Raw genomic sequence first — 57,671 nt, forward strand, 5'->3', positions numbered from 1 at the left:
CGGGTTTACTCTCCAGGCATCGGGGCGTAAGCTTCGCGCGTTTTCATCAATAGCGGAGACCCACAGTGGGTACTTGTTCGAGTGACAGTTGTCGGCCGGTCCTTGTAACCGGCAGATTCTCGGCAAGATAACGCGCATTCCTTTGTGCCGTTGTCTCGCCGAACAGCGAGCAGCGGCATCCCGATCATGGTCAGTTGAGACCATGTCCCGACGTCCTTCTCATCGACGCTGAAAAGAGCGTGGTTTCGACTTCATTGTCGCAATCGCAGCCCTATCGACACGCCTGTCTTTTTGACCGGCGCGCCAACCCTTGCCGTGCCGGTTTTGCGGTGCAAGAGGGCTGGACGTACCTGCTTGACGGTTTCCCGGCTGACCATAGGGGCAACAGCCATGAAACTTACGCTCAAGGAATTTTTCGCAGGCTTCCTGCGCACACGCCACATCGCCCGGCACTTCCGTCGCCTGGCGTTGCTGGAAACCCTCAAAGACACCACGGTCAGCCGTGAGGTGCCGCCCACCCTGGCCAATACGCTGGTGGACGCCGCCCATTGCGACAGCGGTGTGCTGCTGTCGAACCTCGGCACCCACACTGATGGCCTCACCGATTTCGAAGTCGATGTGCTGCGTGCACAGCATGGCCTCAACGAAGTCGAGCATGAGCAACCGCTGCCGTGGTGGACCCACCTGTGGCACTGCTACAAAAACCCGTTCAACCTGCTGCTGACCCTGTTGGCGGTGATCTCGTGGCTGACCGATGACCTGAAAGCCGCCATCGTGATCTTCTCCATGGTGGTGCTCTCGACCCTGCTGCGCTTCTGGCAGGAAAGCAAATCCAACCAGGCGGCCGACGCGCTCAAGGCGATGGTCAGCAACACCGCCACCGTGCTGCGCCGGGATGCGCCGCGCACTGAACTGCCGATCAAGCAACTGGTGCCGGGCGATCTGATCGTGCTCTCGGCCGGCGACATGATTCCTGCCGATTGCCGGGTGCTCAGCGCCAAGGATCTGTTCGTCAGCCAGGCCGCGATGACCGGCGAATCGATGCCGGTGGAGAAATTCCCCCGTCAGGCGGATCGCGATACGCGCAACCCGCTGGAGCTGGACAACATCCTGTTCATGGGCACCAACGTGGTGTCCGGGACAGCGGTGGCGGTGATTCTCACCACCGGCAACAGCACCTATTTCGGTGCGCTGGCGCTGCGGGTCGGGGCAACGGATCGCGCGGTGACTTCGTTCCAGAGAGGTGTGAACAAGGTCAGCTGGCTGTTGATCCGCTTCATGTTCGTCATGGCGCCGCTGGTGTTGTTCATCAACGGTTTCACCAAGGGTGACTGGACCGAAGCGTTGCTGTTCGCGCTGTCGATCGCCGTGGGCCTGACCCCGGAAATGCTGCCGATGATCGTCACCTCGACCCTGGCCAAGGGTGCGGTATTCCTGTCGCGCAAGAAGGTCATCGTCAAACGCCTGGACGCGATCCAGAACTTCGGCGCCATGGACGTGCTGTGCACCGACAAGACCGGCACGTTGACCCAGGACAAGATCTTCCTCGCGCGCAATGTCGATGTCTGGGGTGAAGACTCCGATGACGTGCTGGAAATGGCTTATCTGAACAGCTACTACCAGACCGGCCTGAAAAACCTGCTCGATGTGGCAGTGCTGGAGCACGTGGAAATCCACCGTGAACTGAAAGTCGGCACGGCGTATCGCAAGGTCGACGAGATCCCGTTCGACTTCAATCGCCGGCGCATGTCGGTGGTGGTGGAAGGACACGGCCAACCGCATCAGTTGATCTGCAAAGGCGCGGTGGAAGAAGTGTTGTCGGTGTGCACCCGGGTTCGTCACGGTGAAGTCGACGAAGCCTTGAGCGATGAATTGCTGGCGAGAATTCGTCAGGTCACAGCAGCATTCAACGCTGAAGGCTTGCGCGTGGTCGCGGTGGCGGCACGGTCGATGCCTGAAGGGCGCGACACTTACAGCCTGGGCGACGAGCAGGAGCTGACGCTGATCGGTTACGTGGCATTCCTCGATCCTCCGAAGGAAAGCACCGCGCCGGCACTCAAGGCTCTGGCCGAACACGGTGTGGCCGTAAAAGTGCTGACCGGCGACAACGAGCTAGTGACCGCTAAGATCTGCCGTGAAGTGGGCCTGGCCCAGCAAGGCCTGTTGATGGGCAACGACATCGAACGCATGAGCGATGCGCAACTGGCAGTGGCGGTAGAAACCACCAACGTGTTCGCCAAGCTGACGCCGACCCACAAGGAACGCATCGTGCGCATCCTCAAGGGCAACGGCCATGTGGTCGGATTCATGGGTGACGGCATCAACGACGCACCGGCCCTGCGCACCGCGGACATCGGTATTTCCGTGGACAGCGCAGTCGATATCGCCAAGGAAGCGGCCGACATCATCCTGCTGGAAAAGAGCCTGATGGTGCTGGAGGAGGGCGTGCTGGAAGGGCGCCGGACCTTCGCCAACATGCTCAAGTACATCAAGATGACTGCCAGCTCGAACTTCGGCAACGTGTTCTCGGTACTGGTGGCCAGTGCGTTCATTCCGTTCCTGCCGATGCTGCCGATGCACCTGCTGGTGCAGAACCTGCTGTATGACATTTCGCAGATCGCGATCCCGTTCGACAACGTCGACGACGAAATGCTGAAACAGCCACAGCGCTGGCAGCCTGGGGATGTCGGGCGCTTCATGCTGTTCTTCGGCCCGATCAGTTCGATCTTCGACATCACAACGTTCGCCTTGATGTGGTACGTGTTCGATGCCAACACCCCGGATCACCAGACCCTGTTCCAGTCCGGCTGGTTCGTGGTGGGGCTGCTGACCCAGACGCTGATCGTGCACATGATCCGCACGCCGAAGATTCCGTTCCTGCAAAGCCGCGCGGCCATGCCGCTGCTGGTGATGACCGGAATCATCATGGCCGTGGGCATCTTCCTGCCGATGGGGCCGCTGGCGCACTACTTCAAACTGCAGGCACTGCCGTCGATGTACTTCGTGTTCCTGCCGGTGATCCTGCTGGCGTACATGGCACTGACTCAGGCTGTTAAAGGCTTTTACATCCGTCGGTTCGGCTGGCAGTAACAGGAATGACTCCCCCCTTGTGGGAGCAAGGGGGGCGGTTTCAAGGAGTTCAACATGCAAGCCATCAACAACATCAACCTCGATTCGCTGCTCGATACTCTGGTCAGCCTCAGCGCGGCGTTCATTCTCGGTGGGCTGATCGGTTTCGAGCGCCAGTACCGGCAACGTACGGCGGGCTTGCGCACAAACGTGCTGGTGGCGGTCGGTGCGGCGATTTTCGTCGATATGGCCAACCGGCTCGGTGGGGCCGAAGGCGCAGTCCGGGTGGTTGCCTATGTGGTGTCCGGGATCGGTTTCCTCGGCGCCGGTGTGATCATGCGCGAAGAGGGCAACGTGCGCGGTCTCAACACCGCCGCCACGCTTTGGACTTCGGCAGCGGTCGGCGCCTGTGCCGGCGCCGACCTGCTGGCCGAAGCCGTGCTCGGCACCTTGTTCGTGCTCGCTGCCAACACCTTACTGCGGCCGATCGTCAACAACATCAACCGCCAGCCGCTGGATGTGGTCTCGGCGGAAGTTACCAACATCGTCTACGTGATCGCCCGGCGCTCGCAGCAGACCGCTGTATTCGCCTTGCTTGAGGCCGAGCTCGAACGCAGCAACTACCCGGCCAGTGACGTCGATGTACACGCTTTCGGTGCCGATGAAATCGAGATCGAAGCCACGCTCGCAACGACATCGGTGGACGGCGATGAACTGGACGCACTGGTGAAGCGGATTTCAACTTCGAACCTGGTGGTTCAGGCGTTCTGGAGTCCGAGTACCACGGAGTAAGCAAGCGAATGCCCATTGTCGGGCAATGGCAAAGGTGGCCATCAATCCGGATGAGTGACGGTTATTTTCGGAATAGTCCTACAGAGCATGCCTCGATGCTTGGGTAGTCTTGCCGCCACTTGAAGCGACTGGCGGGACTTTCACGATGGCCGACAAAACCTTGCGTATTTTGATCGCTGACACCCGGCACTTTCACCGGATGAAGATCGAGCGGATGTTCAATGCCCTCAATTACTACCGCATTGCACCGGTGCAGAACTTCACCGAACTGCTGTCACTGATCGATTTCGGCTGCGAGCCGTTCGATGTACTGGTGACCGACTCTCAACTGGCAGATGGAATGCCGGATCTGCAAGGATTCCTGTTCGATCTGGCGCAAGTCCGGCATGCATTGGTCTATGGCGAAGCGCTGAACTCATCGGATGTTCCCGGATACTTTCGGCCAAAGATCACCACCTGCAACGCTGCGCTGCCCTCAATGAGCGCCATCACACAGTTGATGGCGTCGGTCGAGGCTTCCCGGGTGCGCTCTTCAGAGGGCTGCCCGGTTAAACCTCGGGTGCAATTGCATGCCGGATCATAGTTGAGGCGATGGCACAACTGTCAGGTTTGACAGGTGCCACAGTGGGCGTCTCGTGTAACAGTCGTCGCGCGGGCGCCATTTGTTCCGTTCAGTCAAGATCGTTGGCGTAATCATGTATTCGCACCGGGAGTGGACATGGGTTCAGTAGTGTTCGCCGAAGACCATCCGGTGGTGGCCTTGGCCATCCGAATTCTGTTGCAGGAGTTGGGTTACAAAGAGATTCACGTTGTGTCGCGCGGAGTCGACGTCGTGCCGATGATCCGTAAACATTCGCCGGAGCTGGTCATACTCGACTTGAATCTCCCCGGTACGGGCGGACTGGCGGTGCTGGAGCGTATCCAGATCATCGGAATCGTCTGCAAGGTGGTGATTTTCACTTCGGCCGATCCGGCGCATTTCATGGTGCGTTGCCGTCAGGCGGGGGCCATGGCTTTTGTCAACAAATCTGCCGAATTGCGGCAGTTGCAGAATGCAATAAAAGCTGTCCGCTCAGGCTATAGCTACTTTCCCGAACTGCCGGCGGTCAATGCAGGACAACCCGGTGTACACAGTAATGAGAAAGCGCTGATCGAACGGCTGTCCAACCGCGAAATGTACATCCTGCTGCAACTGGCTCACGGCAAATCCAACAAACTCATCGCCGAAGAAATGAGCCTGAGCCACAAGACCATCAGTACCTACAAGACCCGCTTGATGCTCAAGCTTGGAATGAGTTCGCTGGTGTTGCTGCGAGAGTTCGTCAAACGCAACGGTCTGTTCTGAGGGGCTGCCGATGAAAAGAGCGCAGCGTTTCGTTTGCCTGTTGCTGTTGATGTTTGCCACAGCAGTGCAGGCGATCAACGTTGCGCAGCCGCTGGAAATCATCTCTCGCACCCGGCTGGAGGGCGTGCGGGTTCGCCTCGACGACCAGGATCGGCAGTGGCTCCGGGCACACCCGGTATTGCGCATCGGCGCTTCCGGGCCGGACTATCCTCCCTTTGAGTTGACCCGCAACCGGCATGAACTGGAAGGCCTCACGGCCGAGTACGCCGACGCGATCGCACAGGTGCTGAATGTCCGGATCGAGGTCTTGTGCTACCCCGACCGCGAAACCGCCATGGCCGCGCTCAAGGCCGGGGAACTGGACTTGCTGGGCACCTCGAACAACTTTGAGATGGCCGATCCCGACCTGATGCTTTCTCGTGCCTACGCCGAAGATCAGCCGATGTGGGTGACCCGGCTCGACGAACCGGTGCCCGATGATCTGTCAGGGAAGCGTATCGCCATAGTGGATGACTACCTGCCGGCCTCGACCATCGAAAGGGCTTACCCGCAAGCCACCTTGCAGCGTTATCGCTCGATTCTCGATGCCCTCGGCGCCGTGGCATTCGGGCGGGATGACCTGTATCTCGGCGATATCATCAGCGCCAGCTATCTGATCAACATCAACTTCCACAACGATCTGCAACTGGCCGGCCCCTCGGGTCTCGACGCCAACCCGTTCGCCTTTGCCCTGACTCGCAGCAACACACGCTTGAAACGACTGGTCGACAAGGCCTTGCTGGCCATTCCCATGGAGCAACGCCTGGCCATGGAGCTGCGCTGGAGTGCCGGGCGTGCGGACATTACGGGACAAGCGCGGGTAAGTCTCAGCAGCAGTGAAAAGGCGTGGCTCGGCCGGCATCCGAGCGTGCGGGTCGGTGCGATCGAGGATTTCGCCCCGTTGACGTTCTTTGATGCCGAGGGAAAAGTGCAGGGGCTCACGGCGCAGTTGTTGAGCCTGATCAGTCAGCGCAGCGGCCTGAAGTTCGAGATCGTACGGGGGCAGTCACTGGACCGACAGATCGAACAGTTGAAGGCCGGGGAGCTTGATCTGCTGCCCGTGGTGACACCCAGCAGCGAGCGTGAACTCGAAATGCGCTTCTCCCGGGCCTATCTGAACAATCCGTTCGTGCTGGTCAGCGGGGTATCGGCGTCGGGCGTGAGAACCCTGGACGACATGGCCGGCAAACGGCTGGCGATCTATCGCGGTCACCCGTTGCGCGATTATCTGCTGGAGCGAGTACCGCAGCTCAAATTGGTTGAAGTACCAAGCCCGGCTGCCGGAATGGAAGCGATTGTCAGCGGGCAGGCCGATGCCACGTTGAGTTCGTTGATGGTGGCGCGCTATCTGATTTCCCGTCAGTACCGGGGGCGTACCCGGATTGTCGGCACGGTGGGGGATCAGCCTGCCCGGATTGCATTGGCCACCGCCCCGGATGCCGTGGTGTTGTACTCGATTCTGAACAAGGCGTTGTTGAGCATTGCCCCCAAGGAACTCGACGATCTGGTCGAGCGCTGGGGCCGTGACGCGGTTGCCGATGACAGTTACTGGCAGCGCCATCGACGGGAAATTCTGTTTGGATTCGCCGGTGCGTCGGGATTGCTATTGCTGGCATTGGGCTGGATCGCTTTTCAGCGCCGACAGATTCGCCAGCGCCAGCAATGGCTACGCCAATTGCAGGAGGCCAAGGATGCGGCCGATGACGCCAACCGTGCCAAAAGCACGTTTCTCGCGGTCATGAGCCACGAAATCCGCACACCCATGAACGCGTTGCTGGGCATGCTCGAGCTGGCGCTCAAGCGTGCCGACGAAGGCGTGACTGATCGCCCGGCCATTGAGGTGGCATCCAGTGCGGGGCGGCAGTTATTGGCATTGATCGGCGATATTCTCGACATCGCGCGTATTGAATCCGGGCGTTTGTCACTGAGTCCCGAGCGTACCAATCTGCGCGAGGTGGTGGCCTCGGTGTGCCAGATTTTCGAAGGCCTGGCGCGGCAAAAGCATTTGTCGTGGCACGTAGAACTGGATGAGCGCAGCAACGTTGAGGTGATGCTAGATCCCCTGCGTTTCAAGCAAGTGCTGGCGAACCTGATGAGCAACGCGATCAAGTTCACCGATGACGGAGAGGTGAGCCTGCTGCTGCAAGTGTTCACCGCGCAGGATGGACAGGTGGAAGTGGGGGTGATCATCAAAGACAGCGGTCGCGGTATCACTGCCGAGGATCAGGAGCGATTGTTCAGACCGTTCGAACAAGTCGGCATTCATCAATCTTCGGGGCGCAGCGGTTCAGGTCTGGGGCTGGTGATCAGTCGTAACCTGTGCCAGATGATGGGCGGCGATCTGTGGATGAGCAGCGAGCCGGGTCGCGGCACACAGGTCATGCTGCGACTGGCGCTACCCGTTCTGGAACCACGTGTACAGGAGGCGCTGACGGAGCCAGCGGCGACAGAACAAAAGTCGCTCAAGGTGCTGGTGGTGGATGATCATCCGGTCAATCGCTTGTTACTGTGCCGGCAATTGAGTGAGCTCGGGCACCGCGCCGTTGACACCGGAGACGGTGAGCAGGGGCTGGCGGTGTGGCGTGGTGAATCTTTCGATGCATTGATCACCGATATCAACATGCCCGGAACCAATGGTTATGAATTGGCGCGAACGATTCGTGAAAACGAGGCGGCGACGGGCAGTGCGCCTTGCCTGATACTTGGCTTTACCGCCAATGCGCAGATCGAAGAAAAACAGCGATGCCTGGCAGCCGGCATGGACGATTGCCTGTTCAAGCCGATTCTGCTGCGCGAGCTGAGCCATGCCTTGATGGCCGCAGGGGCCGGTGAAGCGCAGGTCGAGCACTTGGACGATCAGGGATCGGCTGAATTCGACCTGAGTACGCTTTTGCAACTGGCGGGGGCGGACAACCCGCTGATCGGGCAATTGCGTGAGGAGGTACTGAACAGCCTGCACGCCGACCTCAAACGGCTGGACGTGTCAGGCCGCAAAAGAGACCGTGCAGGCTTGCGTGATCTGGCACACCACGTCACGGGCGGGGCGCGCATGATCGGTGCCGAGCGCGTGGTCTCGGCCTGCCGGATACTCGAACAGGCCTGCCGCGACGACGAGCCCGAGGCTGCACTTATGGCCGCCATTGATTCACTGCGCAAGGCCATGCACGACCTCGCACAGCAACTTCAGGCCTGATCGATCAGTCCCACTGCGGCGCTATGCCTTGGGGACTGGTCAGGCGATGGCCGCGATCGAGAGTGGAAATCAGCGCCATGTCGGCATCGCTCAGGGTCAGCGCGGTGGCGCCGAGGTTGCCTTGCAGGTTGGCGCGCTTGGTCGACGACGGAATCACCGCGTAACCCGATTGCATCGCCCACGCCAGCGTGACTTGCGCCGGGGTAGCTTGCAGGCGTTTGGCGATCTGCACGATCAGGGGATCCTTCAGCACTTCGCCATAGGCCAGGGTCATGTATGACGTGATCTGGATGCCCTGACTCTGCGCGAACTCGACGACCTGGCGGTTTTGCAGGTACGGGTGCAACTCGATCTGGTTGGTAGCGATGTTTTCCGCGCCGACTGCTGCGATGGCTTGTTTCATCAAGTCGATTGTGAAGTTGGACACACCGATCTGCCGGGTCAGGCCCAGGCGCCTGGCCTCCAGCAGGGCACCCATGAATTCTTCGACCGGCACCTGATCTTCCGGCGACGGCCAGTGGATCAGCGTCAGGTCGAGGTAGTCGGTCTGCAGCTTTTGCAGGCTCTCCTTGAGGCTCTCGACCAGGCGCTCACCGGCAAAGTTGGCGATCCAGATCTTGCTGGTGATGAACAGTTCTTCGCGAGGGATGCCGCTGGCAACGATGGCCTGGCCGACCTCCGCTTCGTTCTCATAGATTTGCGCGGTGTCGATGACCCGGTAACCGAGTTCAAGGGCGGTGCTCACCGAATCGATGACCACCTGACCTTGCAGGCGAAACGTACCAAGACCGAAAGCGGGAACAGACATGCAGGACTCCAGGGGTGCAGTGGGAATGGGCGGGAGTATCCGCTGCTGTTTCCTTGAGAAAAACCGCTGTCGGGACAAAGTACTGTTGATCAAAAATCACGAATCGTTGGATGGAGTATCGTTCCATCCGTAGAACGATGAGGCCGGTTTTGGCTGACTAGTGCTAAATACGTGGCGAATTTATGATCAGTCCATGATCAACCTCAATTCGGAGCCCACCATGAAAAACCTCATCGGTATCTACACCAGCCCTCGCGGCCACTGGGTCGGCGATGGGTTTCCGGTGCGTACCCTGTTTTCCTACGACAACCTGGGCAAGCACATCAGCCCGTTCCTGCTGCTCGATCACGCAGGTCCCGCGCATTTCACCCCGACCACTGAACGGCGTGGGGTGGGTCAGCATCCACACCGTGGTTTCGAAACCGTGACCATCGTTTATGACGGCGAAGTGGAGCACCGCGATTCCACGGGCAGCGGTGGCAAGATCGGCCCCGGCGACGTGCAGTGGATGACCGCTGCTTCCGGAATCCTGCACGAGGAGTTTCATTCCGCAGATTTCGCCAGAACGGGTGGCAACCTGGAAATGGTGCAGCTGTGGGTCAACCTCCCGGCCAAAGACAAAATGGCCGCCCCGGGTTACCAGACTATTCTCGATAGCGATATCCCGAACGTCGCCCTCCGGGACGGTGCCGGCAACCTGCGTCTGATCGCGGGTGAATTCGACGGTCACAAGGGGCCTTCCCGGACCTTTACGCCAATCGACGTCTGGGACCTGCGCCTCAATGCCGGCAAGTTGCTGACGCTGAAGCTGCACGAAGGCCGCAACACTGCGCTGGTGGTGCTGCGTGGCTCGGTCCGGATCAACGGCGAGGAGTCGGCGGGCGTAGGGCAACTGGCGTTGTTCGAGCGTGAGGGGGACCGCCTGACGCTTGAGGCCAGCGAAGATGCGATGGTGTTGCTGCTCAGTGGCGAGCCCATCGATGAGCCGATCGTCGGTCACGGCCCGTTCGTGATGAATACCGAGCAGGAAATTCACCAGGCGTTCGTTGATTTCCAGTCTGGCCGGTTCGGACGGATGCCTGCGTAGATCGACATTGTGGGAGTCAGCGTGCTGGCTCCCACAGTTTTTTTCAGAGGGGCATTCAATCGCCCTTATCCCGCCAAATCAATTGCTCCTACACTAAGCCCAATCTGTGCGATCTTCTCGCGATTGACCTCTGTCGGAGTTGTTTGATGCTGTCTCTGCTGACTGAACATCCGTTGTTCTGCGCGTTGATCCTGATCCTGCTCGACCTGGGCCTGTGGCGCCTGATCAGCTCCCGGGGCAGCGAATGGAAGCTGCTGGTGCGGGTGCTGATTTTCAGCCTGTTCAGCGTGCTGCTGTTCAACGAAGGCCTCAATCCGATGGAACCAGCGCCGTGGGCCGACAACGTGCCGCTGCATCTGGCAGCGACCGGGTTGCAGATCGGCTGGTGGCTGTTCGGTGCGCGCACCCTGACGGTGTTGATCGGGGCGGTGATGATGCAGCGAGTCGGACACACCGGGCGGTTGTTGCAGGATCTGCTCGGCGCGGTGATTTTCCTGATCGCCATTATTGCAGCACTGGCCTATGTGCTGGACCTGCCGGTCAAAGGCGTGCTGGCCACGTCCGGGGCCTTGGCGATCATCGTCGGTCTGGCGTTGCAGAGCACCTTGAGCGACGTGTTCTCCGGGATTGTCTTGAACACCACCAAGCCGTACCAGCTCGATGACTGGATTTCCATCGATGGCACCGAAGGGCGGGTCACCGACATCGATTGGCGCGCCACACGCCTGCAGACTTCTCAGGGCAGCATGGCGGTGATTCCCAACTCGCTGGCGGCCAAGGCCAAGATCATCAACTTCAGCCGGCCGAGCAACATGTTCGGCGTTTCCGTCAGCGTGCAGGTCAGCCCCCATGCTCGGCCGAATTCGGTGATCGATGCACTGGAACGGGCGATGCAGGGCTGTCGCCCGTTGCTGGACAGCCCGGCGCCAAGCTTCGCGTTGAAGAGCTCGAGCAGTGCCGGCGCGGAGTACGAGATCAGCGGCTTCGTGGCTTCGATGAGCGAGAAGCGTGCAGTGCGCAATCAGTTGTTCGATCTGGCTTACCGACACTTGCAGGCGTCCGGGGTCAATCTGTTGTCGAGCGATGAACCCGCCGCCCCGGCCCATCTCTCACGGCCACGGGCGCTGCTCGACAGTTCGCCGATCTTCTCGACCCTGCGCCAGGAAGAGAAAGAGACCTTCAGCCAGAACATGGCCCTGCAAACCTTCCGCGCCGGCGAGATCATTCTGGCGGGCGGCGAGGTCAGCGACCACCTGTTCATCGTCGAGTCCGGTGTGGTCTCGGTGACTTTGAACCGGCACGGCGTTCCGTTCGAATCAGGGCGCATGGGACCGGGAGAAGTGATCGGCGAGGCCGGGATTCTTTCCGATACCTCGTTGCCGGCCGACTTTTCCGCCAAGACGTTCTGCGCTCTGTACCGCATCGAGAAGTCGTATCTCAAGCCTTGCCTGGATGCTCGTCATGACATCAACGATGCAATGAAGGCGCTGCTCGATTTCCGCCTGCTCAAGGCGCAGGCGCTGACTCAGGAAACGCCGGTAGCCGCACCGAAAAGAGGCTTCCTGCAGTGGCTGCGCAATCGCGCCTGAATCGGATCAGTGGTGTTTGTATCCGGCAAGTTTCTGTTCGAGGTTCTGACGCACCTGCGGCCATTCGTCATCGATGATGCTGAAGCGCACCGAGTTGCGCTTGCGGCCGTCGGGCATGATCCGCTCGTGTCGCACGATGCCTTCCTGTTGTGCGCCCAGGCGCAGGATCGCATGGCGTGATTTCTGGTTGTTTTCGTCGGTGGTGAATTGCACGCGCACGCAATCAAGCACCTCGAAGGCGTGGCGCAGCATCAGGTACTTGGCCTCGGTGTTGACGAAGGTTTTCTGAAAGCGTGCCGCGATCCAACTGCTGCCGATCTCCAGTTTGCGATTGAGCGGGTCTATCTTCCAGAAACGAGTCGAGCCGATCACTTCACCGGTCTTTTTCAACACAATTGCAAACGGCATGACCGTGCCGGCCTCACGCCCGTCGAGGGCCTTTTTCAGATAGCTGTCGACAGTGCTCGCCGACGGCACCACGGTGACGGTGAGATTCCATAACTCGCCGTCGGCTGCAGCGTGGAGCAGGGCGTCGGCATCGGTGTATTGGAGAGGGCGCAGGACGATGCCCTGGCCTTGCAGTGTGGTGTGCATGTGGCGATTCTCGACGGATCAGGCGAGGCCCTATTACGCCGTATGGAAAGGATCCCACGCAACCGTCGCGGGGGGGCTGATGTCACAGTTTTTATCGGTCAACAGCAGGAACACGGACGATGAAAAAAATGCGGATTGCCACGTTCAACGTCAACGGCCTGCGTGCCCGTCTGCCGAATCTGCTGGAGTGGCTCAGGCGCGAGCAGCCGGACATCGTCTGTTTACAGGAACTCAAAATGGTGGACGGCGCGTTTCCTGCCGCCGATCTGGAGGCCGCCGGTTACGGTGCCATCTGGCACGGTCAGGCGTCATGGAACGGCGTGGCGATTCTTGCCCGCGATGCGCAACCGCTGGAGAGCCGGCGCGGTCTGCCCGGCGATCCTGACGATAAACACAGTCGCTATCTCGAAGCGGCGGTGCACGGGGTGTTGGTGGGGTGCCTGTATCTGCCCAATGGCAATCCGCAACCGGGGCCGAAGTTCGATTACAAACTGGCCTGGTTCGAGCGCCTGATCACCTACGCCCAGGCTTTGCAAAGCAGCGATCACCCGGTGGTGCTGGCCGGCGATTACAATGTAGTGCCCACTGATCTGGATATCTACAACACCCGCTCGTGGCTCAAGGATGCGCTGTTGCAACCGCAAAGCCGAGAGTGCTACCAGCGTCTGCTGGATCAGGGCTGGACGGATTCGTTGCGGCACCTGTATCCCGAAGATCGGCTGTACACGTTCTGGGATTACTTCCGCCAGCACTGGCAGAAGAACTCCGGATTGCGCATCGACCATTTGCTGCTCAATCCGGCATTGACGCCCTATTTGCTGGAGGCAGGCGTCGATGCCTGGGTGCGGAACGAGCCCCATGCCAGTGATCATGCGCCGACCTGGATTCGAATTGGCTCACGCAAGAAACGCTGACAGGCGATTGGTTATTTCAATTGTCGATCCGGGGCTCTGATCCCGTATACATGGCGACCATCGGCGGAGTGATCCGCGTCTCCATGCATAAGGACCGAGCAATGAGCGAGCCACGCCTGACGAATCTGGAACAGTATCTGCAACGGTTGGGATTCGACACGCCCCCGGCACCGACCCTCGAAACGCTGCGCCTGTTGCAGTTGCGCCATACCGGGGCATTTCCCTTCGAGAATCTTTCGACGCTCAGCGGCGAACCTGTACTGATCGATCTGCCGTCAATACAGCGCAAGGTTCTGGAGGATACCCGTGGCGGTTACTGCTACGAACTCAACAATCTGTTTCTGGCCTTGTTGCTGGAGCTGGGGTTCGATGCACGAGGCATCAGCGGCCGTGTGGTCATGAATGAGCCCGAAGGCAGCTGGACGGCACGGACTCACCGTTTGAGTCTGGTGACCCTGGACGGCGTGCGGTACATCACCGACGTGGGTTTTGGCGGCATGGTCCCGACTGCTCCGCTGATTCTGGATACCGAGGCCGAGCAGTCCACACCCCACGAGCCTTATCGCATCGAAGTGCAGGCCGATGGCTACATGTTGCGGGCCAGGGTCGCTGGCGAATGGCGGCCGATGTACCTGTTCGACCTGCAACGCCAGGAAGACATCGATTACACCCTCGGCAACTGGTACGTCTCGACTCATCCGGATTCACCGTTCGCTCAGCGCCTGATGGTCGCGCGTACCGGCGACGGCTGGCGGCGCACGTTGAACAACGGCAGTTTCGCGATCCACCGCATGGGCGCCGAGAGCGAGCGGCGTGAGGTAACGGATATCGATGAACTGATCGAACTGCTGGAAAGGGAGTTCGGCCTGCGCTTGCCGCACCAGCCCGGTGCGCGTCTGGCGCTGGCGCGCTTGATTCAACCGGTTTGAAGTCTAAGGTTTTGCCTCCGGCTCCAGCACCCGGCGGATCTCGTTCACTGCTGCCGACAGTTTTTTCTCAAGACTTTTGAGGTCGGTGGCGGTGATTCCTTGCTTGAATTGCCCGCTGGAGTGCTCGAGTTCATCGGTGGCGCCACGGCTGTTAAGTAATGCGTGGCGCAGGGTGTTGTTGATTACCGTCTGATAACCAAACCCTTCCTCTTCGGCGACCGTACGTGCGGCCTCGATGACTGCATCATCAAGCATGATGGTGATGCGCGTCTTACCCTTGTTGGACGCCAATGCGCCGCGTTTTCCCTGAGAGAAGTCGTATTCGTCTTTCATAGGTCAAGCCTCCAGAAGATATTTGCGACGTTCGCTCGGTGTAGCGACACGTGCGGAAATGATTCGAACGAAATTCGGTTCGCGGTAACTGTACGCAACAACCAGCAAACGTCCTTTGCCGTCGTTGCCGAGTGTGATCCAGCGTTGCTCGTCATGGTCGTTGTCTTCAATCGTCAGTGCTCGGTCGTCGTAGAAGACCGGTTCAGCCTCGGCGAGGCTGATCCCTCTGTGCTTGAGTTTGTTGGCAGCATTCTTGCTTTTGTCGAACTGAATCTTGAATGACTTCATTATGCATACTTTATATGTATAAAAAAGAGTGCGACCGCGCCGTCGGTCGCCATGAACACTTCAGCCTAGGTGGATAAAAAGGGGGGGCAGTCAACGATGTGTTGCCGGATTTGTGGGGGACTAAAGCAGCGAGATAGAAGGTTGGGTGGCTAGCTAACCATTATGTGACTGATAAGTTGTATACAAGTATATGGACATTTGTCCTGACTCTTGCATACAGTGTGCGCATAACAAAAACCAGGGAACTCCCCCACCATGAAAACGCCCCATGTTTCACACCAACGGCCCGAGGACGAGAATCTCGGGGTCGGCGCGAATATGGCTTACGGCCTGCAACACGTTCTGACCATGTATGGCGGTATCGTCGCGGTGCCATTGATCATCGGTCAGGCCGCCGGGCTTTCGCCCGCGGACATTGGTCTGTTGATTGCTGCTTCATTGTTTGCGGGGGGGCTGGCCACGTTGCTGCAAACCCTGGGTCTACCGTTTTTCGGATGTCAGTTACCGCTGGTGCAGGGCGTGTCGTTCTCCGGTGTTGCCACGATGGTGGCGATTGTCAGCAGCGGTGGGGAGGGCGGCTTTCAGTCGGTACTTGGCGCGGTGATCGCGGCGTCGCTGATTGGCTTGCTGATCACGCCGGTGTTTTCACGAATCACCAAGTTTTTCCCGCCGCTGGTCACGGGCATCGTGATCACCACCATCGGTCTGACGCTGATGCCGGTGGCTGCACGCTGGGCCATGGGCGGCAACAGTCACGCGCCTGACTTCGGCAGCATGCAGAACATTGGTCTGGCGGCGGTCACGCTGGTGTTGGTGTTGCTGCTGAGCAAAGTCGGCAGCTCAACCATCTCGCGTCTGTCGATCCTGTTGGCCATGGTGATCGGCACGGTGCTGGCGGTGTTCCTCGGCATGGCGGACTTCTCCAACGTCACCCAGGGCCCGATGTTCGGCTTCCCGACACCGTTCCATTTCGGCATGCCGACCTTCCACTTCGCTGCAATCCTGTCGATGTGCATCGTGGTCATGGTGACCCTGGTGGAAACCTCGGCGGACATCCTGGCGGTCGGTGAAATCATCGGCACCAAGGTCGACTCCAAGCGTCTGGGCAATGGTCTGCGGGCGGACATGCTGTCGAGCATGTTTGCGCCGATCTTCGGCTCGTTCACCCAGAGCGCCTTCGCCCAGAACGTCGGGCTGGTGGCGGTGACCGGGATCAAGAGCCGTTATGTGGTGGCCACCGGCGGTATCTTCCTGGTGATCCTCGGCCTGCTGCCGTTCATGGGCCGGGTCATCGCGGCAGTACCGACTTCGGTGCTCGGCGGCGCCGGTATCGTACTGTTCGGCACCGTGGCGGCGAGCGGCATTCGCACGCTGTCCAAGGTTGATTACCGCAACAACGTCAACCTGATCATCGTCGCCACCTCGATCGGCTTCGGCATGATTCCGATTGCCGCGCCGAACTTCTACGATCACTTCCCGAGCTGGTTCGCGACCATTTTCCATTCGGGCATCAGCTCGTCGGCGATCATGGCGATCCTGCTGAACCTGGCGTTCAACCACTTCACGGCGGGTAACTCGGATCAGCAATCGGTGTTCGCGGCGGCGGAAGAGCGGACCCTGCGTTATCGGGATCTGGCGGCGCTGCGTGAAGGCGACTACTTCAGCGATGGCAAGCTGCATGACTGCGATGGCAATGAAGTGCCGGTGATCGATCCGGATTCGGATCACGGTCATGGCGCACCAAAGGTACATGCCAAGAGCAGCGAGCACGTCTGATCGCTGTTTTTGAAACAGAAAAGGGCCGATCAGTCGGGAAACTGATCGGCCCTTTTTATGGCGCGTACTTTTTCAACGCCCACAAAAAAGCCCCTGAATCTTTCGATTCAGGGGCTCTGTATTTGGCTCCACAACCTGGACTCGAACCAGGGACCCAGTGATTAACAGTCACTTGCTCTACCAACTGAGCTATTGCGGAATTGGTGCGTATGTTACTGATTTAAAAAGACTAGTCAAGCTTTGCCGGATGTTTTTTTGCTGAGCGGCTTTCAGCCACCGAATGTGAAGGTGCCCATCAGCAGTTTGGCGTACAGCGCCGTGGCCGCCAGTTGCACCAGCCAAAGGGCCAGTCCACCGAGAAACACGCCGGCCGCCACTTGCAGTACCAGGCTCTTTTCGCGTTTGCCCGAGGTGCGGGGTGGATAGTAGTCCAGCTCATCGCGGTCGGCGCGCAGGTCATCGTTTTTCATGTCGATTCTCTGAATTATCGTCTGTGTGCAGTCTAGAGGGTGTTGCAGCTTTTCTTCAGACAAATAAAAACGGGAAGCCCGAAGGTTTCCCGTTTTCAGTGCAGCGTCAGATCAGATGACCTGAACGATGGCGTCCGTCACGAGTTCGATGTTGCTCTGGTTCAGCGCGGCGACGCAGATGCGGCCGGTGTCCAGGGCGTAGATACCGAACTCGTTGCGCAGGCGGTGAACCTGCTCGGTGGTCAGGCCGGAGTAGGAGAACATGCCACGCTGACGGCCAACGAAGCTGAAATCACGCTGCGGGGCTTTCTTCGCCAGCAGAGCAACCATCTGCTCGCGCATGCCGCGAATGCGCAGGCGCATTTCAGCCAGTTCGGCTTCCCACTGGGCGCGCAGTTCCGGGCTGTTCAACACAGCGGCGACAACGCTTGCACCGTGAGTTGGCGGGTTGGAGTAGTTGGTGCGGATCACGCGCTTGACCTGCGACAGAACGCGGGCGCTTTCTTCTTTCGACTCGCTGACGATCGACAGGGCGCCGACGCGCTCGCCGTACAGCGAGAACGACTTGGAGAACGAGCTCGACACGAAGAAGGTCAGGCCGGATTCGGCGAACAGACGCACGGCAGCGGCGTCTTCGGCGATGCCGTCACCGAAACCCTGGTAAGCCATGTCGAGGAACGGCACGTGACCTTTGGCCTTGACCGCTTCCAGCACGTTGTTCCAGTCCGCCGGGCTCAGGTCGACGCCGGTCGGGTTGTGGCAGCAAGCGTGCAGCACGATGATCGAGCCGTTCGGCAGGGCGTTGAGGTCTTCAAGCAGGCCGGCACGGTTCACGTCGTGGGTGGCGGCGTCGTAGTAACGGTAGTTCTGCACCGGGAAACCGGCGGTTTCGAACAGCGCGCGGTGGTTTTCCCAGCTCGGGTCGCTGATTGCCACAACGGCGTTCGGCAGCAGTTGCTTGAGGAAGTCGGCACCGATTTTCAGTGCGCCGGTCCCGCCGACCGCCTGAGTGGTGACAACACGGCCAGCCGCCAGCAGTGGCGAATCATTGCCGAACAGCAGCTTTTGCACGGCCTGGTCGTAGGCCGCGATTCCGTCGATCGGCAGGTAGCCGCGGGAAGCGTGCTGGGCGGCGCGAATGGTTTCGGCTTCGATGACGGCGCGCAGGAGTGGAATTCGCCCCTCTTCGTTGCAGTACACACCCACCCCGAGGTTGACCTTATTGGTCCGGGTATCGGCGTTGAATGCTTCGTTGAGGCCCAGGATTGGATCGCGGGGTGCCATTTCGACAGCGGAGAACAGGCTCATTTTTACGGCAGCTCTAATGGAGAGTGGAGGGACGTGTGGCGCTCCAGCCGAATGCACTAGAGCGGTGCACAAACGGGGAGCTAGTATAGAGGCCATCATCGATCAATGGCGACAGGCGAATCGGGTTTTCAGGTAAGTTTTTCCGATTATTTCTTGACCGTTAGTCGAATGGACTTGTCGGAGACTTTACCGGATGTAGGACGTTTGCCTTGAAAGGCGAGGCAATCGGCTCCACATTCAGCACAATCTTCGTTTTTCCTTGCGCGACATCGGTCGTTTGCGGTCTTTCTCGTGGTGCTGCGGTTTGCCCGCAGCGTCGCGATTCCAGAGGTGTTTATGTCTGAATTCCAGCTCGTCACCCGATTCGACCCTGCCGGCGATCAGCCTGAAGCCATTCGCCAGATGGTCGAGGGCATTGAAGCCGGGCTGGCGCACCAGACGTTGCTCGGCGTGACCGGTTCGGGCAAGACCTTCAGCATCGCCAATGTGATTGCGCAGGTGCAGCGTCCGACCCTGGTGCTGGCGCCGAACAAGACCCTGGCCGCGCAGTTGTATGGCGAGTTCAAGTCGTTCTTCCCGAACAATGCCGTCGAATACTTCGTTTCCTACTACGACTACTACCAGCCCGAAGCCTATGTGCCGTCTTCCGACACCTTCATCGAGAAGGATGCGTCGATCAACGACCACATCGAGCAGATGCGTCTGTCGGCGACCAAGGCCTTGCTGGAGCGCAAGGATGCAATCATCGTTACGACCGTGTCGTGCATTTACGGTCTGGGCAGCCCGGAAACCTATTTGAAAATGGTGTTGCACGTCGATCGTGGCGACAAGCTCGATCAGCGTGCGTTGGTGCGGCGTCTGGCCGACCTGCAATACACCCGCAACGACATGGATTTCGCCCGGGCGACGTTTCGGGTACGCGGCGACGTGATCGACATTTATCCGGCCGAGTCCGACCTCGAAGCGATCCGGATCGAGCTGTTCGATGACGAAGTGGAGAGCATTTCCGCGTTCGACCCGCTCACCGGCGAGGTCATCCGCAAGCTGCCGCGATTCACCTTCTACCCGAAGAGCCACTATGTGACGCCCCGGGAAACCCTGCTCGACGCCATCGAGGGGATCAAGGTCGAGTTGCAGGAGCGCCTGGAATACCTGCGCAACAACAACAAACTGGTGGAAGCTCAGCGGCTGGAGCAGCGTACCCGGTTCGACCTGGAGATGATCCTCGAACTCGGCTACTGCAACGGCATCGAGAACTACTCGCGCTACCTGTCGGGCCGTCCGGCTGGCGCGCCGCCGCCGACCCTCTACGATTACCTGCCGGCCGACGCGTTGCTGGTGATCGACGAATCCCATGTCAGCGTGCCGCAGGTCGGCGCGATGTATAAGGGCGACCGTTCACGTAAGGAAACACTGGTGGAATACGGTTTCCGCCTGCCATCGGCGCTGGATAACCGGCCGATGCGTTTCGACGAGTGGGAAGGGGTGAGCCCGCAGACGATTTTCGTTTCGGCCACGCCCGGCAACTACGAAGCCGAGCACGCCGGTCGGGTGATCGAGCAAGTGGTGCGCCCGACCGGTCTGGTCGATCCGCAGGTTGAAGTACGACCGGCGCTGACTCAGGTCGACGATCTTTTGTCGGAAATCACCAAGCGGGTAGCGCTGGAGGAGCGGGTGCTAGTCACCACGCTGACCAAGCGCATGGCAGAAGACCTGACCGATTACCTGGCCGACCACGGCATTCGTGTGCGTTATCTGCACTCGGACATCGACACCGTCGAGCGGGTCGAAATCATCCGCGACCTGCGCCTGGGCACCTTCGACGTGCTGGTGGGGATCAACCTGCTGCGTGAAGGCCTGGACATGCCGGAAGTCTCGCTGGTGGCGATCCTCGATGCGGACAAGGAAGGCTTCCTGCGTTCCGAGCGTTCGCTGATCCAGACCATCGGGCGTGCGGCACGTAACCTCAATGGCCGGGCGATTCTCTACGCGGATCGCATGACCGGTTCGATGGAGCGCGCTATCGGCGAAACCGAGCGGCGTCGCGACAAGCAGATCGCCTTCAACCTGGCCAACGGCATCACGCCGAAGGGCGTGTTCAAGGACGTCGCCGACATCATGGAAGGCGCCACTGTGCCTGGCTCGCGCAGCAAGAAGCGCAAAGGCATGGCCAAGGCCGCCGAAGAAAACGCCAAGTACGAAGCCGAATTGCGCTCGCCAAGCGAGATCACCAAGCGCATCCGCCAACTGGAAGAGAAGATGTACCAGTTGGCTCGCGACCTGGAGTTCGAAGCAGCGGCGCAGATGCGCGACGAGATCGCCAAGCTGCGCGAGCGGCTTTTGGCAGTCTGAGTCGAGTCAGTGTGCCTCGCCGGCCTTCAGGCCGGCGGGCAGTTTCTTGGTCAGCAAGATCGCCAGCATGCTGATCCCCAGCGCAATCCCGACGAAACGAAACGCATCGTTGTAGGCCATGATCAGCGCCTGCTGATGAACGATCTCGCTTAATTTCCCCAGCGCCGCCGTGTCGCTGCCGAAGCGATCGGTCATCGACGCCAGGCGCTCGGCTACCTGCGGGTTGGTGGGCACCACCGCTTCACGCAGGTAATCGAAATAGGTCTTGGTGCGAGCATCCAGCAATGTCGCGAGCAGGGCGATGCCGATGGCGCCGCCGAGGTTGCGCAGGATGTTGAACAGGCTCGACGCCGAGCCCGCGTCCTGCGGCAGGATGTAAGCCGTGGCGATCAGCGAAATGGTCACCATGATCAGCGGCTGGCCGAGGGCGCGGATGATCTGGATCTGATTGAACTGCGGCCCGGCAAAGTCCGGGTTGAGCACGCCGGATGAAAAACTCGCCAATCCGAACAGGCCAAACCCCAGTGTGCATAGCCATTTGGGCGACACGAACTTCATCAGCTTCGGCACCAGCGGAATCAGGAAAAGCTGGGGCACGCCCATCCACATGATCACTTCACCGATCTGCAACGCGTTGTAATTCTGGATCTGCGCCAGGTACAGCGGCAGCAAATAGATCGAACCGTACAGTCCGACGCCCATTCCGAGGCTGGAAATGCTCGATAGACCGAAATTGCGGTTGCGCAGGATGCCCAGGTTGATCAGCGGATTGGGCTTGGAGATCTGCACAATGACGAAGGTGATCAGGCTCAGCAGGGCGATGCTACCCAGCGTCACGATCAGGCTCGATTCCAGCCAGTCCTTGCGATGACCTTCTTCAAGAAACACCTGCAAGCAACCAAGCCCGATACCCAGTGTGAGAATGCCGGTGTAATCGGTGCTTTTCAGCAGTTCCCAATGGGCTTCTTTCTTCTCCAGGCCGTACATCAGACCGGCGATCATGATCAGGCCCGGCGGAATGTTGATATAGAAGATGTACTCCCAGCCCCAGTTTTCCGTGAGCCAGCCGCCGAGGGTCGGGCCGATGGAGGGGGCGAAAGTAGCGGTCATGGCGAACATCGCCATGCCTTTGGCGCGGTGGTGTTCGGGGAGTTTGATCAGGGTCAGGGTGAAGGCCAGCGGAATCAGCGCGCCGCCAGTGAAACCCTGCATGGCGCGGAACACGATCATGCTGTCGAGGCTCCAGGCCATCGAACACAGCAAGGATGAAATCAGAAACCCCAGCGACACCCACACCGCCAGGCGCCGTGCTGAAAGCAACTGCACCAGCCACGCAGTCAGCGGAATCATGATGATTTCCGCCACCAGGTACGAGGTGGAAATCCACGAGCCCTCTTCCAGGGTCGCCGACAGTGCGCCTTGAATGTCCTTGAGCGACGAGTTGGTGATCTGGATGTCGAGCACCGCCATGAAGGCGCCGAGCATCACGCTCATCACCGCGATCCAGTCCCGCCGGGTCGGCTCGCCGACCGGGCGGATCAGTTGATCACCGGCCATTGTCTGGGGCGTCTTTGATATTCACGGTGGCGGTGACCGACATGCCCGGACGGATCTTGCCGTGCAGCGGGTTATCGGCCTTGAAGGTCAGCTTGACCGGAATCCGCTGTACGACCTTGGTGAAGTTGCCGGTGGCATTGTCCGGAGGCAACAGACTGAATTGCGCGCCGGAGGCCGCGAACAGGCTGTCGACCCTGGCTTCGATCGGCGTATCGCCATAGGCATCGAAGACCAGTTCGGCCTTCTGCCCCGGTTGCATGTGGCCGATCTGGGTTTCCTTGAAGTTGGCCTGCACCCAGATGTCTTCGTCCGGGACGATCGACAGCAGATACGCGCCGGCCTGAACAATCTGGCCATTGCGTGCGGCGCGTTGGCCGACGAGGCCGCTGATCGGTGCGTGGATTTCGCTGCGGGTCAAGTTCAGTTCGGCCTGGGCGAGGTCGGCGCGGGCGTTGGCGATCTGTGCGTCGAGGCGCTTGATCTCGGCATTCAGTGCGCTGACCTGCTGGCGCTGACTTTGCGCATCGGCCTGGGCCTTGGCCACTTGCGAGCGGGCGATGTGGTTGTCGGCGGAGAGGGTGGTGACCCGCTCCTCGGAAACGAAACCGGGTTTGCGCAGGGCTTCTGCGCGGGACAGGTCAATTTGCGAACGACCCAGTGTGGCTTGCGTAGTTGCCACTTGTGCTTCGCTGGCGGCGATCAGGCTGGCTTGTTGGGTCAGTTTGCTCTGGGCCTGCAGGCGCTCGGCTTCACGGGTGGCGAGGGCGGCATTGGCGCGATCGACGGCGAGGCGGAAGTCGTCACCTTCGAGACGGACCAGCAACTGGCCTTTTTCCACGTGCTGGTTGTCCTGCACCAGGACTTCGTCGATGCGCGCGCTCAACTGACTCGACACGCGGGTGATTTCACCTTGGACATAGGCGTTGTCGGTGCTTTCATAAAAGCGTCCTTTGAAAAACCAATGAGCGAAAAAGCCCCCGGCAATCAGCAGGACGAGCAGCAGGAAAATGAGCAGGCGACGCTTGAGTTGGGCAGGCATGGGCAAACTGTAGTCGAGGAATTGTAAGGAAAGTTATCTGCAGGCGAATCTGGCATACAGCCGATGAACGGTAAATGCCGTCTGCTGATATTCAGCCATTCGCCACGGCCTACGGGCGTTACAGACGCAAAATTGGCTTAAATGCCCTGCCCGCTGGAGCGGGGCGGGTGTCGCCTGTTACCATTCGCCGCTTGATTGTTCTTTGCTTTTCATTCTTTTCGAGACATGCCATGACCACCGTCCGCACTCGCATCGCGCCATCGCCTACCGGGGATCCCCACGTAGGTACCGCCTACATCGCATTGTTCAACTACTGCTTTGCCAAGCAGCACGGCGGTGAGTTCATCCTGCGCATTGAAGACACCGATCAGTTGCGTTCGACCCGCGAGTCCGAACAGCAGATTTTCGACGCTCTGCGCTGGCTCGGCATCGACTGGAGCGAAGGCCCGGACGTCGGCGGCCCGCACGGTCCTTACCGTCAGAGCGAGCGCGGCGATATCTACCAGAAGTACTGCCAGCAACTGGTCGACATGGGCCACGCCTTTCCGTGCTTCTGCACCGCTGAAGAACTGGACCAGATGCGCGCCGAGCAAATGGCTCGTGGCGAAACCCCGCGTTACGACGGCCGTGCATTGTTGCTGTCCAAGGAAGAAGTCGCCCGTCGCCTGGCTGCCGGCGAGCCGCACGTGATCCGCATGAAAGTGCCGACCGAAGGCGTCTGCGTGGTGCCGGACATGCTGCGTGGCGATGTCGAGATCCCGTGGGATCGCATGGATATGCAGGTGCTGATGAAGACCGACGGCCTGCCGACGTACTTCCTGGCCAACGTGGTCGACGATCACCTGATGGGCATCACTCACGTGCTGCGCGGTGAAGAGTGGCTGCCATCGGCGCCGAAACTGATCCTGCTTTACGAATACTTCGGCTGGGAACAACCGGAGCTGTGCTACATGCCGCTGCTGCGTAACCCGGACAAGAGCAAGTTGTCCAAGCGCAAGAACCCGACCTCGGTGACGTTCTACGAGCGCATGGGCTTCATGCCTGAAGCGATGCTCAACTACTTGGGCCGCATGGGCTGGTCGATGCCGGACGAGCGCGAGAAGTTCTCGCTGCAGGAAATGGTCGACAACTTCGACCTCAAGCGCGTGTCGCTGGGCGGGCCGATTTTCGACATCGAGAAGCTGTCGTGGCTCAACGGTCAGTGGTTGCGTGATCTGCCGGTCGAAGAGTTCGCCGCTCGCATACAGAAGTGGGCGTTCAATTCTGAATACATGATGAAGATCGCGCCGCACGTTCAGGGCCGTGTCGAAACTTTCAGCCAGGTTGCACCGCTGGCCGGATTCTTCTTCGCCGGTGGCGTGAATCCGGATGCCAAGCTGTTCGAGTCGAAAAAGCTCTCGGGTGATCAGGTTCGTCAACTGATGCAGTTGATCCTGTGGAAACTGGAAAGCCTGCGCCAGTGGGAGAAGGACAGCATCACTGCGACGATTCAGGCAGTGGTGGAATCCCTCGAGCTGAAGCTGCGTGATGCGATGCCGCTGATGTTCGCGGCAATCACCGGTCAGGCGAGTTCGGTGTCGGTGCTCGATGCAATGGAGATCCTCGGGCCGGACCTGACCCGTTTCCGTCTGCGCCAGGCGCTTGACCTGCTGGGCGGCGTGTCGAAGAAAGAAAACAAAGAGTGGGAAAAGCTGTTGGGCGCTATTGCCTGATTGCGTTTGAGTCTGCAGGACGCGCCGCAGGTCAGGATTTTTTGATCCCGTCCTGCGGCGTTTTCCCCCGAATTTACGGGGGGAGGGCGGTAAGTGATTGTTATGCCGACAAAAAATTTTGAAATTTTTCAAAAATAAGTTTGACAGGCTTTCGATACGCCCTTAAGATTCGCCCCGTCCTCAGCGATGACATCAACGATGAGGGGCTATAGCTCAGCTGGGAGAGCGCTTGCATGGCATGCAAGAGGTCGACGGTTCGATCCCGTCTAGCTCCACCAATTTACACTTCGAAGCCTGGCCACACCGGTTTCGAAGCGATCAACACTCAGCGTTGATCAGCTGTATAGAAGGGTTTGCGTCCCCTTCGTCTAGTGGCCTAGGACACCGCCCTTTCACGGCGGTAACAGGGGTTCGAGTCCCCTAGGGGACGCCAGTTTTACAGAAGCGATGTTGCAAGATGTCGCTCCGCCGTGAGGCGAAAAATCCGGGGCTATAGCTCAGCTGGGAGAGCGCCTGCATGGCATGCAGGAGGTCAGCGGTTCGATCCCGCTTAGCTCCACCAATTTACAGTTCAAGGTCTGGCCACACCGGCCTTGAATCGATCAGGTCTCAGCACTGATCAGTTGTACAGAAGGTTTGTGTCCCCTTCGTCTAGTGGCCTAGGACACCGCCCTTTCACGGCGGTAACAGGGGTTCGAGTCCCCTAGGGGACGCCACGATTACCCGCTATGCGGGATTTATAAGGGTCATTCAATTATTGAATGGCCCTTTTGTTTGTCTGGCGTTTGGCCAAATCCTCTTTTTCCTTAACACTGTGCTTCAGACCAGCGGTCACGCGCGTGACTTGCGGAATATTATTATGAGAATAATATTGCTATCGTAATATTCGGAGGCGACGATGAACGACAAGAAAGCTCAAACCCGCGAACGCATTCTCAAGGCCGCCAGCGCTGCACTGATCCAGCGCGGCCCGGCTGAGCCGAGCGTGGGCGAAGTGATGGGTGCGGCCGGCCTGACCGTCGGTGGCTTCTACGCACACTTCGAAAGCAAGGACGCCATGATGCTTGAGGCGTTCAAGCAATTGCTCGGTCGCCGTCGCGACCTGATTGCCGACATGGACAGCGAGCTGACCGGTGAAGAGCGCCGCGCCCTGGTGGCCGCTTTCTACCTGTCGCGCAAGCATCGCGATTCCAGCGATTCGGCCTGCCCGATTCCGGCCTCCATTGGTGAGCTGGGGCGTCTGCCAGAAGCGTTCCGGATCGCATTGAACGAACACTTGGAATTGATGATTGCGCAGTTGGCCGCAACGCCGGAAGACACCGATAAAGCGTTGGCCGACGTGGCCTTGATGGTGGGTGGTCTGGCGCTCGCGAGGGCGTTGGGCCCTGGAGATTTATCTGATCGATTGCTGCGCGCTGCCAAGTCGGCGGTGCGTTGACCTGAAGGCTACAAGCCCGAGGAGAGAGCGATGAGCACGTTGAAGTGGGTTCGTGGCGTTAATGGCACCTTGGGCTGGTTTGCACCGAAACTGGTGGCAAGCAAAATGCGACTGGCATTCATGACCCCTCGCGCCAATGCGCCACGGGATTGGGAATTGCCGCTGCTGGCGAAATCCGAGCGGATCACTTTGCGTTTCGGCCTCTCTGCGCTGCGCTGGGGGCAAGGCCCAACGGTTCTGCTGATGCACGGTTGGGAGGGGCGACCAACCCAGTTTGCCGCGCTGATCACGGCGCTGGTCGAATCCGGTTACACCGTTGTTGCTCTCGACGGTCCGGCCCACGGTTGTTCGCCAGGGCGCGAAGCCAACGTCGTACTGTTTGCCCGCGCCATGCTCGAAGCCGCTGCTGAGTTGCCACCACTGCAAGCGGTCATCGGCCACTCCATGGGTGGTGCCAGTGCCATGCTCGCGGTGCAGTTGGGGCTGCGCACCGAAACCCTGGTCAGTATTGCCGCACCGGCTCGCATTCTGGGCGTGTTGCGCGGATTTGCCCGCTACGTCGGGATGCCGCCAAGAGCTCGTTCTGCCTTCATTCGGCAAGTCGAACAGGACGTCGGCATGCGCGCCGCGACCCTCGATGTCGCTCACTATCAACTGGATATGCCAGGTCTGATCGTGCACGCCGAGGACGACACGTTCGTCTCGGTCAAGGAATCCCAACTGATCCACGAATCCTGGTTCGACAGCCGATTGCTGCGCCTGGAAGCCGGCGGCCACCAGCGCGTGCTGGCCGACCCTCGGGTGATTGATGGCGTGTTATCACTGCTGGCCGGTCGCAGCCTTCAGGCGCGGCAATCGGCGTAGTCATCCGTTACACTGCCCCGGTTGAATCATTTGACCGGGAGTAGGGCATGGGCTGGGATCGGGCAACGCCGTTTACCATTGATCTGCAAGTGGGCGCCGAGGACATCGACGGGCTGGGGCACGCGAACAACGCGGTGTACGTGTCCTGGCTCGAACGTTGCGCCTGGCGTCACTCGCAGCGGCTGGGCCTGGATCTGGTCGAGTACCGTCGTCTGGACCGGGCGATGGCGGTAGTACGGCACGAAATCGACTATCTGGCCGCCGCCTACGAAGGCGACGAACTGCAACTGGCGACCTGGATCGTCGATTGGGATCAGCGACTGAAAATGACTCGTCACTTCCAGCTGATTCGCCCCAGCGATAACACCACGCTATTGCGCGCCCAGACCACCTTCGTCTGCATCGAGTTGTCCACCGGCAGGCCCAAGCGCATGCCCGCCGAGTTCATCGAAGGCTACGGCCCGGCCATCCAGACAGCGGACATGGGTTTAACCCGCGAAACCCAGTAAACTGCCGCACGTTTTTCCTTGAGTGTGTGTTTCCCATGCAAATTGCTCTGGCGCCGATGGAAGGGTTGGTCGACGACATCCTGCGCGATGTCCTGACCCGTGTCGGCGGTATTGACTGGTGCGTGACCGAGTTCATCCGGGTCAACGATCAGTTGCTGACCCCGGCTTATTTCCACAAGTTCGGCCCTGAACTGCTCAACGGTGCTCGCACCGCTTCCGGCGTGCCATTGCGTGTGCAGTTGCTCGGTTCCGACCCGGTGTGCCTGGCGGAAAACGCTGCGCTGGCTTGCGAACTGGGTTCTGAAGTGATCGATCTGAACTTCGGCTGCCCGGCGAAAACGGTCAACAAGTCCCGTGGCGGCGCGGTACTGCTCAAGGAGCCGGAACTGCTCAACCAGATCGTCGAGCACGTGCGACGTGCGGTGCCGGCGCACATTCCTGTCACCGCCAAGATGCGCCTGGGTTTCGACAGCCCGGACGGCTCGTTGGTGTGCGCCACGGCGCTGGCCGAGGGCGGCGCCGAGCACATCGTGGTTCACGCCCGAACCAAGATGGACGGCTACAAGCCGCCGGCCCACTGGGAGTGGATTCCGCGGGTGCAGGACGTGGTCAAGGTTCCAGTGTTCGCCAACGGTGACATCTGGAGCGTCGAGGACTGGCGCCGTTGCCGGGAAATCAGCGGTGTCGAGGACATCATGCTCGGTCGTGGTCTGGTTTCGCGTCCCGATCTGGCCAAACAGATCGCTGCCGCCCGTGCCGGCGAGGAAGTCGTCGAGATGACCTGGACCGAGCTGATGCCGCTGATCCAGGACTTCTGGCTGCAAGCCAAAGCGCAGATGACTGCGCGCCAATCGCCGGGCCGTTTGAAGCAATGGCTGGCGATGCTGACCCGCAATTATCCCGAGGCCACCGAGCTGTTTACCGTGCTTCGCCGCGAAACCGAGCCGGATCAGGTCTCGCGCTTGCTGGGTTTGCCGGTCGCCGAGGCCGCCTGAAAAAATCTTCAAATAATCTCTTGAAAACAAAACGCAGGTCCCTATCTAAGGGTTACGCGATGCCGAATTCGGGTCGCGGAGACAAAAAAACTTGCTGATTGTTTTCAGGAGATTTGAACCATGAGTACTGCATTTTCCCTCGCTCCACTGTTCCGTTCCTCGGTAGGTTTCGACCGTTTCAACGACCTGTTCGAAACTGCCCTGCGCAACGAGCCAGGCAGCAGCTATCCGCCTTACAACGTCGAAAAACACGGTGACGATCAATATCGCATCGTCGTAGCGGCGGCCGGTTTCCAGGAAGAAGACCTGGAACTGCAAGTCGAGAAAGGCGTGCTGACCATCAGTGGCGGCAAGCGTGACGCGAACGAAGGCGTCACTTTCCTGCACCAGGGCATTGCCCAGCGTGCATTCAAGCTCTCCTTCCGTCTGGCCGATCACATCGAGATCAAGGCTGCCGACCTGCGTAACGGTCTGTTGAGCATTGACCTGCTGCGAGTGATCCCGGAAGAGGCGAAAGCCAAGCGCATCCCGATCAACGGGGTGGAGAAGCCGGTCCTGCAATAAGCCGACCGGGAAGAAGGGCGCCGAAAGGCGCCCTTTTTTGTGCCCGTCATTCCAGCAATCCTTTCAACCCCTCCAGCGGCAACGGCCGACTGTGCAGATAGCCCTGGTACAAATGGCAGCCCAGCCCTTGCAGGAATTCCAGTTGCTCCGGGGTTTCCACGCCTTCGGCGATCACTTCCAGTTCCAGGCTGCGGGCCATGGCGACGATGGCGCGGATGATTTCGGCGTCGTTGGGGTCGCTGGTAGCGTCACGGATAAACGATTGATCGATCTTCAGCGTGTCCACCGGCAATCGCTTCAGGTAGGTAAGCGATGAATAGCCGGTGCCGAAATCGTCCATGGCAAAGCTCACGCCGAGTTTTTTCAGGCGACGCATTTTGCTGATGGTGTCTTCCAGGTTCTGGATGACGATGCCTTCGGTAATTTCCAGTTTCAGCAGTGAGCATGGCAGGCCGTGGCTGCTCATGCTGTGCTCGATGCGCTCCACGAAGTCGTTTTGACGGAACTGGCGGGGGCTGATGTTCACGCACAGGGTGAAGGCCAGAGGATCGATCAGCTGTTCGGCGATCAATTGCTTGAAGGCTTCGCACGCCTCGTCGAGGATCCAGGTGCCGACCTCCAGAATCAGCCCGCTGTCCTCCAGAACCTTGATGAATTCGGCGGGCGATTGCGCGCCGAGTTCCGGGTGATTCCAGCGCACCAGGGCTTCAGCGCCGATGATGCGATTGTCCCGGGCGTCGATCTGCGGTTGGTAATGAACGTCGAATTCCCCCCGGGACAGCGCCAGGCGCAAGTCGGTCTCCATGCGCAGCCGTTCGCTGGCCGCTTTCTGCATGGTGTTGTGGTACATCTGTGTGGTGTTGCGCCCGGAATCCTTGGCCCGGTACAGCGCGATGTCGGCGCGTTTGAGCAGGTCGGTCGGGGTCGAGCCGTGATCGGGAATCAGCGCCACACCAATGCTCGGCGTCACTTGCAGGCGCTGGCCGTCGAGGAACATCGGCTCCGAGAGCAATTCGCGAATGGTGTCGGCCAACTCGCGCACCTGGGCGCTGACTTCGTTGCGTGTGCCTTCCAGGCCGCTGAGCAGCACCACGAATTCATCGCCACCGAGCCGCGCCACGGTGTCTTCCATGCGTACGCTGGCTTCAAGCCGCGCGGTGATGATTTTCAGCACCGTGTCGCCGACCGGGTGGCCGAGCGAATCGTTGATGTGTTTGAAGTGGTCGAGATCGAGAAACAGCAGCGCGCCGCGCAAGTTGTGGCGTTTGAGCAGGGCGATCTGCTGACTCAGACGATCCATCAGCAGCGCGCGATTGGGCAGGTTGGTCAGCGGGTCGTGATAGGCCAGATGACGGATCTGCGCTTCGGCATTCTTCAGCAGGCTGACGTCACGGGCGGTCAGCAACAGGCAGGCGGTTTCGTTGAGGGTGATCGGTTCGACCGAGACTTCCACCGTCAGGATCTCGCCGCGCTTGTTGCGCCCGAGCATTTCCTGATGATGCACGCGGCCCTTGATCTGCAGTTCGGCGAGCAGTGCCGAACGCTGTTTTTCTTCGGCCCAGATACCGACCTGATACACGGTTTTGCCCACCACTTCGTCGGCGCGATAGCCGGTCAGGCGGCAGAAACCGTCGTTGACCTCCATATAGCGTCCGGTGTCGCGTTCGGTGATGGTGATGGCGTCGGGGCTCGAGTGAAACGCCTTGGCGAACTTCTCTTCACTGGCCTTGAGCGCCGCTTCCGAGCGCTGTTGTTGGGTGATGTCACGCAACGTGGTGACGATGCACGGCTGGTTGCCGACGCTGATCTGGCGGCTGGAAATTACACACGTCAGCGACTGGCCATCCTTGTGCCGGACGATGATCGCAACATTACTCAAGCCCTGTTCGCGGATCACCCGTTCGATGCGCTGCAGGCTTTTCGCCGAGGCATCCCACAGGCCGATTTCTTCGGCGGTGTGGCCGATGACGTCAGTGGCGCTCCAGCCGAAGGTCTGGCTGAAGCTGGAGTTGATTTCGATGAATTCCCCGGTTTCCTGGCGGGTCACGCAGATCGGGTCGGGGCTGACCTGGAACAGCGTGGCGAATTTTTCTTCCGAAGCCACCAGCCGTTGTTCGCGTTCGACTTGATCGGTGATGTCGAGCAGGGTGCCGGCCATCCGCAGCGGCGCACCGTTTTCGTCACGATAGAGGCGGGCACGGCTTTCCAGATAGCGCGAACTGCCATCGGGCAGTTGCACGCGGTAGGTCAGTTGATAATTGCCCGCCGGGCCCTCGCGCAGGCTGCGATAGGCGTCGCGCATGCTGTCGCGCTCTTCGCCGGGCACCCCTTCGAAAAATTCGTCGAACGATTCATGAAACGGAATCGGCTCCAGTCCGTGCAATTGCGCGGCCCGGGCCGAGCCGTAAAGCATGCCGCTGGGAATGTGCCAGTCCCAGGTGCCGAGCTGGGCAGAGTCCAGCGCCAGATCGAGACGTTCCTGGCTGTCCTTGAGCGCGTGCTCGGCGGCTTTGCGTTCGGTGGTGTCGAGAAACGTGCTTAACAGGTACGGCTGGCCTTCGAGCTCGACCTTTTGCGCACTGAGAATACCGTCATGGACTTGACCATTGCTGGCGCGAAACTGCACTTCCATGCTGATCAGTTCGCCCTTGGCCTTGGTTTTCTTGACCAGTTCTGCTCGTTGCTCGGGATGCACCCACAGGCCCAGTTCCAGGGTAGTGCGCCCAATAGCGCTTTGTACCGGCCAGCCGAACAGACTTTCGAAGTACTGGTTGGCCTCGCTGATCAGGCCGTCTTCCTGGCGGGTCAGCAGCACCATGTTCGGGCACAGGTGAAACAGTGTGGCGAAACGCTTCTCCGAACTGGTGAGGGCTTGTTCCCGTTGCCGCTGGTGGGTGATTTCACGGATCACCCCGATCATTCGGGGCCGGCCGTTCTTGTCGGGCAGCAGGCTGCCATTGATCTCCAGCCAGTGCAGGCTGCCATCGGGCCAGCGGATGCGGTGGTGCATCGCCTGTTCCAGCGGCGCGCCGGCGATGACCGCGTGGAAGGCGCGAACGGTTTTCGCCCGGTCTTCCGGCGGCAGCAGGTCGAGGTATTCCAGGTCTTCGGGCAACGGCTGCCGTGGATCGAAGCCGAACAAGGCCTGGGTGCCCCGCGACCAACTGATCTGCCCGCGTTCGATGTCCCAATACCAGGCGCCGAGTCGGGCGCCATTGAGCGCCGCGAGCAATTGTGGCGCGCTCTCCCAGCTCTGCTCGGAACGCCGTGGATCAATGGCCTGAATACGCGGCATCGGCGGAATACGGTCAACAGATTTCGGCATTGTTAAGTGGCCTTGAGCTGAATTGGGCGTTAGGCACAGGGACGACAGCTCTATAGGAGTAGCACAAGTCAGCCGAGAGTCCCTGGCAGATCGATTTGCGCGTCCAGCAGGGCCATAAACGCCCGTGCAGCATTCGACAGCGTCCGTTCGGTGTGCAGGATATAGCCTAGCTGGCGACTGAGCTGTATGCCCGGCAAAGGTATGCGCGCCACCTGTTCATCGAGCATGGTGCGCGGCAAAACGCTCCAGGCCAGACCAATCGACACCATCATCTTGATGGTTTCCAGATAGTTAGTGCTCATTGCGATGTTCGGCGTCAGCCCCTGGGCCTCGAACAGACGTTGGACAATATGGTGGGTAAAGGTGTTGCCGCCGGGGAAAACCGCCGGATGACCGGCAATGTCCGCCAATGTGACAGCGCCGTTGCTGATCAATGTGTGTTCCGGGGCGACCACGAAATCCAGCGGGTCATCCCAGACCGGCGTGGCTTTGACCAGTGTGTGTGGCTCCGGTGCCAGGGTAATGACCGCCAGTTCTGCGCGGCCATGGAGAATTTCCTCGTAGGCCACTTCCGAATCGAGGAACTGAATATCCAGCGCTACCTGTGGGTAACGGCGGGTGTACTCCCTCAGCAAGGGCGGCAAACGGTGCAGACCGATGTGGTGACTGGTGGCCAGGGTCAGGCGGCCCGAGACTTCTCCGGTCAGGTTGGTCAGGGCGCGGCGGGTGTCGTCCAGCACGTTGAGAATCTGATAGGCCCGTGGCAGCAGAGCCCGGCCGGCCTCGGTCAGGCCCACTTCACGGCCCAACCGGTCGAACAGCCGCACATTCAATTGCTGTTCCAGCCCGGCGATGCGTTTGCTGATCGCCGGTTGCGTCAGGTGCAGGCGTTCACCGGCGCCGGAGAAGCTTCCGGACTCGGCAATCGCGATAAAAGCATTGAGGTTGGCCAGATCCATGTTCGTATTCCAGTTGGTTATCCAAAGCATAAAAAATATGAATTTGAGTTATTCAATCTAACCCCATAGGATCGGCCTCACAAGCCAAAGGGTTATTGATAAGCCCAGGGCATAGAAACAAGCTGATGAGGAAACGTCTGATGGCCGGCAAAACGCTCTACGACAAGCTCTGGGATTCGCATTTGGTCAAGCAGCGCGACGATGGTTCGGCGCTGATCTACATCGATCGTCACATCATCCACGAAGTGACCTCACCGCAAGCCTTCGAAGGCCTGCGTCTGGCCGGGCGCAAGCCATGGCGCATCGATGCCAACATCGCCACCCCGGACCACAACGTTCCGACCACCCCGGAGCGTAAGGGTGGCATCAGCGCCATTGCCGATCAGGTCTCGCGTTTGCAGGTTCAGACCCTCGACGACAACTGCGATGAATACGGCATCGTCGAATTCAAGATGAACGACGTCCGCCAGGGCATCGTCCACGTGATCAGCCCGGAGCAGGGTGCGACCTTGCCGGGCATGACCGTGGTCTGCGGCGACTCGCACACCTCGACCCACGGCGCGTTCGGCGCATTGGCTCACGGTATCGGCACTTCCGAGGTCGAGCACGTGCTCGCTACTCAGTGCCTGGTTGCCAAGAAAATGAAGAACATGCTGGTGCGTGTCGAAGGCCAATTGCCGTTCGGCGTGACCGCCAAGGACATCGTTCTCGCCGTGATCGGCAAGATCGGCACCGCCGGCGGCAATGGCCATGCCATTGAGTTCGCCGGCAGTGCGATCCGCGATCTGTCCATCGAAGGCCGCATGACCATCTGCAACATGTCCATCGAAGCCGGCGCCCGTGTGGGCCTGGTGGCAGCGGACCAAAAGACTGTGGATTACGTCAAGGGCCGTCCGTTCGCACCGAAAGGCGCCGAGTGGGATCTGGCGGTCGAATCCTGGAAAGACCTGGTGTCCGACGCTGACGCGCATTTCGACACCGTAGTCGAACTCGACGCTGCGCAGATCAAGCCGCAAGTCAGCTGGGGCACTTCGCCGGAAATGGTATTGGCCGTTGATCAGAACGTGCCGGACCCGACTAAAGAGATGGATCTGGTCAAACGCGACTCGATTGTCCGCGCCTTGAAATACATGGGTCTGACTGCCAATCAGGCGATCACCGACATCCAGCTCGATCGCGTATTCATCGGCTCCTGCACCAACTCGCGGATCGAAGACTTGCGCGCTGCTGCGGTGATCGCCAAGGGCCGCAAGGTCGCATCGACCATCAAACAAGCCATCGTGGTCCCGGGCTCGGGTCTGGTGAAGGCGCAGGCCGAGGCCGAAGGTCTGGACAAGATCTTCCTCGAGGCCGGTTTCGAATGGCGCGAGCCGGGTTGCTCGATGTGCCTGGCGATGAACCCGGACCGTTTGGAGTCCGGCGAGCATTGCGCCTCGACGTCCAACCGTAACTTCGAAGGTCGTCAGGGTGCCGGTGGCCGTACCCACCTCGTCAGCCCGGCCATGGCCGCTGCGGCGGCGGTGAACGGTCGTTTCATCGACGTTCGTGAATTGATCTGAGGAGCGCAGCATGAAAGCTTTTACCCAGCACACCGGCCTTGTCGCACCTCTGGATCGTGCCAACGTCGACACCGACCAGATCATCCCGAAGCAGTTCTTGAAATCGATCAAGCGCACCGGCTTCGGCCCGAACCTGTTCGACGAGTGGCGTTACCTGGATGTCGGCCAGCCGTATCAGGACAACTCCAAGCGCCCGCTGAACAAGGAATTCGTGCTCAACGCCGAGCGTTATCAAGGCGCCAGCGTGTTGCTGGCCCGCGAGAACTTCGGTTGCGGTTCCAGCCGTGAACACGCGCCTTGGGCGCTGGAAGAATACGGTTTCCGCAGCATCATCGCGCCGAGCTATGCCGATATCTTCTTCAACAACAGCTTCAAGAACGGCTTGCTGCCGATCATCTTGAGCGACGCCGAAGTCGACGAGCTGTTCAAACAGGTCGAGGCCGAGCCGGGCTATCAGTTGCAGATCGATCTGCACGAGCAGACCGTGACCAGCCCGAACGGCAAGGTCTATCGCTTCGAGATCGACGCCTTCCGCAAACACTGCCTGCTCAACGGCCTGGACGACATCGGCCTGACCCTGCAGGACGGCGATGCGATTGCCGCGTTCGAAGCCAAGCATCGTGCGAGCCAGCCTTGGTTGTTCCGCGACGCGTGAATTTGAAAGGTTGAAACCCCAACGAAGGAAGTACTCATGACCAGCACCGCCCAGCACAGTCAGGTTGTACAAAAGCAATTCGGTGAACAGGCCGCCGCCTACCTGAGCAGCGCCGTTCACGCTCAAGGCACTGAATTTGCGCTGCTACAGGCTGAACTGGCGGGGCAGGGCGAGGCGCGGGTGCTGGACTTGGGTTGCGGCGCCGGGCACGTGAGTTTTCACGTCGCTTCGCTGGTGAAGGAAGTGGTGGCCTACGACTTGTCGCAGCAGATGCTTGATGTAGTGGCCGCCGCTGCCGTTGATCGCGGTTTGAGCAATGTGTCCACGGTCAACGGCGCCGCCGAGCACCTGCCGTTCGCTGATGGCGAGTTCGATTTCGTGTTCAGCCGCTACTCGGCGCATCACTGGAGTGACCTCGGCGTGGCCCTGCGCGAAGTGCGTCGGGTGCTGAAGCCGGGTGGCGTGGCGGCGTTCATTGATGTGCTGTCGCCGGGCAGTCCGCTGTTCGACACCTATTTGCAGAGCGTCGAAGTGCTGCGCGACACCAGCCATGTACGCGATTATTCTGCCGGTGAGTGGCTGCGCCAGGTCAGCGAGGCTGGTCTGCACACCCGCAGCACCACGCGTCAGCGCCTGCGTCTGGAGTACAACAGTTGGGTCGAGCGTATGCGTACGCCCGAGGTGATGCGTGCCGCGATCCGCGAGTTGCAGCGGTCGATGGGCAACGAAGTGCGCGAATATTTTGAGATTGAGGCCGATGGTTCGTTCAGTACAGATGTACTGGTGCTTTGGGCTGAGAAGTAATCTTGGAACGATAAGAATTTTTCCGGGCGCGCCAGTCGATGGCGCACCGACTGAAGACACGAGGAAAGCATGAGCAAGCAGATTCTGATTCTCCCAGGCGACGGTATTGGTCCGGAAATCATGGCCGAAGCGGTCAAGGTGCTGGAACTGGCCAACGACAAGTACAGCCTGGGCTTCGAGCTGAGCCATGACGTGATCGGTGGCGCCGCCATCGACAAGCACGGTGTGCCGCTGGCCGATGAAACCCTCGATCGCGCCCGCGCCGCCGACGCTGTGCTGCTGGGCGCCGTGGGCGGCCCGAAATGGGACACCATCGAGCGTGACATCCGCCCTGAGCGCGGCCTGCTGAAAATCCGTGCGCAACTGGGCCTGTTCGGCAACCTGCGCCCGGCGATCCTGTACCCGCAACTGGCAGACGCATCGAGCCTGAAACCGGAAATCGTTTCCGGTCTGGACATTCTGATCGTCCGTGAGCTGACCGGTGGCATCTATTTCGGTGCGCCGCGTGGCACCCGTACCCTGGAAAACGGCGAGCGTCAGTCCTACGACACCCTGCCGTACAGTGAAAGCGAAATCCGCCGCATCGCCCGCGTCGGTTTCGACATGGCCATGGTTCGTGGCAAAAAGCTGTGCTCGGTGGACAAGGCCAACGTGCTGGCGTCCAGCCAACTGTGGCGTGAAGTGGTCGAGCAGGTGGCCAAGGATTACCCTGAAGTCGAACTGAGCCATATGTACGTCGACAACGCCGCCATGCAACTGGTGCGCGCGCCGAAGCAGTTCGATGTGATCGTCACCGACAACATGTTCGGCGACATCCTGTCCGACGAAGCGTCGATGCTCACCGGCTCCATCGGCATGCTGCCCTCGGCCTCGCTGGACGCCAACAACAAGGGCATGTACGAGCCTTGCCACGGTTCGGCGCCGGACATCGCCGGCAAAGGCATCGCCAACCCGCTGGCGACCATTCTGTCGGTGTCGATGATGCTGCGTTACAGCTTCAATCTGCACGAAGCGGCGGATGCCATCGAGAAAGCGGTCAGTGTGGTGCTGGATCAGGGCCTGCGCACCGGCGACATCTTTTCGACCGGTTGCACTAAAGTCGGTACGCAGGAAATGGGTGACGCAGTAGTCGCCGCGCTGCGGAATCTGTAATCTCTCGGGCCCGCTGCGAAATTCAATACAAAGCAGCGGCCCACTTTTCAAGAAGGTGTAGTTGCGATGAAACGTGTAGGTCTGATCGGTTGGCGCGGTATGGTCGGTTCCGTGCTCATGCAGCGGATGCTGGAAGAGCAGGATTTCGATCTTATCGAGCCGGTGTTTTTCACCACTTCCAATGTCGGTGGCCAAGGCCCGTCCGTGGGCAAGGACATTGCTCCGCTCAAGGACGCTTACAGCATTGAAGAGCTGAAGACCCTCGACGTGATCCTGACCTGCCAGGGCGGCGACTACACCAGCGAAGTGTTCCCGAAGCTGCGCGAAGCCGGCTGGCAGGGTTACTGGATCGACGCGGCCTCGAGCCTGCGGATGAACGACGACGCCGTCATCATCCTCGACCCGGTCAACCGCAAGGTCATCGACCAGCAGCTCGACGCGGGTACCAAGAACTACATCGGCGGCAACTGCACCGTCAGCCTGATGCTGATGGGGCTGGGCGGTCTGTTCGAGGCCGGTCTGGTGGAGTGGATGAGCGCCATGACCTATCAGGCGGCCTCCGGTGCCGGCGCGCAGAACATGCGTGAACTGATCAAGCAGATGGGCGCGACCCACGCCGCTGTCGCCGATCAACTGGCCGATCCTGCCAGCGCGATCCTCGACATCGACCGTCGTGTGGCCGAAGCCATGCGCAGCGACGCTTACCCGACCGAAAGCTTCGGCGTACCGCTGGCCGGCAGCCTGATCCCGTGGATCGACAAGGAATTGCCGAACGGCCAGAGCCGCGAAGAGTGGAAGGCCCAGGCCGAGACCAACAAGATCCTCGGCCGCTTCAAGAGCCCGATCCCGGTCGACGGTATCTGCGTGCGCATCGGCGCCATGCGCTGCCACAGCCAGGCGCTGACCATCAAACTGAACAAAGACGTGCCGATCGCCGACATCGAAGGGCTGATCAGCCAGCACAACCCTTGGGTCAAGCTGGTGCCGAACAACCGTGAAATCAGCATGCAGGAGCTGAGCCCGACGAAAGTCACCGGCACCCTGAACGTACCGGTCGGTCGTCTGCGCAAGCTGAACATGGGTTCGCAGTTCGTTGGCGCGTTCACCGTCGGCGACCAGTTGCTGTGGGGCGCGGCCGAACCGCTGCGCCGCATGCTGCGGATCCTGCTTGAGCGTTGATCGCTTGATGCAATGAAAGAACCCGTGCCTTGCAAGAGGCGCGGGTTTTTTTTTGCCTGTCCGGCAGCCACCCGGTAAAGTGCCGCTCCCCCCGTTCCACCAGAGGTCGCACCATGAGCCAGCCCATTGATATTGCCGTGATCGGCGCCACCGGTATTGTCGGCGAAACCCTTGTGCAGATTCTCGAGGAGCGCGACTTCCCGGTCGGCAACCTGCACCTGCTGGCCAGCAGTGAATCCGCCGGCAGCTCGGTGCTTTTTCGCAACAAGAACGTGCGTGTGCGCGAAGTCGACGAGTTCGATTTCAGCAAGGTCAAACTGGCGTTCTTTGCCGCCGGCCCGGCCATCACCCTGAGCTACGCGGCTCGTGCTCATGCGGCGGGTTGCTCGCTGGTGGATCTGTCCGGCGCCTTGTCGGCAGATCAGGCGCCGCAAGTGGTGCCGGAGGTCAATTTCGATGTACTGGCTGGTTTGAAAGTGCCGTTCCAGGTCAGCAGCCCGAGTCCGTCGGCCACCACGCTGGCGGTGGTGCTGGCGCCGTTGCTTGATCTGGTCGATCTGCAATATGTGCATGTCACCGCCAGTCTGGCCGTTTCTGCCCAAGGCCGTGAGGCGGTTTCCGAGCTGGCTCGCCAGACGACGGAGCTGCTGAACATGCGTCCGCTGGAGCCGACATTCTTCGATCGGCAGGTGGCGTTCAACCTGTTGGCTCAGGTCGGTACGCCGGACACGCACGGCCACACGCTGCTGGAAAAGCGTCTGGTGCGCGAGCTGCGCCAGGTGCTGGCCAAACCTTCATTAAAGATTTCCGCAACTTGCGTTCAAGCCCCGGTGTTTTTTGGCGATAGCTTTAGCGTGACCTTGCAGTCAGCGAACGCGGTCGACCTGGAAAAGGTCAATACCGCGCTTGAAGATGCCGAGGGGATCGAGCTGGTCGAGGCCGGTGATTATCCGACCGCGGTCGGTGACGCGGTGGGGCAGGACGTGGTCTATGTCGGGCGGGTGCGTAGCGGTGTCGACGAGCCGTCGGAACTTAATCTGTGGCTGACGTCAGATAACGTACGCAAAGGCGCGGCGCTCAACGCGGTGCAAGTGGCCGAGTTGTTGATAAAAGGCCTGCTGTAAAAGATACTTGGCAACAATTTGTCGACTGATTCTAGCCGGGCGCTATGCTTGGCCAGACCGCTTGATGACGTAATACCCTCCGGGACTTTCCGGGGCATCAAAGAAATGATCGCGCGCGGCATGCTGTCGTCGTCGCGCGCAATGCCTTACGGCAGCGACAATCAACATCTTCTCGCTCGCCGAGGAACGTTCAAACAAAGGAAGAGGCTATGGTTCAAGTTCGCAAACTGGTGTTAGCAATAGCGGCCGCCTCGGCGCTGTCCTCCGGTATGGCGCATGCCCTCGGGCTCGGGGAGCTGACCCTGAAGTCGACCCTGAACCAGCCGCTGGTGGCGGAAATCGAGCTGCTCGATGTCAAGGATCTCACTGCTGCCGAAGTGGTGCCGAGCCTGGCCTCGCCGGAAGATTTCGCCAAGGCCGGCGTCGATCGCCAGGCCTTCCTCAATGATCTGACCTTCACCCCGGTGCTCAACGCCAGCGGCAAAAGCGTGCTGCGCGTAACCTCGAGCAAGCCGCTGTCGGAACCGATGGTGAAATTCCTCGTGCAGGTGATGTGGCCGAACGGCCGCCTGTTGCGCGATTACAGCGTATTGCTGGACCCATCGAAATTCTCGCCGCAGACCGCCGATGCCGCTGCGCAACCGGCGCCGTCGCAGACGATCACCGCACCAACTACCGGCGCCACGCATCCGAGCCACACCACCACGCCGCGCGATACCCTGTGGGAAATCGCGGCCAAGGCGCGCACCGGCGGTTCGATCCAGCAGACCATGCTGGCAATTCAGGCGCTGAACCCTGACGCATTCATCGACGGCAACATCAACCGCCTGAAAACCGGCCAGGTGCTGCGCCTGCCGGATCAGGTGCAAAGCACTGCGCTGCCGCAGTCGAAAGCGATTGCCGAGGTTGCCGCGCAGAACGAAGCCTGGCGTCAGGGGCGTCGTTACGTGGCCAAGCCGGGCGCCGGTCAGCAACAGCTCGATGCTACCAAGCGTGGTCGCGCCAATGCCGGCGGTGCGCAGAATGCCAAGGACAACCTGAGCCTCGTTTCCGCCGAAAGCGGCAAGGCTCGCGGCAAGGGGCCGGCTGGTGACGCCAAGGCTCTGAGCAACAAGCTGGCGGTGACCCAGGAAAGCCTCGATACGACCCGTCGTGACAACGCAGAACTGAAAAGCCGCATGGCTGACCTGCAAAGCCAGCTGGACAAACTGCAACGCCTGATCGAGCTGAAGAACAATCAACTGGCGAAAATGCAGGCTGAAGGCCCGGGCACTGCTCCGGCGCCGGCAACTGACGCGGCTGCGCCAGCCGTTGCGCCGGTTCCGGCCATTACTGCGGAACTGGCTGCAACTCCACCGGCGACGCCGGCCGAGGCGGCACCTGCCGCACCTGCGCCTGAAGCCGCCGCACCGGCACCGGTTGAGCCGGTGGTCGAGCCGAAGTCTGCTGCCGACCAAGACAAGACCTTCAACGAACTGCTGACCAACCCGATCCTGCTGGGTCTGGTCGGTGGTGGCGCGGTGGTGTTCCTGCTTCTGCTGTTGCTGCTGGCCCGTCGTCGCAAAGCGCAACAGGAAGCCGAGAAACATCTGCGCATGGCTCGCGCCCTGGAAGAACAGTCGTTCTCGCCTGAACTTGATCTGCCGGAAGACAGCTTTGAAGGCCTGGAAGTCCCTGCGGCAAGCGTCAAGCTCACGCCTGCGCCAGCTCCGGCACCGGCACCGGCACCTGCCCCTGTGGTGGCTCCGGTGGTGATGGCCGAGCCGATCGCCGCACCGCTGGTGGCGCCGGCGGCCGAGCGCTCCGACGACGTGTTGGACAAGGCGCAGTCGCATATCGATGGCGGTCGTCTGAATCAGGCGGCAGCGTTGCTGGAGGAGGGCGTCAGCCTGGAACCGCAGCGCAGTGATTTGCGTCTGAAGCTGATGGAAGTCTACGGTCGCCAGGGTGATCGTGATGCTTTCGTCGGTCAGGAGCGCCAACTGGTTGCCAATGGCGACAACTTCGCCAAGGTCGAAGAACTGAAAAAACGCTTCCCGGCTATGGCGGTCGTTGCGGCTGCCGGTCTGGCGGCAGCGGCTATCGCTGCCGAACTGGATGCGGAGTACGTCAAGGAATTGCTGCTTGATGAGCCAGAAGCGCCTGCCGCCAAGGTGGACGACGATCTGGACAGCGCTTTTGACCTGAGCCTGGATGATCTCGACAACATCAAACCGGTGGAGCCTGTTGCGCCGGTGGCGGCCGTCGAACCTGAAGCGCCGGTAGAGCTGGACGAATTCCCGGCCGATGACGACCTGAGCTTCGAGTCGGTGCTGCAGCAACAGACCGAAATCAAGGAAAACCTCGACGACCTGTCTGACTTCGATCTGGACCTGGATCTCGGTGCCGATCCTGTGCCGGTTGAACTGGCTGACGACGATTTCCTGCTGGATCTCGACGAGAGCGTGAAGGATCTGCCGTCGGTCGAGCCGCCAGTGGTGGCTGAAGCGCCTCTGGATGATCTGGAGCTGCCAGCCGATTTCGACCTGTCCCTGGCCGACGAAATGGATGCGACCCCGTCTGAGCCGGATGCCTTCGCCGCCGAGCTGGACGACGTCAATGCCGAGCTGGATCGCCTCTCGAGCAGCATGAACGAGCCGAGCTTCACTGAATCCGACGCAGCGTTGGGCGGTGATCTGAACGACGAGGACTTCGACTTCCTCGCCGGTACCGACGAAGCCGCCACCAAGCTCGATCTGGCTCAGGCCTACATCGACATGGGCGACAACGACGGCGCGCGCGACATCCTCAACGAAGTGCTCAGTGAGGGTGACGATAAGCAGAAGAGCGAAGCGAAGGAAATGCTTTCGCATCTGGCTTGATATTGAGCTAAACCAAAAGCGGCAGCCCATTTAAGGCTGCCGTTTTTGTTCGTGCTGGATTCTATGGTGCTTGAGCTAATGCCATCGCTGGCTTGCCAGCGATGAGGTCGGGTTGGTCGATGGAGAACTCTCTGGTATCCCCGGATAGCCGCCTTATAATGCTCGCCTTTGTAGATCAGCAGGCTGTACCGACTTGGCAAACATAGATAACCCGGCCGCCGAAATGGCCCCCGAAGGCTTTTTTCGTGTCGCCTTGGGCGTTGAATACAAGGGCTCGCGCTACAGCGGCTGGCAGCGTCAGTCCACGGGTGTGCTCACGGTGCAGGAAACCCTGGAGAAAGCCTTGTCGAAGGTCGCGAACTCGCCGGTTTCGCTGCAATGCGCCGGGCGCACGGACGCCGGTGTGCATGCCTGCGGGCAAGTCGTGCATTTCGACACCCAGGTCGACCGCTCGCTGAAAGCCTGGGTCATGGGGGCCAATATCAATCTGCCCCACGACATCAGTGTCAGTTGGGCGAAGGTCATGCCTGCGCACTTCCATGCGCGGTTCAAGGCCATTGCCCGGCGCTATCGCTACGTGATCTACAACGATCAGATCCGTCCGGCGCATCTCAATGAAGAAATCACCTGGAATCACCGTCCGCTGGACGTGGAGCGCATGGCTGAGGCCGCGCAGTATCTGATTGGTACCCATGATTTCAGCGCGTTTCGGGCAGGGCAGTGTCAGGCCAAGTCTCCGATCAAGCAGATGCATCATCTGCGCGTGACTCGTCACGGCAAGATGATCGTGCTGGACATCCGTGCCAACGCCTTTCTGCACCACATGGTGCGTAACATCGCCGGGGTGCTGATGACGATCGGTGCCGGCGAACGGCCGCCGGAGTGGATGAAAGAGGTCCTTGAGAGCCGCGAGCGGCGCTCCGGCGGCGTCACAGCGCACCCGTTCGGGCTGTACCTGGTGCAGGTCGAGTACCACGATGAGTTCCCGTTGCCCGAGCGTTTCATCGGGCCACATTTCCTTACGGGTTTCTCGGAACTTGACGGCTGACGCCCTCGAATGCATTTGTTACCATCCGGGACTTTCCCGGATTTGCCTTGAGGTTTTTATCGACATGTCGGCCGTTCGCAGCAAGATTTGCGGGATTACCCGCATAGAAGATGCGTTGGCAGCCGTCGAGGCCGGGGCCGATGCTATCGGGTTTGTGTTCTACGCTAAGAGTCCAAGGGCGGTAACCGTTCAGCAGGCGCGCGCGATCATCGCCGCATTGCCGCCGTTTGTGACCACGGTCGGACTGTTCGTCAATGCCGGTCGCTGCGAGCTCGGGGAAATCCTCGATGCCGTGCCACTGGATCTGCTGCAATTTCACGGTGATGAGACCGCCGCCGACTGCGAAGGCTGGCACCGTCCGTACATCAAGGCCCTGCGGGTCAAGGCAGGTGATGACATCGCCGCCGCCTGCGATGCCTACCCGAGCGCCAGCGGTGTGCTGCTCGATACTTATGTTGAAGGCGTGCCCGGTGGAACCGGCGAGGCGTTCGACTGGTCATTGATTCCGCAGGGTTTGAGCAAGCCGCTGATTCTGGCAGGCGGACTGACGCCGGAGAACGTCGCTGATGCGGTTGCCCGGGTGCGGCCATACGCCGTGGACGTCAGCGGTGGGGTAGAGGCGAGCAAGGGCATCAAGGATCACGCAAAGATTCGGGCGTTCATCAACGCCGTACGTTGATGTGACGGCTGGCAGACTGCCGCCGTCCACAGCTCTGTAGAAAAGAGGCTGAGGGTTTTTTCGGGTTGTACGCAGGTCAGTTCCGCTGATCCGGCAGCCCAGACGATCATCGCCACACATGAATTTAGCTGAAGGGCATACACGGGGCCGCGAACCAGAGCGTTCGGGCCGCCGGTACTGGAGAAAGAAAGCATGAGCAACTGGTTGGTAGACAAGCTGATCCCTTCGATCATGCGTTCCGAGGTCAAAAAGAGCTCGGTGCCTGAAGGTCTGTGGCACAAATGCCCGTCCTGCGAGGCTGTGCTGTATCGTCCGGAGCTGGAAAAGACCCTGGACGTTTGCCCTAAATGCAACCACCACATGCGTATTGGCGCTCGTGCGCGCATCGACATCTTCCTGGATGCCGAAGGCCGTGTTGAGCTGGGTGCCGATCTGGAACCGGTTGACCGTCTGAAATTCCGTGACGGCAAGAAGTACAAGGATCGTCTGGTGGCTGCCCAGAAGCAGACCGGCGAGAAAGACGCACTGGTTTCCATGAGTGGCACCCTGCTGGGCATGCCTGTCGTGGTTTCGGCGTTCGAATTCAGCTTCATGGGCGGCTCCATGGGCGCCATCGTCGGTGAGCGTTTCGTGCGCGCCGCCAACTACGCCCTGGAAAACCGTTGCCCGATGGTCTGCTTCTCCGCCTCCGGTGGCGCGCGGATGCAGGAAGCCCTGATCTCGTTGATGCAGATGGCCAAGACATCGGCCGTGCTGGCACGTCTGCGTGAAGAGGGCATTCCGTTCATCTCCGTACTGACCGATCCGGTCTACGGTGGCGTTTCCGCCAGTCTGGCGATGTTGGGCGACGTTATCGTCGGCGAGCCGAAAGCCCTGATCGGCTTCGCCGGTCCGCGCGTGATCGAGCAGACCGTGCGTGAAAAACTGCCGGAAGGCTTCCAGCGCAGCGAATTCCTGCTGGAGCACGGTGCTATCGACCTGATCATCGACCGTCGCGAGCTGCGTCCACGTCTGGGCAACCTGCTGGCACAACTGACCGGTAAGCCGACACCAACCTTCGTTGCTGCGCCGATCGAGCCGATCGTCGTTCCGCCGGTGCCTGCCAACGTATGACCGAGCGCACCCTTGGCGAGTGGCTCGCCTACCTTGAGCAGTTGCATCCCTCGGCCATCGACATGGGGCTGGAGCGTTCGCAACAGGTAGCGTCCCGTATGGGGCTGGGCCAGCCGGCGCCTCGGGTGATTACGGTCACCGGCACCAACGGCAAGGGTTCGACCTGCGCTTTCGTGGCTTCGCTGCTGCGGGCGCAGGGCCTGAGCGTTGGTGTCTACAATTCCCCGCACCTGCTGCGTTACAACGAGCGGGTGCAGCTCAATGGCGTCGAAGCCACTGATGCGCAGCTGTGCGAAGCCTTCGCTGCGGTCGAGGCTGGGCGTGGCGAAACGTCCCTGACTTACTTCGAAATGGGCACCCTGGCGGCGTTCTGGCTGTTTCAGCAGGCCGGGCTCGATGCGGTGGTGCTGGAAGTCGGTCTGGGCGGGCGTCTGGACACGGTCAACGTGGTCGATGCCGACGTCGCGCTGGTCACCAGCATTGGTGTCGATCATGCCGATTACCTGGGCAACACCCGCGAATCCGTGGCCTTCGAGAAGGCCGGGATTTTCCGTCAGGGCAAACCAGCGCTGTGCGGCGATCTGAATCCTCCACAACCTTTGCTGGACAAGGTGCGCGAACTTGCTTGCCCGTTCTTCCTGCGTGGGCGCGATTTCGATCTCGGCATCACTGATCAATTCTGGCAGTGGCGCGGCACCGATGCTGAAGGTCAGCTCGTCGAGCTGCACGATTTGCCTTTGCTCGATCTGCCGATGGAGAACGCTGCGCTGGCGTTGCAGGCTTATCTGCTGCTCGGTTTGCCATGGAATGCCGGGCAGATTGTTGCGGCGTTGAAGGCGACTCGCGTGGTCGGTCGTCTTGATCGTCGTTCGTTCGAATGGAATGGCAAGCGTCTGAATCTGCTGCTGGACGTTGGCCATAACCCGCATGCGGCGGAGTATCTGGCGCGGCGTCTGGCTGCGCGTCCGCCGGTCGGCAAGCGTCTGGCGGTGTTCGGCCTGTTGGCGGACAAGGATCTGGGCGGTGTCATCGGTGAGTTGAATGCCAGCGTCCAGCATTGGGCGGTGGCGCCGCTGGATTCGCCGCGGGCGCGTCCGGTGGCTGAATTGAATGACGCATTGCAGAACCTTGGCGCTTCGGTCACGTCTTATGACAGCGTGGCGGCGGCTCTGGAAGGGCAGTGTGCAGTGGCCACCAGCGACGACGAGATCTTGCTGTTCGGATCATTTTATTGTGTCGCCGAGGCCCTGGAATGGTTGTCTCGGCGCTCCACGGAGGAAGCGGCAAATGGCTTTGCTGGATAAAGCGTACAAGCAGCGCATGGTCGGTGCCCTGGTGCTGGTGGCGCTGGCGGTGATTTTCCTGCCGATGCTGTTTTCCCGTCAGGATGAACAGCGTCAGGTAACCGTCGAGGCGCCGGCAGCGCCGCAAGCGCCTGCCGTGGCGCAAATCCAGATGGAGACAGTGGCGGTGCCTGAGCCGCAGGTTCTGCCGCAAGAGCCGGTGCCGAGTGACGACGAGGTTGCCGAGCAGGCAGCGCCAGCGGCACCGATTACACCTGCTGCGCCGACACCGGCTCCAGCACCGGTAGCCAAGCCAGTCGCCGTTGCGCCTGCACCTGCACCTGCGCCGGTGACCAAGCCTGCTGCAGCCCCGGCCCAGCCGATCGCTGCGCTGTCTGCCAAGCCCGATACCACCCAGAGCCGCGTCGATGCCAATGGCCTGTCGGTAAGTTGGTCGGTGCAGTTGGCCAGTCTGTCGAGTCGCGCCAGCGCCGAAAGCCTGCAGAAAACCCTGCGCAGTCAGGGTTATAACGCTTACATCCGCTCCGCCGATGGCAAGAATCGTGTGTTTGTCGGTCCGCTGATCGAGCGCGCCGAAGCCGATCGTTTGCGCGATTTGCTGAGCCGCCAGCAGAACCTCAAGGGGTTTGTGGTGCGCTTCCAGCCCGAGCGTGGCTGAAAACTATCACGTCGATTGAAATGCACTGACAATCGCAGCTTACCGACAGCCATGCGCTCTGCTAAAATGCGCCGCCTTATCCGTCTGTAGGCTGCACTGTGCCATTTACCTGGGTTGACTGGGCGATCGTTGCAATCATCGCCATCTCCGCTTTGATCAGTTTGAGCCGCGGCTTCGTCAAAGAAGCATTGTCGCTGGTGACCTGGATCATCGCAGGAGCTGTTGCCTGGATGTTCGGTGGCTCGCTGTCCGAGTACCTCGCCGGATACATTCAAACTCCATCGGCTCGTGTGATCACGGGCTGTGCCATCATGTTTGTCGCCACACTGATCGTGGGCGCGATGATCAATTATCTTATCGGCGAGTTGGTTCGCGTCACCGGATTGTCCGGGACCGATCGATTCCTCGGCATGGCCTTCGGCGCTGCGCGTGGCGTGTTGCTGGTGGTCGTGGCGGTCGGGCTGTTGAGCCTGGGGCCGGTACAGCAGGACGGGTGGTGGAAAGAATCACAGCTCGTGCCAAAGTTTCTATTGGTCGCCGACTGGTCCAAGAACCTGATTCTCGGGTGGAGCAGTCAGTGGCTTGCCAGCGGAATCAGCGTACCCGCTGATATTCCGTTCAAGGAGCAACTCTTGCCGTCGGCCAAAACGCCTCAGTAAGTGTTGTTCAGTTCAGATCCATTAAGTAGGGGTTGCGTCGCATGTGTGGCATCGTCGGTATCGTCGGTAAGTCGAACGTCAATCAGGCGCTGTATGACGCGCTAACCGTGCTCCAGCACCGCGGCCAGGACGCTGCCGGTATCGTGACCAGCCATGATGGCCGGTTGTTCTTGCGCAAGGACAATGGCCTGGTGCGTGACGTGTTTCAACAGCGTCACATGCAGCGCCTGGTCGGCCACATGGGTATCGGCCACGTCCGTTACCCGACTGCCGGCAGCTCGACGTCGGCCGAGGCTCAGCCGTTCTACGTCAACTCGCCGTACGGCATCACCCTGGCGCACAACGGTAACCTGACCAACGTTGAACAGTTGGCCAAAGAGATCTACGAATCCGATCTGCGTCACGTCAACACCAGTTCCGACTCGGAAGTGTTGCTCAACGTGTTCGCCCACGAGCTGGCCCAGCGCGGTAAGCTGCAGCCGACCGAAGAAGACGTGTTTGCCGCCGTGACCGACGTGCACAACCGTTGCGTCGGTGGTTACGCTGTCGTGGCTATGGTGACCGGTTACGGCATCGTCGGTTTCCGTGACCCGCACGGCATTCGCCCGATCGTGTTCGGCCAGCGTCACACCGACGAAGGCGTCGAGTACATGATCGCCTCCGAAAGCGTTTCGCTGGACGTGCTCGGCTTCACCCTGATTCGCGACCTGGCGCCAGGCGAGGCGGTCTACATCACTGAAGACGGCAAGCTGCACACCCGTCAGTGCGCGACCAACCCGTCCCTGACCCCTTGCATCTTCGAACACGTCTACCTGGCGCGTCCGGATTCGATCATCGACGGCGTATCGGTCTACAAGGCCCGTCTGCGCATGGGTGAGAAGCTGGCTGAAAAGATCCTGCGCGAACGTCCTGAGCACGACATCGACGTAGTCATCCCGATTCCGGACACCAGCCGCACTGCCGCGCTGGAGCTGGCGAACCATCTGGGCGTGAAATTCCGCGAAGGCTTCGTCAAGAACCGTTACATCGGCCGTACCTTCATCATGCCCGGCCAGGCTGCGCGCAAGAAGTCGGTACGCCAGAAGCTCAACGCCATCGAGCTGGAATTCCGCGGCAAGAACGTGATGCTGGTGGATGACTCGATCGTTCGCGGCACCACCTGCAAGCAGATCATCCAGATGGCCCGCGAAGCCGGCGCGAAAAACGTCTACTTCTGCTCGGCTGCTCCGGCTGTGCGCTTCCCGAACGTGTACGGCATCGACATGCCGAGTGCACACGAACTGATCGCGCACAATCGTTCGACTCAGGATGTGGCTGACCTGATCGGCGCTGACTGGCTGATCTATCAGGATCTGCCTGACTTGATCGAAGCGGTCGGCGGCGGCAAGATCAAGATCGAAAACTTCGATTGCGCGGTGTTTGACGGCAAGTACGTCACCGGCGACGTCGATGAGGCTTACCTGAACAAGATCGAACAGGCACGCAACGATGCCTCGAAGGTCAAGACCCAGGCGGTCAGTGCGATCATCGATCTGTACAACAACTGAGTTTCAACCGGCCCTTAGGGGCCGGTTTTGTATCTGGCAAAAGACTTTTATTTATCGAGAACAGGGCAAGGAGTGACAGCATGAGTCAGGAATGGGATGCCGGTCGGCTGGACAGCGACCTCGAAGGCGTAGCGTTCGATACCCTGGCCGTACGTGCCGGTCAGCACCGTACGCCGGAAGGCGAGCACGGTGATCCGATGTTCTTCACTTCCAGCTACGTGTTCCGTACCGCCGCCGACGCCGCTGCACGGTTTGCCGGGGAAGTGCCGGGCAACGTTTACTCGCGTTACACCAACCCGACCGTTCGTTCGTTCGAAGAGCGCATTGCTGCGTTGGAAGGCGCCGAGCAAGCCGTAGCTACAGCGACGGGCATGGCCGCGATCATGGCGGTGGTGATGAGCCTGTGCAGTGCTGGCGATCATGTGCTGGTGTCGCGTAGCGTGTTCGGTTCGACCATCAGTCTGTTCGAGAAGTATTTCAAGCGCTTCGGCGTGGAAGTCGATTACGTGCCGCTGGCGGATCTGTCGGCCTGGGATGCGGCGATCAAGTCCAACACCAAATTGCTGTTCGTCGAGTCGCCGTCCAACCCGCTGGCTGAGCTGGTGGATATCACTGCGCTGTCGGAAATCGCACACGCCAAGGGCGCGATGCTGGTGGTCGACAACTGCTTCTGCACGCCTGCGCTGCAGCAACCGCTGAAGCTCGGTGCAGACATCGTTGTGCACTCGGCCACCAAGTTCATCGATGGCCAGGGCCGTTGCATGGGCGGCGTGGTGGCCGGTCGCGGCGAGCAGATGAAAGAAATCGTCGGCTTCCTGCGCACTGCCGGCCCGACCCTGAGCCCGTTCAATGCCTGGATCTTCCTCAAAGGCCTGGAAACCCTGAATCTGCGGATGAAGGCGCACTGTGCCAACGCCCAGCAACTGGCTGAATGGCTGGAGCAGCAGGATGGCATCGAGAAAGTGCATTACGCCGGTCTCAAGAGCCATCCGCAGCACGAGCTGGCCCAGCGTCAGCAGAAGGGCTTTGGTGCGGTCGTCAGCTTCGAGGTCAAGGGTGGCAAAGAGGGCGCGTGGCGCTTTATCGATGCAACCCGTTTGATCTCGATCACTGCCAACCTGGGTGACAGTAAAACCACCATCACCCACCCGAGCACTACCTCCCATGGTCGTCTGGCGCCGCAGGAGCGTGAAGCGGCGGGGATTCGTGACAGCCTGATCCGCATCGCGGTCGGTCTGGAAGACGTCGCTGACCTGCAAGTCGACCTGGCGCGCGGTCTGGCGGCGTTGTGATCGAGTTGTCCACGCCAAATACGGGCACCCATGGCCGCGTTGCGCTGGTCACGGGTGCCGCTCGCGGCATCGGTCTGGGGATCGCAGCGTGGCTGATCAGCGAAGGCTGGCAAGTGGTGCTGACAGACCTGGACCGGGCGCGTGGTTCCAAGGTCGCGAAAGTGCTGGGTGAAAACGCCTGGTTCATCGCCATGGACGTGGCGGATGAAAGCCAGGTGGCGCTCGGCGTTGCGGAAGTGCTGGGGCAGTTCGGTCGTCTGGATGCGTTGGTGTGTAACGCGGCGGTGGCCGATCCGCACAACATCACCCTGGAAAGCCTGGATCTGGCCTACTGGAACCGGGTGCTGGCGGTGAATCTCAGCGGGCCGATGTTGCTGGCCAAGCATTGCGCGCCTTATCTGCGGGCGCACAACGGGGCGATCGTCAATCTGGCCTCGACCCGAGCGGCGCAGTCAGAACCTGATACCGAAGCCTATGCGGCGAGCAAGGGCGGCTTGCTGGCGTTGACTCATGCGCTGGCAATCAGCCTTGGACCGGAGATTCGTGTCAATGCGGTCAGTCCGGGCTGGATCGATGCGCGGGATCCCTCTGCGCGGCGTGCCGAACCACTGACTGATACCGATCATGCCCAGCATCCGGCGGGCAGGGTAGGGACAGTCGAGGATGTGGCGGCGATGGTGGCGTGGCTGCTGTCGAAGAATGCCGGGTTTGTGACGGGGCAGGAATTCGTGGTCGACGGCGGTATGACCAAGAAGATGATTTACTCGGAATAACATGTTTTTGTCTTTTTGAGAAAAACTTCAATCCTGCTATTGACTTAGGTTCGCTACCTGCGTAAATTTCGCGGCCTCGGAGATGCAAACGGGTGATTAGCTCAGCTGGGAGAGCGTCTGCCTTACAAGCAGAATGTCGGCGGTTCGATCCCGTCATCACCCACCACTCCCGAGATACTTGCGAAAGCAAGAGGTAGGCTGAAAGTGCCTCCACCGACGCGCAGCGGTAGTTCAGTCGGTTAGAATACCGGCCTGTCACGCCGGGGGTCGCGGGTTCGAGTCCCGTCCGCTGCGCCATATTTAACGAGTCAGATACTGTCTGGTTCGCGATTGAAAAGCACCGAAGCTTTCAGTCAAACGAGTTACTTGAGCATCAGCTCAAAGCGATACGCAGCGGTAGTTCAGTCGGTTAGAATACCGGCCTGTCACGCCGGGGGTCGCGGGTTCGAGTCCCGTCCGCTGCGCCATATCTGTTTCAAGGACCACTGAACGCCTTGAAACACCGAAAGCAACCGTTGGTTGATTCGGAATCGATAGCAAAGACCCTGGTCGAAAGACCGGGGTTTTTTGTGTCTGAAATTTGACCTTTCCCAAATTCCTCCTCCAGTGCCTCGCGACGACTGCACGTTGTCCGCGCGGCAATATCTTCTGCGTCATCGGGTCACTGCGATGCAATGCCACATTGATTTTTGATTCTTTAGTCAATTTTTTGTAACTGGTTGTTTGCTGCGAGCGCAGAAACCTTTAAAGTTAACCTTTCGGTCAGCTTTGCACTGTCATCACGCCCTTTGTTTAGCCAAAAAGGGCTTCTGCAAGACTCGAGATTCCCAGTAGATAACCAGAAGGGCGGATCCATAACCGCCCAGAGGATGATCCATGTCCAACCGTGAAATATCCCGGCGCTCGTTCCTTCAGGGCGGGCTGGTGGCGGGTGTGAGCGTTACGCTCACGCCGCTCAGCAGTCAGGCGCTGGCTGCCTTGATGGAAAACAGCGTGACCGTGCCGTCCGAGCAATGGCTCGGCAACAACGGCAAGGCGCGCCAGCGTAACGATGCCTTGTCCAAGGTCTGCGGCAGCAAAGTGTTTGCCCGCGACATCCGTTCCAAGGACATGCCGGGCTGGCCCCAGCAACAGGGCCACGCCATGTTGCTGAAAACCATCAAGGCCGACCGCATCTACGACGGCTATGACCTGTCGTGGCTCGGCGCTGATCTGCAGCCTGACCGCATCGTCACCGCTGCCGACCTGGACAAGGACGGTATCGTGTTCCCTGAGGAGCACGCCCCGGATCCTCTGCTGCCTGAGGGCAAGGTACCGATGTTCATCGGTCACCCGGTGGCTATCCTGATCTGGAACGACTTCGAGCGGTTCCGCCAGGCCAAGAACAAACTCAAATTCAATGACAAAGCGATTCGTTACGGTGCTCAAGTACCGTTCTACGAAGGCGACCCCTATGGCAGCTTCCGCTACGTGCGCGTCGGTGGCCCGACGTCGGCGGATGAAGACGAGTTCGCCAGCCTCAAGGACTCGATCCTGTTCCCGATGCTGAAAAACCGTCGTCCGGTGTGGAATTCCCAGCCGAACCTGCACGGCAATCTGACCGAGCGCGGCCTGTTTTACGCCGACCGCATGAAGAAAGAGATCGACACCCCACCGGACAACTGGCTGGTGTTCGACGAGCGCTACAAGACCCCGTCGATCGAACCGGCCGCGATGGAACCGGACAACGGCAACGGCTGGTACGACCCGGCCACCAAGACCCTGCACTTCGTCGTTGCCACCCAGTGCCCGCTGGAAGCGGCAACCGAGACCGCGAAGATGATCTCGCCGTCGCGCTTCGGCCTGGCCAACCTGAACATGCACCCGGGTTACACCGTCGGTTACGGTTCCAAGGACCACAACATTTTCGTCTACTACGCGGCCCTGGCAGCGTTGTACGGCGCAGGTGTGCCGATTCGCCTGGCCAACGACCGCTACGAGCAGTTCCAGAGCGGCATCAAGCGTCACCCGTTCGACATTCGCTACCAGTTGGCGGTGGACAAGACCGACCACAGCTTCAAGATTTTCCGCGCCGAAATGAGCGTCGATGGTGGCGGCCGGATCAACTACAGCCCGTCGGTGGCCGCTGTTGGCGCCACTGCGGCGCAGTCGATCTACTACATGCCGCAGAACGACCTGCAGGTCACTGCTTACCATTCCCGCGCCGTTGAAGCGGGTTCGATGCGTGGTTACGGCACGCTGCAGAGCATGGCCTCCACCGAAATGATGGTCGACGAAATCGCCGATCGCCTTGGTGTCGATGCCATCGATCTGCGCCGCAAGAACGCACTGCGTTCGGGAATGAAAAACACCCAGGGCGCGATCCCGGCCGGTGCCTTGCGCCTGCACGAGATTCTCGACAAGGCTTCGCTGCACGAAGTCTGGAAAAACCGCGACGCAATCAAGAAACAGCGTGAAGCAGCAGACCCGGACAACTGGTATGGCGTGGGTTTCGCCATTTGCCAGAAAGACTTCGGCACCGGTTCCGAAGCGCCGATGGCCAGCATCGAGTTCACCGCTGAAGGACGCATTTCCCTGCGTCACATCGGTATCGAGATCGGTACCGGCATGTCCACTTCGCAAGCCCTGGTGGTCGCCGATTTCCTCGGCAGCCCGGCGCACGACGTGAAGACGGGCGAAACCGAATGGAAGGAAATGCAGCTGGTGACCGCCGGCAACCCTTACATCATGAGCCAGGCCGAGCAGGACAACTTCCTGCGTAACCCGCGTTGGGTCGGCAAGCTGGCTTCCGCGTCGTCCGCGACCAACTCTGCCTACTACTTCAGCCACGCCACCCGTGAAGCGGCGCGCGTGCTGTTCAACCACGGTCTGTGGCCTGCAGCGCTGGAGATCTGGCGTCAGGGTCCGTACGGCGGCCAGGCCAATCCTTACGTGGTGCGTCGCGAAGATGCGCATTGGGTTGACGGCAAACTGACCGCCAACGGCATGCAGCCACTGACCTTCGAAGAGTTGGCCAAGCGTGCGCACGAGCGCGGTCTGGTCACTGGCGCCACGGTTCACGGTTTCAACCGCTGGAGCTGGGCAGAAGCCGAATACAGCATCGACGGCGTGCGCGAACGTCTGCCGCTCGACGGTCTGGCGGTGAAATACGGTGATGGTGCGCCAAAAGCGAAAAAGGCACAGATGACCAGTGCCGGTTTCCACCTGCTGGATCGGCAGAACATCGCCTATCCGGTGGTTCAACTGAATAACGCCGCCGTGACCTACTACAGCCCGGTCGCAACGCTGGTCGAGCTGAAGGTCAACAAAGGTTCGGCAGAAGTCGAAGTGCTCAACCATCACTCGTGGCTGGAATGCGGTCGGGTGCTGGTTGAAGAACTGGTTCGTGGCCAGCTCGAAGGCGGGATCGCCATGGGCATCGGTCACGCCTTGATGGAAGAGATGCCGCTGTACGAAGGCGGGCCGGGGGAGGGTGACTGGAACTTCAACCGTTATCGCCTGCCGATGGCGCGCCATGTGGCGGTGTGGAAGCAGACGTCGGAAATCCTGCCGCCGCTGTCCCCAAGCGACCCGTCAAAAGGCATCGCCGAAGTGGTGATGATCCCGGTGGTCGGTGCCATCGGTAACGCCGTGGCCCACGCCATCGGCAAACGTGTCCGCGATCTTCCAATCACTGCTGCGCGCATCAAGGAGGCCCTCAATGGCTAACCGTCCGCTTCAACTGACCCTCAACGGTCAATCCGTCGGCCCGGTGGACATCCCTGATGACCTGCCGATGATCGATTACCTGCACGAATACAAGAACCTCACCGGCTCGCGCCTGGGCTGCGGCCAGGGCATCTGCCACGCCTGTGTGGTGATCGTCGACAACCCGGACGGCACCAGCGAGGAAGTGCGCACCTGCATCACCGGCGCGCATTACTTCGAGGGCAAGAAAGTCCGCACCATCGAAGGCCACGCCAAGCGTGACGAGCAAGGCCAGGTCACCGAGCTGAACCCGATCCAGCAGCGTTTCGTCGACGAATTTGCTTTCCAGTGCAGCTACTGCGCACCGGGCTTCGTCAACGCCGCGACCGTGCTGGTGGAAAAGCTGCAACGCCAGCCGATCGTCAAAAGCAAACTGGAACAAGTCATCGAGGACAGCCTCGGCCATCACATCTGCCGTTGCACCGGGTATGTGCGTTACTACAACGCCACACGCAACGTGCTGACCGATCTCGGCCTGGTCAAGGAGGGTTAAGCATGAAGCGTTTATTGACCCGCCTGACCCTGGCGGTCGGGTTTGCCGTGCCTGTGCTGGCGGCGCATGCAGATGATCAGGTCAAGCGCGGCGAATACCTCGCCCGCGCCGCCGACTGCATGGCTTGCCATACAGCACCAGGCGGCGCGCCGTTTGCCGGCGGCCTGCCGATCGTGTCGCCGTTCGGCACGATCTACGGCACCAACATCACTCCAAGCAAGGAGCACGGCATCGGTCTCTACACCGATGAAGAGTTCTTCGCCGCGCTCACCGAAGGCAAGCGTCGCGACGGCGCCAATCTGTACCCGGCGATGCCGTACACCTCGTATCACTTGATGCCGCGTGCGGATTCGGATGCGATTCATGCGTATCTGAAAACCATCGAGCCGATCGAGCGCGCCGCGCCGGTGACGAGCCTGAGCTTTCCGTTCAACGTGCGTCCGGGCCTGATGGGCTGGAACATGATGTACGGCAAAGCCTTGAAGCTGGAGCCGGCCGAAGGTAAAAGCGACGCTTGGAAGCGCGGCCAGTACATGGTCGAAGTGCTCGGTCATTGCGGCGAATGCCACACGCCACGCGGCTTGCCTGGCGCGATGCAACTGGACAAACGCCTGACCGGCGGCATCCTCAACGGCTACCTGGCACCGAGCCTGCTGGCGACGGATCTGGCGGCTCGCGGCTGGAATCAACAGGACCTGAGCACGTTCCTCAAACACGGCATGAGCGCCCAAGGCACGATGTTCAACGAGATGTTCCCGGTGTTCCACAACAGCACCCAGGGCCTGAATGATCCGGATCTGGCGGCGATGGCAACCTTCCTGCTCGGCGACAAGCCGCCGGCAGCGAAAGAGCTGAACGATGTGCCAGTAGAGAAACTCAGTGCCAGCGCTCAACGCGGCCGTCAGGAATACTTGAACGTCTGCGCCGGCTGTCACGCGGCCGGTGGCGAAGGCAAGCCGCATATCGCGGTGGCCATGCGCGGCAATACCACGCTGCGTCTGGAAGACCCGCGCAATCTGGTTCGAGTGATCGAGGACGGTATCGGCGAACAGAAATTCGCCGGATTCGAACATATGCAGCCGATGCCGGGTTTTGCCGACAAGCTCAGTGCCGAACAACTGACCGATCTGCTGAACTACCTCCGTCAGGGTTGGGGTGGGCAATCTGCTGAACTGG

General features: G+C 60.2%; 46 protein-coding genes and 8 tRNA genes (1 of these 54 cut by a window edge). 43 read left to right on the forward strand and 11 right to left on the reverse strand.

Going from position 1 to position 57,671, the window contains the following annotated elements; genetic code table 11:
* Positions 1 to 390 precede the first annotated feature (390 nt).
* The 5 genes from mgtA (at position 391) to NH234_RS10680 (ending at position 8,438) form a co-directional block, all read left to right on the forward strand.
* Entirely contained in the window at positions 391 to 3,090 is a 2,700-nt protein-coding gene (mgtA, locus tag NH234_RS10660) for a magnesium-translocating P-type ATPase (protein ID WP_367256458.1), read from the forward strand.
* Between the two features lie 54 nt (positions 3,091 to 3,144).
* Positions 3,145 to 3,861 carry an MgtC/SapB family protein gene (locus NH234_RS10665; RefSeq protein ID WP_085711975.1) on the forward strand — a complete coding sequence of 239 codons (717 nt, stop codon included), beginning with the start codon at positions 3,145 to 3,147 and terminating at the stop codon, positions 3,859 to 3,861.
* Positions 3,862 to 4,006: 145 nt separating this feature from the next.
* Entirely contained in the window at positions 4,007 to 4,444 is a 438-nt protein-coding gene (locus NH234_RS10670) for a chemotaxis protein CheY (protein ID WP_367256459.1), read from the forward strand.
* Positions 4,445 to 4,579: 135 nt separating this feature from the next.
* Positions 4,580 to 5,206: a response regulator transcription factor gene (locus NH234_RS10675; RefSeq protein ID WP_085732456.1), complete on the forward strand. Its 627-nt coding sequence runs from the start codon at positions 4,580 to 4,582 to the stop codon at positions 5,204 to 5,206.
* A gap of 10 nt (positions 5,207 to 5,216) precedes the next feature.
* Complete coding sequence (locus NH234_RS10680; protein WP_367256460.1) at positions 5,217 to 8,438, forward strand: transporter substrate-binding domain-containing protein; 3,222 nt, start codon at positions 5,217 to 5,219, stop codon at positions 8,436 to 8,438.
* A gap of 4 nt (positions 8,439 to 8,442) precedes the next feature.
* Here NH234_RS10680 and dkgB read toward each other — a convergent pair whose 3' ends face one another.
* Complete coding sequence (dkgB, locus tag NH234_RS10685; protein WP_367256461.1) at positions 8,443 to 9,246, reverse strand: 2,5-didehydrogluconate reductase DkgB; 804 nt, start codon at positions 9,244 to 9,246, stop codon at positions 8,443 to 8,445.
* A 220-nt stretch (positions 9,247 to 9,466) separates the two neighbouring features.
* On the opposite strand from dkgB, the gene NH234_RS10690 reads away from it, so the two are divergent.
* Together NH234_RS10690 and NH234_RS10695 are read left to right on the forward strand one after the other, a co-directional pair.
* A complete protein-coding gene (locus NH234_RS10690) occupies positions 9,467 to 10,333 on the forward strand; it encodes a pirin family protein (RefSeq protein ID WP_367256462.1) in 867 nt (288 codons plus the stop codon).
* Positions 10,334 to 10,479: 146 nt separating this feature from the next.
* Positions 10,480 to 11,922, forward strand: a complete 1,443-nt coding sequence (locus NH234_RS10695; RefSeq protein ID WP_367256463.1) for a mechanosensitive ion channel domain-containing protein — start codon at positions 10,480 to 10,482, stop codon at positions 11,920 to 11,922.
* Positions 11,923 to 11,928: 6 nt separating this feature from the next.
* On the opposite strand, the gene NH234_RS10700 is transcribed toward NH234_RS10695, so the two are convergent.
* Positions 11,929 to 12,516, reverse strand: coding sequence for a GNAT family N-acetyltransferase (locus tag NH234_RS10700; protein ID WP_367256464.1), 588 nt, complete (start codon positions 12,514 to 12,516; stop codon positions 11,929 to 11,931).
* 119 nt (positions 12,517 to 12,635) lie between these two features.
* Here NH234_RS10700 and xth point away from each other — a divergent pair, with 119 nt between their 5' ends.
* Together xth and NH234_RS10710 are read left to right on the forward strand one after the other, a co-directional pair.
* The gene (gene xth / locus NH234_RS10705; RefSeq protein WP_085732461.1) at positions 12,636 to 13,430 is read left to right on the forward strand and encodes an exodeoxyribonuclease III; all 795 of its coding nucleotides are present in this window, start codon (positions 12,636 to 12,638) and stop codon (positions 13,428 to 13,430) included.
* Between the two features lie 101 nt (positions 13,431 to 13,531).
* Positions 13,532 to 14,359 (forward strand): arylamine N-acetyltransferase, encoded by an 828-nt coding sequence (locus tag NH234_RS10710; RefSeq protein WP_367256465.1) that lies wholly within the window; start codon positions 13,532 to 13,534, stop codon positions 14,357 to 14,359.
* A gap of 3 nt (positions 14,360 to 14,362) precedes the next feature.
* Here the strand turns inward: NH234_RS10710 and NH234_RS10715 are convergent, their stop codons facing one another.
* Together NH234_RS10715 and NH234_RS10720 are read right to left on the reverse strand one after the other, a co-directional pair.
* Positions 14,363 to 14,692, reverse strand: a complete 330-nt coding sequence (locus tag NH234_RS10715; protein WP_085732463.1) for a BrnA antitoxin family protein — start codon at positions 14,690 to 14,692, stop codon at positions 14,363 to 14,365.
* A gap of 3 nt (positions 14,693 to 14,695) precedes the next feature.
* A complete protein-coding gene (locus tag NH234_RS10720; protein ID WP_085732464.1) occupies positions 14,696 to 14,980 on the reverse strand; it encodes a BrnT family toxin in 285 nt (94 codons plus the stop codon).
* 255 nt (positions 14,981 to 15,235) lie between these two features.
* Between NH234_RS10720 and NH234_RS10725 the strand changes: the two genes are divergently transcribed.
* Positions 15,236 to 16,756, forward strand: a complete 1,521-nt coding sequence (locus NH234_RS10725) for a nucleobase:cation symporter-2 family protein (protein ID WP_085700168.1) — start codon at positions 15,236 to 15,238, stop codon at positions 16,754 to 16,756.
* A 123-nt stretch (positions 16,757 to 16,879) separates the two neighbouring features.
* Here the strand turns inward: NH234_RS10725 and NH234_RS10730 are convergent.
* The 3 genes from NH234_RS10730 to NH234_RS10740 all read right to left on the reverse strand — a co-directional run bounded on the left by NH234_RS10730 (position 16,880) and on the right by NH234_RS10740 (position 18,534).
* Positions 16,880 to 16,955 (reverse strand) — tRNA-Asn (locus NH234_RS10730).
* A gap of 70 nt (positions 16,956 to 17,025) precedes the next feature.
* Positions 17,026 to 17,226, reverse strand: a complete 201-nt coding sequence (locus NH234_RS10735) for a hypothetical protein (protein WP_065257405.1) — start codon at positions 17,224 to 17,226, stop codon at positions 17,026 to 17,028.
* Between the two features lie 111 nt (positions 17,227 to 17,337).
* A complete protein-coding gene (locus NH234_RS10740) occupies positions 17,338 to 18,534 on the reverse strand; it encodes an amino acid aminotransferase (RefSeq protein ID WP_367256466.1) in 1,197 nt (398 codons plus the stop codon).
* Between the two features lie 336 nt (positions 18,535 to 18,870).
* Between NH234_RS10740 and uvrB the strand changes: the two genes are divergently transcribed.
* Positions 18,871 to 20,886 carry an excinuclease ABC subunit UvrB gene (gene uvrB / locus NH234_RS10745; RefSeq protein ID WP_085732465.1) on the forward strand — a complete coding sequence of 672 codons (2,016 nt, stop codon included), beginning with the start codon at positions 18,871 to 18,873 and terminating at the stop codon, positions 20,884 to 20,886.
* Positions 20,887 to 20,892: 6 nt separating this feature from the next.
* On the opposite strand, the gene NH234_RS10750 is transcribed toward uvrB, so the two are convergent.
* Positions 20,893 to 22,383: an MDR family MFS transporter gene (locus tag NH234_RS10750; protein ID WP_170929632.1), complete on the reverse strand. Its 1,491-nt coding sequence runs from the start codon at positions 22,381 to 22,383 to the stop codon at positions 20,893 to 20,895.
* A gap of 49 nt (positions 22,384 to 22,432) precedes the next feature.
* Entirely contained in the window at positions 22,433 to 23,482 is a 1,050-nt protein-coding gene (locus NH234_RS10755) for an HlyD family secretion protein (RefSeq protein WP_085732467.1), read from the reverse strand.
* 230 nt (positions 23,483 to 23,712) lie between these two features.
* On the opposite strand from NH234_RS10755, the gene gltX reads away from it, so the two are divergent.
* The 10 genes from gltX to NH234_RS10805 all read left to right on the forward strand — a co-directional run bounded on the left by gltX (position 23,713) and on the right by NH234_RS10805 (position 29,564).
* On the forward strand, positions 23,713 to 25,194 hold the full coding sequence (gene gltX / locus NH234_RS10760; RefSeq protein WP_085732468.1) for a glutamate--tRNA ligase: 1,482 nt from the start codon (positions 23,713 to 23,715) through the stop codon (positions 25,192 to 25,194).
* A 202-nt stretch (positions 25,195 to 25,396) separates the two neighbouring features.
* Positions 25,397 to 25,472: transfer RNA gene (locus NH234_RS10765), tRNA-Ala, on the forward strand.
* A gap of 79 nt (positions 25,473 to 25,551) precedes the next feature.
* Positions 25,552 to 25,627, forward strand: a tRNA-Glu gene (locus NH234_RS10770).
* A 53-nt stretch (positions 25,628 to 25,680) separates the two neighbouring features.
* A tRNA-Ala gene (locus NH234_RS10775) sits at positions 25,681 to 25,756 on the forward strand.
* Positions 25,757 to 25,834: 78 nt separating this feature from the next.
* Positions 25,835 to 25,910, forward strand: a tRNA-Glu gene (locus NH234_RS10780).
* Positions 25,911 to 26,092: 182 nt separating this feature from the next.
* Positions 26,093 to 26,632 carry a TetR/AcrR family transcriptional regulator gene (locus NH234_RS10785; protein ID WP_011333341.1) on the forward strand — a complete coding sequence of 180 codons (540 nt, stop codon included), beginning with the start codon at positions 26,093 to 26,095 and terminating at the stop codon, positions 26,630 to 26,632.
* A gap of 30 nt (positions 26,633 to 26,662) precedes the next feature.
* Positions 26,663 to 27,496, forward strand: a complete 834-nt coding sequence (locus tag NH234_RS10790; RefSeq protein WP_367256467.1) for an alpha/beta fold hydrolase — start codon at positions 26,663 to 26,665, stop codon at positions 27,494 to 27,496.
* A gap of 47 nt (positions 27,497 to 27,543) precedes the next feature.
* Entirely contained in the window at positions 27,544 to 28,005 is a 462-nt protein-coding gene (locus NH234_RS10795; protein WP_085732471.1) for a thioesterase family protein, read from the forward strand.
* A gap of 35 nt (positions 28,006 to 28,040) precedes the next feature.
* Positions 28,041 to 29,000, forward strand: coding sequence for a tRNA-dihydrouridine synthase (locus NH234_RS10800; protein ID WP_085732472.1), 960 nt, complete (start codon positions 28,041 to 28,043; stop codon positions 28,998 to 29,000).
* A 120-nt stretch (positions 29,001 to 29,120) separates the two neighbouring features.
* Entirely contained in the window at positions 29,121 to 29,564 is a 444-nt protein-coding gene (locus tag NH234_RS10805) for an Hsp20 family protein (protein WP_085732473.1), read from the forward strand.
* A gap of 46 nt (positions 29,565 to 29,610) precedes the next feature.
* Here NH234_RS10805 and NH234_RS10810 read toward each other — a convergent pair whose 3' ends face one another.
* Positions 29,611 to 32,889, reverse strand: a complete 3,279-nt coding sequence (locus NH234_RS10810) for a PAS domain S-box protein (protein ID WP_367256468.1) — start codon at positions 32,887 to 32,889, stop codon at positions 29,611 to 29,613.
* A gap of 68 nt (positions 32,890 to 32,957) precedes the next feature.
* A complete protein-coding gene (locus NH234_RS10815) occupies positions 32,958 to 33,848 on the reverse strand; it encodes a LysR family transcriptional regulator (protein WP_085732475.1) in 891 nt (296 codons plus the stop codon).
* A 140-nt stretch (positions 33,849 to 33,988) separates the two neighbouring features.
* On the opposite strand from NH234_RS10815, the gene leuC reads away from it, so the two are divergent.
* From leuC to NH234_RS10925, 22 genes are all read left to right on the forward strand, one after another.
* A complete protein-coding gene (gene leuC / locus NH234_RS10820; RefSeq protein ID WP_085732476.1) occupies positions 33,989 to 35,407 on the forward strand; it encodes a 3-isopropylmalate dehydratase large subunit in 1,419 nt (472 codons plus the stop codon).
* A 10-nt stretch (positions 35,408 to 35,417) separates the two neighbouring features.
* A complete protein-coding gene (leuD, locus tag NH234_RS10825) occupies positions 35,418 to 36,062 on the forward strand; it encodes a 3-isopropylmalate dehydratase small subunit (RefSeq protein WP_064594825.1) in 645 nt (214 codons plus the stop codon).
* Between the two features lie 36 nt (positions 36,063 to 36,098).
* The gene (locus NH234_RS10830; RefSeq protein ID WP_085732477.1) at positions 36,099 to 36,866 is read left to right on the forward strand and encodes a class I SAM-dependent methyltransferase; all 768 of its coding nucleotides are present in this window, start codon (positions 36,099 to 36,101) and stop codon (positions 36,864 to 36,866) included.
* A gap of 69 nt (positions 36,867 to 36,935) precedes the next feature.
* Entirely contained in the window at positions 36,936 to 38,018 is a 1,083-nt protein-coding gene (gene leuB, locus NH234_RS10835) for a 3-isopropylmalate dehydrogenase (RefSeq protein WP_114882105.1), read from the forward strand.
* Positions 38,019 to 38,084: 66 nt separating this feature from the next.
* Positions 38,085 to 39,197 carry an aspartate-semialdehyde dehydrogenase gene (asd, locus tag NH234_RS10840; RefSeq protein WP_367256469.1) on the forward strand — a complete coding sequence of 371 codons (1,113 nt, stop codon included), beginning with the start codon at positions 38,085 to 38,087 and terminating at the stop codon, positions 39,195 to 39,197.
* Between the two features lie 113 nt (positions 39,198 to 39,310).
* Positions 39,311 to 40,321 (forward strand): aspartate-semialdehyde dehydrogenase, encoded by a 1,011-nt coding sequence (locus tag NH234_RS10845; protein WP_367256470.1) that lies wholly within the window; start codon positions 39,311 to 39,313, stop codon positions 40,319 to 40,321.
* A 209-nt stretch (positions 40,322 to 40,530) separates the two neighbouring features.
* The gene (locus tag NH234_RS10850; protein ID WP_367256471.1) at positions 40,531 to 43,182 is read left to right on the forward strand and encodes a FimV/HubP family polar landmark protein; all 2,652 of its coding nucleotides are present in this window, start codon (positions 40,531 to 40,533) and stop codon (positions 43,180 to 43,182) included.
* 223 nt (positions 43,183 to 43,405) lie between these two features.
* The gene (truA, locus tag NH234_RS10855; protein WP_085732481.1) at positions 43,406 to 44,230 is read left to right on the forward strand and encodes a tRNA pseudouridine(38-40) synthase TruA; all 825 of its coding nucleotides are present in this window, start codon (positions 43,406 to 43,408) and stop codon (positions 44,228 to 44,230) included.
* A gap of 64 nt (positions 44,231 to 44,294) precedes the next feature.
* Positions 44,295 to 44,909: a phosphoribosylanthranilate isomerase gene (locus tag NH234_RS10860; protein ID WP_367256472.1), complete on the forward strand. Its 615-nt coding sequence runs from the start codon at positions 44,295 to 44,297 to the stop codon at positions 44,907 to 44,909.
* Positions 44,910 to 45,101: 192 nt separating this feature from the next.
* The gene (accD, locus tag NH234_RS10865) at positions 45,102 to 46,022 is read left to right on the forward strand and encodes an acetyl-CoA carboxylase, carboxyltransferase subunit beta (RefSeq protein ID WP_085712004.1); all 921 of its coding nucleotides are present in this window, start codon (positions 45,102 to 45,104) and stop codon (positions 46,020 to 46,022) included.
* Positions 46,019 to 47,326, forward strand: coding sequence for a bifunctional tetrahydrofolate synthase/dihydrofolate synthase (gene folC, locus NH234_RS10870; protein ID WP_367256473.1), 1,308 nt, complete (start codon positions 46,019 to 46,021; stop codon positions 47,324 to 47,326). Before accD ends, folC begins: the two co-directional genes overlap by 4 nt.
* Positions 47,310 to 47,984, forward strand: coding sequence for an SPOR domain-containing protein (locus NH234_RS10875; RefSeq protein ID WP_367256474.1), 675 nt, complete (start codon positions 47,310 to 47,312; stop codon positions 47,982 to 47,984). The genes folC and NH234_RS10875 overlap by 17 nt, the downstream gene beginning before the upstream one ends.
* 98 nt (positions 47,985 to 48,082) lie before the next feature.
* Positions 48,083 to 48,643, forward strand: a complete 561-nt coding sequence (locus tag NH234_RS10880; RefSeq protein ID WP_007956464.1) for a CvpA family protein — start codon at positions 48,083 to 48,085, stop codon at positions 48,641 to 48,643.
* A 41-nt stretch (positions 48,644 to 48,684) separates the two neighbouring features.
* A complete protein-coding gene (purF, locus tag NH234_RS10885; protein WP_007956466.1) occupies positions 48,685 to 50,190 on the forward strand; it encodes an amidophosphoribosyltransferase in 1,506 nt (501 codons plus the stop codon).
* A gap of 80 nt (positions 50,191 to 50,270) precedes the next feature.
* The gene (locus NH234_RS10890) at positions 50,271 to 51,482 is read left to right on the forward strand and encodes an O-succinylhomoserine sulfhydrylase (protein WP_367256475.1); all 1,212 of its coding nucleotides are present in this window, start codon (positions 50,271 to 50,273) and stop codon (positions 51,480 to 51,482) included.
* Positions 51,479 to 52,255 (forward strand): SDR family oxidoreductase, encoded by a 777-nt coding sequence (locus NH234_RS10895; protein WP_085712008.1) that lies wholly within the window; start codon positions 51,479 to 51,481, stop codon positions 52,253 to 52,255. The genes NH234_RS10890 and NH234_RS10895 overlap by 4 nt, the downstream gene beginning before the upstream one ends.
* Before the next feature lie 90 nt (positions 52,256 to 52,345).
* Positions 52,346 to 52,421 (forward strand) — tRNA-Val (locus NH234_RS10900).
* A gap of 54 nt (positions 52,422 to 52,475) precedes the next feature.
* Positions 52,476 to 52,552 (forward strand) — tRNA-Asp (locus NH234_RS10905).
* 93 nt (positions 52,553 to 52,645) lie between these two features.
* A tRNA-Asp gene (locus tag NH234_RS10910) sits at positions 52,646 to 52,722 on the forward strand.
* A gap of 409 nt (positions 52,723 to 53,131) precedes the next feature.
* The gene (locus NH234_RS10915) at positions 53,132 to 55,963 is read left to right on the forward strand and encodes a xanthine dehydrogenase family protein molybdopterin-binding subunit (RefSeq protein ID WP_367256476.1); all 2,832 of its coding nucleotides are present in this window, start codon (positions 53,132 to 53,134) and stop codon (positions 55,961 to 55,963) included.
* The gene (locus NH234_RS10920) at positions 55,956 to 56,495 is read left to right on the forward strand and encodes a (2Fe-2S)-binding protein (RefSeq protein WP_039771584.1); all 540 of its coding nucleotides are present in this window, start codon (positions 55,956 to 55,958) and stop codon (positions 56,493 to 56,495) included. Before NH234_RS10915 ends, NH234_RS10920 begins: the two co-directional genes overlap by 8 nt.
* A gap of 2 nt (positions 56,496 to 56,497) precedes the next feature.
* Positions 56,498 to 57,671, forward strand: partial view of a cytochrome c gene (locus tag NH234_RS10925; protein ID WP_367256477.1) — the 5' portion only. Its footprint extends 62 nt past the window's final position; only the first 1,174 of its 1,236 coding nucleotides appear in the window; its start codon is at positions 56,498 to 56,500; its stop codon lies off the right edge, out of view.

This window comes from Pseudomonas sp. stari2 (assembly GCF_040760005.1).
Classification (GTDB): Bacteria; Pseudomonadota; Gammaproteobacteria; order Pseudomonadales; family Pseudomonadaceae; genus Aquipseudomonas.

Coding starts and splice junctions, on each gene's coding strand:
- mgtA (WP_367256458.1), top strand. CDS start 391: ATGAAACTTACGCTCAAGGAATTTTTCGCAGGCTTCCTGCGCACACGC.
- NH234_RS10665 (WP_085711975.1), top strand. CDS start 3,145: ATGCAAGCCATCAACAACATCAACCTCGATTCGCTGCTCGATACTCTG.
- NH234_RS10670 (WP_367256459.1), top strand. CDS start 4,007: ATGGCCGACAAAACCTTGCGTATTTTGATCGCTGACACCCGGCACTTT.
- NH234_RS10675 (WP_085732456.1), top strand. CDS start 4,580: ATGGGTTCAGTAGTGTTCGCCGAAGACCATCCGGTGGTGGCCTTGGCC.
- NH234_RS10680 (WP_367256460.1), top strand. CDS start 5,217: ATGAAAAGAGCGCAGCGTTTCGTTTGCCTGTTGCTGTTGATGTTTGCC.
- dkgB (WP_367256461.1), bottom strand. CDS start 9,246: ATGTCTGTTCCCGCTTTCGGTCTTGGTACGTTTCGCCTGCAAGGTCAG.
- NH234_RS10690 (WP_367256462.1), top strand. CDS start 9,467: ATGAAAAACCTCATCGGTATCTACACCAGCCCTCGCGGCCACTGGGTC.
- NH234_RS10695 (WP_367256463.1), top strand. CDS start 10,480: ATGCTGTCTCTGCTGACTGAACATCCGTTGTTCTGCGCGTTGATCCTG.
- NH234_RS10700 (WP_367256464.1), bottom strand. CDS start 12,516: ATGCACACCACACTGCAAGGCCAGGGCATCGTCCTGCGCCCTCTCCAA.
- xth (WP_085732461.1), top strand. CDS start 12,636: ATGAAAAAAATGCGGATTGCCACGTTCAACGTCAACGGCCTGCGTGCC.
- NH234_RS10710 (WP_367256465.1), top strand. CDS start 13,532: ATGAGCGAGCCACGCCTGACGAATCTGGAACAGTATCTGCAACGGTTG.
- NH234_RS10715 (WP_085732463.1), bottom strand. CDS start 14,692: ATGAAAGACGAATACGACTTCTCTCAGGGAAAACGCGGCGCATTGGCG.
- NH234_RS10720 (WP_085732464.1), bottom strand. CDS start 14,980: ATGAAGTCATTCAAGATTCAGTTCGACAAAAGCAAGAATGCTGCCAAC.
- NH234_RS10725 (WP_085700168.1), top strand. CDS start 15,236: ATGAAAACGCCCCATGTTTCACACCAACGGCCCGAGGACGAGAATCTC.
- NH234_RS10735 (WP_065257405.1), bottom strand. CDS start 17,226: ATGAAAAACGATGACCTGCGCGCCGACCGCGATGAGCTGGACTACTAT.
- NH234_RS10740 (WP_367256466.1), bottom strand. CDS start 18,534: ATGAGCCTGTTCTCCGCTGTCGAAATGGCACCCCGCGATCCAATCCTG.
- uvrB (WP_085732465.1), top strand. CDS start 18,871: ATGTCTGAATTCCAGCTCGTCACCCGATTCGACCCTGCCGGCGATCAG.
- NH234_RS10755 (WP_085732467.1), bottom strand. CDS start 23,482: ATGCCTGCCCAACTCAAGCGTCGCCTGCTCATTTTCCTGCTGCTCGTC.
- gltX (WP_085732468.1), top strand. CDS start 23,713: ATGACCACCGTCCGCACTCGCATCGCGCCATCGCCTACCGGGGATCCC.
- NH234_RS10785 (WP_011333341.1), top strand. CDS start 26,093: ATGAACGACAAGAAAGCTCAAACCCGCGAACGCATTCTCAAGGCCGCC.
- NH234_RS10790 (WP_367256467.1), top strand. CDS start 26,663: ATGAGCACGTTGAAGTGGGTTCGTGGCGTTAATGGCACCTTGGGCTGG.
- NH234_RS10795 (WP_085732471.1), top strand. CDS start 27,544: ATGGGCTGGGATCGGGCAACGCCGTTTACCATTGATCTGCAAGTGGGC.
- NH234_RS10800 (WP_085732472.1), top strand. CDS start 28,041: ATGCAAATTGCTCTGGCGCCGATGGAAGGGTTGGTCGACGACATCCTG.
- NH234_RS10805 (WP_085732473.1), top strand. CDS start 29,121: ATGAGTACTGCATTTTCCCTCGCTCCACTGTTCCGTTCCTCGGTAGGT.
- NH234_RS10810 (WP_367256468.1), bottom strand. CDS start 32,889: ATGCCGAAATCTGTTGACCGTATTCCGCCGATGCCGCGTATTCAGGCC.
- NH234_RS10815 (WP_085732475.1), bottom strand. CDS start 33,848: ATGGATCTGGCCAACCTCAATGCTTTTATCGCGATTGCCGAGTCCGGA.
- leuC (WP_085732476.1), top strand. CDS start 33,989: ATGGCCGGCAAAACGCTCTACGACAAGCTCTGGGATTCGCATTTGGTC.
- leuD (WP_064594825.1), top strand. CDS start 35,418: ATGAAAGCTTTTACCCAGCACACCGGCCTTGTCGCACCTCTGGATCGT.
- NH234_RS10830 (WP_085732477.1), top strand. CDS start 36,099: ATGACCAGCACCGCCCAGCACAGTCAGGTTGTACAAAAGCAATTCGGT.
- leuB (WP_114882105.1), top strand. CDS start 36,936: ATGAGCAAGCAGATTCTGATTCTCCCAGGCGACGGTATTGGTCCGGAA.
- asd (WP_367256469.1), top strand. CDS start 38,085: ATGAAACGTGTAGGTCTGATCGGTTGGCGCGGTATGGTCGGTTCCGTG.
- NH234_RS10845 (WP_367256470.1), top strand. CDS start 39,311: ATGAGCCAGCCCATTGATATTGCCGTGATCGGCGCCACCGGTATTGTC.
- NH234_RS10850 (WP_367256471.1), top strand. CDS start 40,531: ATGGTTCAAGTTCGCAAACTGGTGTTAGCAATAGCGGCCGCCTCGGCG.
- truA (WP_085732481.1), top strand. CDS start 43,406: ATGGCCCCCGAAGGCTTTTTTCGTGTCGCCTTGGGCGTTGAATACAAG.
- NH234_RS10860 (WP_367256472.1), top strand. CDS start 44,295: ATGTCGGCCGTTCGCAGCAAGATTTGCGGGATTACCCGCATAGAAGAT.
- accD (WP_085712004.1), top strand. CDS start 45,102: ATGAGCAACTGGTTGGTAGACAAGCTGATCCCTTCGATCATGCGTTCC.
- folC (WP_367256473.1), top strand. CDS start 46,019: ATGACCGAGCGCACCCTTGGCGAGTGGCTCGCCTACCTTGAGCAGTTG.
- NH234_RS10875 (WP_367256474.1), top strand. CDS start 47,310: ATGGCTTTGCTGGATAAAGCGTACAAGCAGCGCATGGTCGGTGCCCTG.
- purF (WP_007956466.1), top strand. CDS start 48,685: ATGTGTGGCATCGTCGGTATCGTCGGTAAGTCGAACGTCAATCAGGCG.
- NH234_RS10890 (WP_367256475.1), top strand. CDS start 50,271: ATGAGTCAGGAATGGGATGCCGGTCGGCTGGACAGCGACCTCGAAGGC.
- NH234_RS10915 (WP_367256476.1), top strand. CDS start 53,132: ATGTCCAACCGTGAAATATCCCGGCGCTCGTTCCTTCAGGGCGGGCTG.
- NH234_RS10920 (WP_039771584.1), top strand. CDS start 55,956: ATGGCTAACCGTCCGCTTCAACTGACCCTCAACGGTCAATCCGTCGGC.